At 71.3% G+C, this 49,990-nt stretch carries 46 protein-coding genes and 4 pseudogenes; 29 read left to right on the plus strand and 21 right to left on the minus strand.

Features of this window, described 5'->3' with window-relative positions:
- The first annotated feature begins 243 nt into the window (after positions 1–243).
- Positions 244–930 (plus strand): hypothetical protein, encoded by a 687-nt coding sequence (locus tag ACFCX4_RS06230; RefSeq protein ID WP_376139315.1) that lies wholly within the window; start codon positions 244–246, stop codon positions 928–930.
- 7 nt (positions 931–937) lie between these two features.
- Here ACFCX4_RS06230 and ACFCX4_RS06235 read toward each other — a convergent pair whose 3' ends face one another.
- Both ACFCX4_RS06235 and ACFCX4_RS06240 read right to left on the minus strand, forming a co-directional pair.
- A complete protein-coding gene (locus tag ACFCX4_RS06235) occupies positions 938–1,336 on the minus strand; it encodes a hypothetical protein (protein WP_376139316.1) in 399 nt (132 codons plus the stop codon).
- Positions 1,337–1,952: 616 nt separating this feature from the next.
- The gene (locus ACFCX4_RS06240) at positions 1,953–5,777 is read right to left on the minus strand and encodes a helix-turn-helix domain-containing protein (protein WP_376139318.1); all 3,825 of its coding nucleotides are present in this window, start codon (positions 5,775–5,777) and stop codon (positions 1,953–1,955) included.
- A gap of 405 nt (positions 5,778–6,182) precedes the next feature.
- Here ACFCX4_RS06240 and ACFCX4_RS06245 point away from each other — a divergent pair, with 405 nt between their 5' ends.
- Both ACFCX4_RS06245 and ACFCX4_RS06250 read left to right on the plus strand, forming a co-directional pair.
- The gene (locus tag ACFCX4_RS06245; protein WP_376139320.1) at positions 6,183–6,620 is read left to right on the plus strand and encodes a hypothetical protein; all 438 of its coding nucleotides are present in this window, start codon (positions 6,183–6,185) and stop codon (positions 6,618–6,620) included.
- Between the two features lie 102 nt (positions 6,621–6,722).
- A complete protein-coding gene (locus ACFCX4_RS06250) occupies positions 6,723–7,142 on the plus strand; it encodes a DUF2690 domain-containing protein (protein WP_376139321.1) in 420 nt (139 codons plus the stop codon).
- On the opposite strand, the pseudogene ACFCX4_RS06255 reads toward ACFCX4_RS06250, so the two are convergent.
- The 4 genes and pseudogenes from ACFCX4_RS06255 to ACFCX4_RS06270 all read right to left on the minus strand — a co-directional run.
- Positions 7,067–7,516 (minus strand): annotated as a pseudogene (locus tag ACFCX4_RS06255) (hypothetical protein); the annotation flags it as partial. The gene ACFCX4_RS06250 and the pseudogene ACFCX4_RS06255 sit on opposite strands and share 76 nt — an antisense overlap.
- A gap of 218 nt (positions 7,517–7,734) precedes the next feature.
- Positions 7,735–8,382: a hypothetical protein gene (locus tag ACFCX4_RS06260; RefSeq protein WP_376139323.1), complete on the minus strand. Its 648-nt coding sequence runs from the start codon at positions 8,380–8,382 to the stop codon at positions 7,735–7,737.
- Between the two features lie 364 nt (positions 8,383–8,746).
- Positions 8,747–9,934 (minus strand): PP2C family protein-serine/threonine phosphatase, encoded by a 1,188-nt coding sequence (locus tag ACFCX4_RS06265; protein WP_376139324.1) that lies wholly within the window; start codon positions 9,932–9,934, stop codon positions 8,747–8,749.
- The gene (locus ACFCX4_RS06270) at positions 9,931–11,547 is read right to left on the minus strand and encodes an ATP-binding protein (RefSeq protein ID WP_376139377.1); all 1,617 of its coding nucleotides are present in this window, start codon (positions 11,545–11,547) and stop codon (positions 9,931–9,933) included. Before ACFCX4_RS06270 ends, ACFCX4_RS06265 begins: the two co-directional genes overlap by 4 nt.
- A 110-nt stretch (positions 11,548–11,657) precedes the next feature.
- Between ACFCX4_RS06270 and ACFCX4_RS06275 the strand changes: the two genes are divergently transcribed.
- From ACFCX4_RS06275 to ACFCX4_RS06290, 4 genes are all read left to right on the plus strand, one after another.
- A complete protein-coding gene (locus tag ACFCX4_RS06275; protein ID WP_376139326.1) occupies positions 11,658–12,431 on the plus strand; it encodes a response regulator in 774 nt (257 codons plus the stop codon).
- Between the two features lie 241 nt (positions 12,432–12,672).
- Positions 12,673–12,846 carry a CsbD family protein gene (locus ACFCX4_RS06280; RefSeq protein ID WP_376139327.1) on the plus strand — a complete coding sequence of 58 codons (174 nt, stop codon included), beginning with the start codon at positions 12,673–12,675 and terminating at the stop codon, positions 12,844–12,846.
- Between the two features lie 512 nt (positions 12,847–13,358).
- Entirely contained in the window at positions 13,359–13,772 is a 414-nt protein-coding gene (locus ACFCX4_RS06285) for an ATP-binding protein (RefSeq protein ID WP_376139329.1), read from the plus strand.
- Between the two features lie 1,374 nt (positions 13,773–15,146).
- A complete protein-coding gene (locus tag ACFCX4_RS06290; RefSeq protein ID WP_376139331.1) occupies positions 15,147–15,614 on the plus strand; it encodes a VOC family protein in 468 nt (155 codons plus the stop codon).
- On the opposite strand, the pseudogene ACFCX4_RS06295 reads toward ACFCX4_RS06290, so the two are convergent.
- The 3 genes and pseudogenes from ACFCX4_RS06295 to ACFCX4_RS06305 all read right to left on the minus strand — a co-directional run.
- Positions 15,611–15,849 (minus strand): annotated as a pseudogene (locus ACFCX4_RS06295) (IS5/IS1182 family transposase); the annotation flags it as partial. The gene ACFCX4_RS06290 and the pseudogene ACFCX4_RS06295 sit on opposite strands and share 4 nt — an antisense overlap.
- Positions 15,850–16,063: 214 nt before the next feature.
- Positions 16,064–16,546 carry a hypothetical protein gene (locus ACFCX4_RS06300; protein WP_376139333.1) on the minus strand — a complete coding sequence of 161 codons (483 nt, stop codon included), beginning with the start codon at positions 16,544–16,546 and terminating at the stop codon, positions 16,064–16,066.
- Between the two features lie 224 nt (positions 16,547–16,770).
- Positions 16,771–17,766, minus strand: coding sequence for an NAD(P)H-dependent flavin oxidoreductase (locus ACFCX4_RS06305; protein WP_376139334.1), 996 nt, complete (start codon positions 17,764–17,766; stop codon positions 16,771–16,773).
- Positions 17,767–18,109: 343 nt separating this feature from the next.
- Here ACFCX4_RS06305 and ACFCX4_RS06310 point away from each other — a divergent pair.
- Both ACFCX4_RS06310 and ACFCX4_RS06315 read left to right on the plus strand, forming a co-directional pair.
- Positions 18,110–18,275: pseudogene (locus ACFCX4_RS06310) on the plus strand (transposase); the annotation flags it as partial.
- A gap of 95 nt (positions 18,276–18,370) precedes the next feature.
- Entirely contained in the window at positions 18,371–18,883 is a 513-nt protein-coding gene (locus ACFCX4_RS06315) for a protein phosphatase (RefSeq protein WP_376139335.1), read from the plus strand.
- A 16-nt stretch (positions 18,884–18,899) separates the two neighbouring features.
- On the opposite strand, the gene ACFCX4_RS06320 is transcribed toward ACFCX4_RS06315, so the two are convergent.
- A complete protein-coding gene (locus ACFCX4_RS06320) occupies positions 18,900–19,676 on the minus strand; it encodes a hypothetical protein (protein ID WP_376139336.1) in 777 nt (258 codons plus the stop codon).
- A 364-nt stretch (positions 19,677–20,040) separates the two neighbouring features.
- Complete coding sequence (locus ACFCX4_RS06325) at positions 20,041–21,171, minus strand: hypothetical protein (RefSeq protein ID WP_376139337.1); 1,131 nt, start codon at positions 21,169–21,171, stop codon at positions 20,041–20,043.
- Between the two features lie 39 nt (positions 21,172–21,210).
- On the opposite strand from ACFCX4_RS06325, the gene ACFCX4_RS06330 reads away from it, so the two are divergent.
- Complete coding sequence (locus ACFCX4_RS06330) at positions 21,211–21,471, plus strand: hypothetical protein (RefSeq protein WP_376139339.1); 261 nt, start codon at positions 21,211–21,213, stop codon at positions 21,469–21,471.
- Positions 21,423–21,701, plus strand: a complete 279-nt coding sequence (locus ACFCX4_RS06335; protein ID WP_376139341.1) for a hypothetical protein — start codon at positions 21,423–21,425, stop codon at positions 21,699–21,701. The genes ACFCX4_RS06330 and ACFCX4_RS06335 overlap by 49 nt, the downstream gene beginning before the upstream one ends.
- A gap of 29 nt (positions 21,702–21,730) precedes the next feature.
- Here ACFCX4_RS06335 and ACFCX4_RS06340 read toward each other — a convergent pair whose 3' ends face one another.
- The 3 genes from ACFCX4_RS06340 to ACFCX4_RS06350 form a co-directional block, all read right to left on the minus strand.
- Positions 21,731–22,213 (minus strand): hypothetical protein, encoded by a 483-nt coding sequence (locus ACFCX4_RS06340; protein ID WP_376139342.1) that lies wholly within the window; start codon positions 22,211–22,213, stop codon positions 21,731–21,733.
- A gap of 359 nt (positions 22,214–22,572) precedes the next feature.
- Complete coding sequence (locus tag ACFCX4_RS06345; protein ID WP_376139344.1) at positions 22,573–22,812, minus strand: hypothetical protein; 240 nt, start codon at positions 22,810–22,812, stop codon at positions 22,573–22,575.
- Between the two features lie 318 nt (positions 22,813–23,130).
- The gene (locus ACFCX4_RS06350; RefSeq protein ID WP_376139345.1) at positions 23,131–23,496 is read right to left on the minus strand and encodes a hypothetical protein; all 366 of its coding nucleotides are present in this window, start codon (positions 23,494–23,496) and stop codon (positions 23,131–23,133) included.
- A gap of 18 nt (positions 23,497–23,514) precedes the next feature.
- Between ACFCX4_RS06350 and ACFCX4_RS06355 the strand changes: the two genes are divergently transcribed.
- The 7 genes from ACFCX4_RS06355 to ACFCX4_RS06385 all read left to right on the plus strand — a co-directional run bounded on the left by ACFCX4_RS06355 (position 23,515) and on the right by ACFCX4_RS06385 (position 28,551).
- Positions 23,515–23,838 (plus strand): hypothetical protein, encoded by a 324-nt coding sequence (locus ACFCX4_RS06355; protein ID WP_376139346.1) that lies wholly within the window; start codon positions 23,515–23,517, stop codon positions 23,836–23,838.
- 303 nt (positions 23,839–24,141) lie between these two features.
- On the plus strand, positions 24,142–24,654 hold the full coding sequence (locus ACFCX4_RS06360) for a GIY-YIG nuclease family protein (RefSeq protein ID WP_376139348.1): 513 nt from the start codon (positions 24,142–24,144) through the stop codon (positions 24,652–24,654).
- A 484-nt stretch (positions 24,655–25,138) separates the two neighbouring features.
- Positions 25,139–25,312, plus strand: a complete 174-nt coding sequence (locus ACFCX4_RS06365; protein WP_376139349.1) for a hypothetical protein — start codon at positions 25,139–25,141, stop codon at positions 25,310–25,312.
- A 69-nt stretch (positions 25,313–25,381) separates the two neighbouring features.
- A complete protein-coding gene (locus ACFCX4_RS06370) occupies positions 25,382–26,275 on the plus strand; it encodes a hypothetical protein (protein ID WP_376139351.1) in 894 nt (297 codons plus the stop codon).
- A 295-nt stretch (positions 26,276–26,570) separates the two neighbouring features.
- Positions 26,571–27,119 (plus strand): SigE family RNA polymerase sigma factor, encoded by a 549-nt coding sequence (locus tag ACFCX4_RS06375; protein ID WP_376139353.1) that lies wholly within the window; start codon positions 26,571–26,573, stop codon positions 27,117–27,119.
- On the plus strand, positions 27,116–27,700 hold the full coding sequence (locus ACFCX4_RS06380) for a PASTA domain-containing protein (protein WP_376139354.1): 585 nt from the start codon (positions 27,116–27,118) through the stop codon (positions 27,698–27,700). Before ACFCX4_RS06375 ends, ACFCX4_RS06380 begins: the two co-directional genes overlap by 4 nt.
- A gap of 689 nt (positions 27,701–28,389) precedes the next feature.
- Positions 28,390–28,551 (plus strand): hypothetical protein, encoded by a 162-nt coding sequence (locus tag ACFCX4_RS06385; RefSeq protein WP_376139355.1) that lies wholly within the window; start codon positions 28,390–28,392, stop codon positions 28,549–28,551.
- A gap of 281 nt (positions 28,552–28,832) precedes the next feature.
- Here the strand turns inward: ACFCX4_RS06385 and ACFCX4_RS06390 are convergent, their stop codons facing one another.
- A complete protein-coding gene (locus ACFCX4_RS06390; protein ID WP_376139356.1) occupies positions 28,833–30,179 on the minus strand; it encodes a helix-turn-helix domain-containing protein in 1,347 nt (448 codons plus the stop codon).
- A 150-nt stretch (positions 30,180–30,329) separates the two neighbouring features.
- On the opposite strand from ACFCX4_RS06390, the gene ACFCX4_RS06395 reads away from it, so the two are divergent.
- Together ACFCX4_RS06395 and ACFCX4_RS06400 are read left to right on the plus strand one after the other, a co-directional pair.
- Positions 30,330–30,566, plus strand: a complete 237-nt coding sequence (locus ACFCX4_RS06395; RefSeq protein ID WP_376139357.1) for a hypothetical protein — start codon at positions 30,330–30,332, stop codon at positions 30,564–30,566.
- A 557-nt stretch (positions 30,567–31,123) separates the two neighbouring features.
- On the plus strand, positions 31,124–32,005 hold the full coding sequence (locus tag ACFCX4_RS06400) for a DUF4394 domain-containing protein (protein ID WP_376139358.1): 882 nt from the start codon (positions 31,124–31,126) through the stop codon (positions 32,003–32,005).
- Between the two features lie 1,377 nt (positions 32,006–33,382).
- Here the strand turns inward: ACFCX4_RS06400 and ACFCX4_RS06405 are convergent.
- A complete protein-coding gene (locus ACFCX4_RS06405; protein ID WP_376139359.1) occupies positions 33,383–33,745 on the minus strand; it encodes a hypothetical protein in 363 nt (120 codons plus the stop codon).
- Positions 33,742–35,361, minus strand: a complete 1,620-nt coding sequence (locus ACFCX4_RS06410) for a nickel/cobalt transporter (protein WP_376139360.1) — start codon at positions 35,359–35,361, stop codon at positions 33,742–33,744. The genes ACFCX4_RS06405 and ACFCX4_RS06410 overlap by 4 nt, the downstream gene beginning before the upstream one ends.
- Before the next feature lie 739 nt (positions 35,362–36,100).
- Here ACFCX4_RS06410 and ACFCX4_RS06415 point away from each other — a divergent pair.
- From ACFCX4_RS06415 to tgmC, 6 genes are all read left to right on the plus strand, one after another.
- On the plus strand, positions 36,101–37,483 hold the full coding sequence (locus ACFCX4_RS06415; protein WP_376139361.1) for a DUF4331 domain-containing protein: 1,383 nt from the start codon (positions 36,101–36,103) through the stop codon (positions 37,481–37,483).
- A gap of 84 nt (positions 37,484–37,567) precedes the next feature.
- Positions 37,568–38,878, plus strand: a complete 1,311-nt coding sequence (locus tag ACFCX4_RS06420) for a tetratricopeptide repeat protein (RefSeq protein WP_376139363.1) — start codon at positions 37,568–37,570, stop codon at positions 38,876–38,878.
- Positions 38,879–39,419: 541 nt separating this feature from the next.
- Complete coding sequence (gene tgmA / locus ACFCX4_RS06425) at positions 39,420–39,692, plus strand: putative ATP-grasp-modified RiPP (RefSeq protein ID WP_376139364.1); 273 nt, start codon at positions 39,420–39,422, stop codon at positions 39,690–39,692.
- Positions 39,693–39,994: 302 nt separating this feature from the next.
- Complete coding sequence (locus ACFCX4_RS06430; RefSeq protein WP_376139378.1) at positions 39,995–40,879, plus strand: IS5 family transposase; 885 nt, start codon at positions 39,995–39,997, stop codon at positions 40,877–40,879.
- A 31-nt stretch (positions 40,880–40,910) separates the two neighbouring features.
- On the plus strand, positions 40,911–41,651 hold the full coding sequence (locus ACFCX4_RS06435; RefSeq protein WP_376139366.1) for a hypothetical protein: 741 nt from the start codon (positions 40,911–40,913) through the stop codon (positions 41,649–41,651).
- Positions 41,648–42,790, plus strand: a complete 1,143-nt coding sequence (tgmC, locus tag ACFCX4_RS06440) for an ATP-grasp peptide maturase system methyltransferase (protein WP_376139367.1) — start codon at positions 41,648–41,650, stop codon at positions 42,788–42,790. The genes ACFCX4_RS06435 and tgmC overlap by 4 nt, the downstream gene beginning before the upstream one ends.
- Before the next feature lie 464 nt (positions 42,791–43,254).
- Here tgmC and ACFCX4_RS06445 read toward each other — a convergent pair whose 3' ends face one another.
- The 3 genes from ACFCX4_RS06445 to ACFCX4_RS06455 form a co-directional block, all read right to left on the minus strand.
- Positions 43,255–43,524, minus strand: a complete 270-nt coding sequence (locus ACFCX4_RS06445) for a hypothetical protein (RefSeq protein WP_376139369.1) — start codon at positions 43,522–43,524, stop codon at positions 43,255–43,257.
- 40 nt (positions 43,525–43,564) lie between these two features.
- Positions 43,565–43,915 (minus strand): peptidoglycan-binding protein, encoded by a 351-nt coding sequence (locus tag ACFCX4_RS06450; protein ID WP_376139370.1) that lies wholly within the window; start codon positions 43,913–43,915, stop codon positions 43,565–43,567.
- Between the two features lie 672 nt (positions 43,916–44,587).
- Complete coding sequence (locus tag ACFCX4_RS06455; protein ID WP_376139371.1) at positions 44,588–44,743, minus strand: hypothetical protein; 156 nt, start codon at positions 44,741–44,743, stop codon at positions 44,588–44,590.
- Between the two features lie 411 nt (positions 44,744–45,154).
- Between ACFCX4_RS06455 and ACFCX4_RS06460 the strand changes: the two genes are divergently transcribed.
- On the plus strand, positions 45,155–45,589 hold the full coding sequence (locus ACFCX4_RS06460) for an Hsp20/alpha crystallin family protein (protein WP_376139373.1): 435 nt from the start codon (positions 45,155–45,157) through the stop codon (positions 45,587–45,589).
- 301 nt (positions 45,590–45,890) lie between these two features.
- Positions 45,891–46,274, plus strand: a pseudogene (locus ACFCX4_RS06465) (DUF2267 domain-containing protein); the annotation flags it as partial.
- 126 nt (positions 46,275–46,400) lie between these two features.
- Here ACFCX4_RS06465 and ACFCX4_RS06470 read toward each other — a convergent pair.
- On the minus strand, positions 46,401–47,570 hold the full coding sequence (locus ACFCX4_RS06470) for a serine hydrolase domain-containing protein (protein WP_376139374.1): 1,170 nt from the start codon (positions 47,568–47,570) through the stop codon (positions 46,401–46,403).
- Positions 47,571–48,292: 722 nt separating this feature from the next.
- Here ACFCX4_RS06470 and ACFCX4_RS06475 point away from each other — a divergent pair.
- A complete protein-coding gene (locus ACFCX4_RS06475) occupies positions 48,293–49,918 on the plus strand; it encodes an amidase (protein ID WP_376139376.1) in 1,626 nt (541 codons plus the stop codon).
- The last annotated feature ends 72 nt before the right edge of the window (positions 49,919–49,990 follow it).

Below are 49,990 nucleotides of genomic sequence, written 5' to 3' on the forward strand. Positions count from 1 at the left end.
GCCCCGGAACCGGGGCCCGGCCCGACGACCCGTGCTGACGACAGGCAGGGCAGACGCCTGACCCCCGTCCCACCCCGAGCGCCGGTACGTCGTCGACACGTCTCCAGCACCGCCGGCGACAACCGCACGGTCCTGGGCATCACCACCCCCTGCCTCAAGCCCCCCGCCGCCGCCGAGACCACCTCCACCCGGATCCCTGCCAGGGGCTTGTGGGCGGGGGCGCGGAAGGTCACGCTGTGGGCCATGGGGGATACGTCCGGGCGCAGCCGGCCTCCCGCCCTGCAGGTCCTGGGGCGGTTCGTGGTCGTGGCCGTGGTGCCGGCCGCCGTTGTGGTGGCCGGCTCGTGGGTGACGGCCGGCGTGTACCGGCTCACCGACGACATGCTGTTCTACCTGACCATGCTGGTCATCGGGCTCGCTGCCCTGGTGCTCCACGGAGTGGTCCTCTTCGAGGTCGCCGCCCGGGAGTCGGTCCCGCGAGCCGTGACGGCGGTCGCCTCGACCGCCGTCCTGCTGGGAGCGTCCGTCTACGGCGTGGTCACCCCGTTCTGGACCGACCTGCAGGTGCGGCACGAGCGCGGGGTGGCGGTCACCGGCATCGTGGAGAGGCGGTGGAGCGAAGGAGTCGAAAGCGGTGGCCCCCTCCCGGGCCTGAGCTTCTACCTCAGCGCCCGTGCCCCCGACGGGACCCGGTGGACCCTGGCGGAGCCCGACCCCCGCGACGAGCGCTTCGCGGTCGGCCGCCCGGTGCTCTTCACCTACGATCCCCGCCACGAGGTCCGCCCCGCCCTCGGCCCCGTCCCGGGCGCACCGCCCTGGGCCGTACGAACGGCCGCCCTCTACCTGCTCTGCGCCGGATCCCTCACCGCCGCAGCCGCCTGCACCCTTCCCCCGTACCGCCGGCCGGAGAAGCGGCTCGCAGGCACCTGACCGGCAGTCAGAGCGCGTACGGGTAGAGCTCCACCTTGTCCGCTGCGAGGGTGACTTCTACCCAGGTGCCGTCGATGCCGCCGGGCGGTGGCGGTGCACGGACCTGGAACAGGAGCTGTGAGCCGCCCATCGTGAGAACCGCGACGGAATCCTCGCCGAGCTCCAGTCGTCCCCGCAGGACAACGTGGCCGCCCTCCTCCCGGACTCCCGGTTCGGCGAGCGGGGCCGGCTGGGTCTTGAGGCCCCAGCGGACGTCCTCATCGACGGTCCACTCGATGACGTGCCGGCCGGCGGCCTCGCGCGGGTCGCCGCGCCACACCACGACCGCGCGGCCGAACGGTGTGTGGGCCCTGACCATCACCCGTTCCGGCCTGGAGGAACGCATCAACTCTGTTTGCACCAGCACGCACTGATCATCCCTCACCGCCCGACGCGGCCGCCTGCCGGAGGACACCGGTGTCCTCCGGCAAGTCATCCTGCCCGCCACCATCCGATCCTGACCGGGGGCGCCCGCGCCAGCCGGGCCGCGACGGCCTCGGCGTCGGGGCCGGTCACCAGGGAGAGCGGGTGGCGGTTGCCCTGTCGGTGCACGGCGATGCGGGCCGGTCGGCGTTCGGGACGGACTCCGCGAGGTCGGTGAGCCCCGTTGGCCTCGCCCGTACCGGCCGTACTGATGGGGTGCCCCGTCGTGGGAGGGAACCGGTCCGTGCTCACGGTCGGCGACGTCCTCGATCAGGGGAAGGGGCGGGGTTTTGCCGGGGGAGAGGGAGGGCCTGGCCTAGGACGCCGCCCCTCGACCTGGGCCCACTGGCGCAACGTCACGCACGCGCCGAGCCGGTACGGCGCGTGCGTGAGACAGCGGCCAGACGAAGCCGCTCCGCCCGGCCGCCGGCCGCCCCAGGTCGGTACCGCCCGCCAGGCTTTGAGCGGTCGAGCAGGTGGCCGGTTAGGGTTTGGCCGCCTTCGGGTCGTGCAGCGGCAGTGGGGCGTCACCCTGCCAGGTCGCCTTGTTGGTGGTGAGGTCAGCAGATCCTGCGGTAGGAAACCTCGGGGAGGTACCTGTCCCAGTCTGTATGAGGAAGTGCGCCTCCGGCTCGTTTGCAGATTCCGGTGGCTTCCTGTTCCGGGGCGATGGTGATCTCGTGCACGGTCGCATGCTCGGTCGTTGCGCGCAGGCTGCGGTCGTCGGGGCCGAAGGCCAGGGCGAGGGCGGTTCCTCCTGGTGTGGGGAGAGCGGGGCCGAGTGGTTGGCGGGATGCGAGGTCCCACATCCGCAGCGTGCCGTCGGCGCCCGCGGCGGCCAGGGTGCGGCCGTCGTGGGAGAAGGCGAGTTGGACGATGGGGCCGAACCCTCCTGTGGTGCTGGATCCGACGGCACCGGGCAGTACACCCAGGTTCTGTTGGGTGCTGTCCAGGAGTGTGACGCGGCCGGCTTCGTCGGCGGTGGCGAGGTAGTCGCCGACCGGGCTGAATGCCACTGCGCGGGTCGTGTTCTTGGCGAGCACACCGAGATTCGTCTGACCTGGTGGCAGGTCAGGAATCCGGTGGTGCGGAATGGCGAGGATCTTTCCGTCCGGCCGCACCGCAGGTTGCTTCCCGCCGATGTGGGTGATCATCCCTGTCCTGGCCTTCGTGGAGAGGTCCCAGGATTCCACGGCCCCCCATCCGTCCTGATCGGTCCGTGACACCACGAGCGACCCTCCGTCCGATGTGAAGCCGATAGCGTTGACGCCGGACTCTGTGAGCCCGTCACCGGCCACGAGGTCCAGCGTTGCGGTGACACCGGCGGTGGCAACGTCCCAGATGGACACTCTGGGGGGCGTCTCCGCCTGAAGGGAGTCGAAGACGCTGTATGCGAACGCTCCACCGTCGGGACGCAGCGCCATGAGGACGGTGCACGGCAAGGGGAGCCGATGCGGCGAGACGCAGGACGTGCCGGGAAGGTCAACGACGTTTCCTTCCTTGCGGAGATCGCGCAGTTGGAAGCGGTACGTGTTCCCGCCCTCAAGCGGCGGCAGTGTGGCGAGCATGCTTCCGTCGGAACTGAACGCGGCGGCCGTGATCGGCCGGCTCGTCCAGGACGGAACGAGGATGTTCGTGAAGTCGATGGTCCGGACCGCGGCCCCGGTCGGACCTTCCAGGTAGCGGATCCGGTGCCCGGCCGGATCCAGCCTGAACTGGCTCGCTTCGCTGCTGGCCAGCGGATACCGCAGCAGCGGAACCGATGGGGTGTCGAGGCGCCAGAGCAGCACCTCCTTGCCGTCCGAGGCCACCATCAGTGTTCCGTCCGGACTGAACGCCGTCTCCCTGACGCCGGCGTGCTTGATCCGCGGGAGTTCCGCTCCCGAGGTGATGTCCCAGATCCGGACACCCTCGCTGTCGACGACTGCCAGGAGGCGGCCTTCCTGCGCGAACCCGACGGCCTGGTTCAGGCATTGCTGCGCGGTGACGTCGGGAGCCCAGGGCGTCGGGACCTGTCGCTGCTCGGGCACGTCCCACACCTGGACCGGCTCGCCCGGAATGCACAACGCCATCAGGCTGTCGTCTGGGCTGAGCGATGCGTCGGGGTACGGGTAGTACGGCATGCGGTCCTCCAACCGCATCCGCCGCTGCCTGGTTTCCGGCACGCCGTGCAGTTCGTCGGGGCCCACCGGCCTGCGCTCACCGCCCCCGATGCGTCGTTCGAGCAGCAGCCGGTTGTCCCGGACATCCCGAACCTGGATCACTTTGTCCGCGCCGGCCACGGCGTGGAGGAGCAGGGTCAGCCCGCTCGGGCCGAGACGGGCCGCGGTCGGATCCACTCCCAGGCCGAAGGAGCGGCGAAACACCGGGGCCGATTCCGTGGTCGCGGGCAGATTCCATACGTTCACGTAGCCGTACTCGAACCCGGCAAGTGTCCGGGTATCGGCGCTCATGTCCTCCACAGCCTCAGCCAGAGACCCCACCCCGGGCAGTGTCGCCACTGGCCGGTGCGTGTCGACGTCCCACTTCACGACCTCGTCATGGCCGACACCGACGAAGGTGCGGCCGTCGCCGCTGAGGAAGTGCGTCTGCGGGACGGCGCTGCTGGACGGTGGAGCGATGAAGACGTCCTGGTCCGGCTGGACGGCGGCGGCGAGGAGAGCGGAGCGTGTCTCAGGCAGATCGGCAGTACTCCACGCGGCGAGACTCAGTCGCATGGCTGTGAGGGGGTCGGAGGAGCGCATGCCGGTGGCCATCGCGGCGGCCCGGCGGGCAGCGGCCTCCATGCGGTGCCGTTCCCCGGTCAGGTTCTGCTGCCACGCAATCACCCCGGTCAACAGGACAAGGACAACCAGGGCGGACAGCGTACTGACGAGAACACGCAGCCGTCGGGCTGAACGCGCCGCGCTTTGCTGCTCTCGGCCGCGGGCGGTGAGAGCAGCCCTGACAAACCTGGACTCCAACGGGGTGAGGTCCTTGCGGTACCCGCCGGTCGCGAAGGCGGCCCTGACTGCGGCCAGCCGGGTGCCCCGGTAGAGCGCTTCAGGGTCCTGGCCCAGTTCCTCCCAGGCCTTGGCCGCTTCGGTGAGCCGCCGGTGCTGGCGCAGCGTCTCGCGAGCGTCCTCGATCCACATGTTCAGGCGGGGCCAGGAGCTGATCAGGGCTTCGTGGGCGAGGCGGACGGTGTCACCGTCCAGGGTGATCAGCCGGGCGCGGGCCAGCACTTCCAGCACCGCCGCCGTGCTGGTCTCGGCGTCGCCGGTGCCGAGGGATTCGAGCTCGCCACGGTCGGCAGGGCGGCTGGTGTCCTGCACCCCGTCGCCCGGAGCGACCAGCCGCAACAGGACACGCCGGGCAACGAAGGCTTGCTTCGGTGTCAGGCCGTCGTACGCCCGTTCCGCAGTCCCGGCGATGGCACCGCGCACCCCGCCGGCGGCCTCGTAGGCGGCCTCCGTCAGTACCCTGCCCTTGCGGCGGCGCCAGGTCTCCAGCAAGGCGTGCGACAGCAGGGGAAGTCCGCCCGGCTCGCCGCCGGTCTCCTCGACGATCCTTGAGGTGAGGGCACGCTCGACGATCAGGCCCGCGCCGGCGGCCGGCTTGACGATCGCCTCCCTCAGCTCGGCCGGCCCCATCGGCCCGACCAGCAACGTGGCGCTGCGCAGGGCCTCGGCCAGGCCGCGGTGGTCCGCGCAGTGGCCGAAGAAATCCGCCCGCACCGCCAGGACGACGCGCACTCGGCTGTCGGGCTCACAGGCCGCCAGGAGCAGCCGGATGAAGGCGGCGCGTTCTGCTGTGTCGGTGCACAACGTGAACGCCTCCTCGAACTGGTCCACCAGCAGCACCGTGTCGCCCTTGCCGTCCGCGGGCGTCGTCGGCGCGGCGTGGCCGGAGGCGGGCCGGGGGCCCGGTGTGAGGATCCGGATTGCCGCCGGGCCCGCGCCCGTCGGGCCCCGGTCCCGGAGCGCCGGGATCAGCCCGGCACGCAGCAGGGAGGACTTGCCGCTGCCCGACGCGCCCACCACGGCGACCAGACGGTGGGCATCCACCAAAGCCAGCAGCTCGGCGACGAGCCGGTCCCGGCCGAAGAACCTGTCACGGTCATCGGGCTCGAAGCGGGCCAGACCGCGGTACGGCGCGTCGCCGTCGCCGTCGCTCCGGCCCGCGGTCTCCTGCACCGTGGCGTGCCAGCGCCGTTCCCACGCCACCAGGTCCCCACGGCAGGCCTCCACGTAGGCCAGTACCACCGGCAGCGACGGGAGCTGCTGTCCTGCGGCCGCCCGCGACAGCGTCGCGGCCGAATACCGGGTACGCCCCGCCATCACCCGGTACGTCACGTCCCCCGCATCCCGGCGCAGCTCGCGCAGCCCCACTGCGAAGCGCTGCACCGGCCCGTCCCCCGGATCCAGCGGACTCTCCTGACGCCCCACCGTGTCCTCCCCCACCCGCTGGCACCACCGGACCGCGTCAACCTACGAGCCGGGACAACCCGTTGCAACGGCTTCTCGACAGGCTGTCTCGTTACAGCGGTCGATCCGGCCTGCGGCGCTGCACTTTGTTTCACGTGATGGAGAGGGCTGCGCAACAACCCGACAGCCGTGAAAGCTCGAACCGGGCCAGGACGCAGCGCAGCAACGGCCGCCCCCGGCACCGGCACAACCCGTGCGCCGGCGGCACCACCACCCGTACGAGGCGGTGCCGCCCCACCGGCGCAGCACCTCGGCATCCGCGACCCCACCGTTTCAGGGCCGCCCGGAAGCCACCCCTGCTGCCCACACCGAAAGGAGACAGCAATGCCGCTCATCAGGATCCGTAGCGCGACGGCCGTGCTCGCCTGGAGCACGGCGCTCGTCGGCGCTACCCTCGCTGCCGCGCCGGCCTCCGCTGCGCCGCAGCAGATCAACTCCCCGGTCGCATGCGCGAGCACCTACTACCACTGGTGCGACGCCGTCGGCGCCGGCGGTGAGTACGCGCAGATGAACGTGTACTGGGGGAGCGACGGTCACGAGTACGTCGACGCGTTCCTCAACACCACTCACCAGGGCCAGAACCTGTGGGTCCTGACGTGGAACGGCAGCGGCTGGGACTGGTCCGGCACCCCCGCCACGATCGACGAGGGCGACGGCTGGTGGGGAGCCGTCGACTACGGGCGCTCCGACGCCGGCAAGACCATCAAACTCGCCATCTACAACTGGGACACCGGCCGGTACATCTACACCAACGCGCACTGAGGTCCCGGCCGTCCCGCCGGCAGTATCACGCCCGCCGCATGTGGTGGGCGTGATGCTGCCGGACAACATCAACCACCTGTCTCTTCGGGGAAGGAAATGTCAATGAAGCGTACGAATCGCGCGGTCAGGGTCCTGATCGGTTCCGCGGCAGCTGCGACGGCCCTGGCCGGGCTCGCCGCTCCGACCGCATCCGCCGCCGCGCCCCAGGTCACGGCGAGCTGCTCCGGGCTCTCCTGCTACGGGCTGGACCCGGTGGACACGGGCTGCAACAGGGACGCCTACACGGTGGAATCGGTGGCTTCGGGGAGGGGCACGATCGAGCTCCGCTACAGCGCGTCGTGCAGGGCGAACTGGGCCCGGATCTCGGGCAGTTCGGCCGGGCAGTGGTTCTACGCGCAGACCGAGAGCGACTGGTTCCAGTGGTGGCGAACGACCGGCGCCACCGGCTACGGCAACATGGTCGACGGTTCGGGCAGGGCGCGTGCCTGCATCGAGTACGGGGTCTGCACCGGCTGGCACTGAGGTTCCTCCGCCTGCCCGGGTGCGGGGAACCGCGGTTCCCCGCACCCGGAGGGTCGGCGGCTGATGACCGGGTGGGGTGCGGCACGGCCGGCACCCCACCCGCAGTCCTGCCAATCCCATTGGCTCGCCGGGCACACGTGATCACAGACGGCCTCCGGCGGCACCGACGGCCTTGAGCATCTGCTGACGGGCCACCAGGACTTCAGCGGCCGCGGGCCGGTCGGTTCCTGGTGGTACACGGGGTCGAGGTCCTTGTCCCCGTGGAATGGGTCGAGGGTGAGGAGGGCGTACTGGGCGGACTTCATCGTGGTGTCGTCGGCGATGAAGACCACACTGGGATCCTCGCCCCGCTTCACCGCGGTGACGGCTGCCTCACCTGTGGTCCCGGCTCAGGTCGGGGCTGTCCACCAGGTGGATCTCGGCCTCATGCTCGCTGCTGGGCCCCCACGGCCGGCAGGCCTTCTCCACTACCGCCCGCCGCCGTCCGATCCTCGTCGTCGGTTCTGATGGTCAGAGCAGCGAACTCATCGCGTCCAATGGTCTCGGGCAATCCGTTCGCCGCCCTTCTCGGTCTTCGGTCAGGGCACAGGAATCAGCAGTCATAGCGGTGGATCGTGGGCCAGTCGGGGCAGGCACGGCAGACGAAGATATAGATGCCACCGGCGTCGCCCATGACCATCCCGTGGCTGTTGTCCTGCCGGGTGTCGGACACCTCCGAGCCGGGGCCAGGACTCGTCCGCTCCTCAACCGGTAGCCACCGGCCGCACGACTCGCTCGCTGAGACCGTCAGGAGGTGTTCCATCAGCTCGCCGCAGACGCACCCGGGCCACCTCGGCTCCTGGGTCCAGCCCGGATAGCCGCCGACCTTGCTCTGCCTGGTGGTGAACGCGTCGAAGTAGGAGATGCCCGTGGCCTCCTCGACCTCGTCGCTCCACACGCCGACACGCTCGCACAGATCGTCCGGCAGGTCCCAGTCCGGGTACTCAACGGCTTCGGTCGGGTGAACAACGCAGGGCCGAGGCACGTACTCGTCGTCGAACTCGTACGGTTTCGGCGCTTCCCCCCGCAGCTGCCCGGCCGAGGTTCCCGCGGCGGATCGCCAACGCAGGACGGGCGTGGGCGACCATTGGTCGTGTGCGGAGTGGATCAGCGGACACCAGAGCACCTGGAGCACATCGGTGCCGGTCGGAAACACCAGGGCCGGAACATCGTTGGCGAAGAGTTGAACCACAGGCACCATGGCGACCGGGGCCGGCCCGACGGTCGCACGTCCGCGCGCAGGGTTGTAGTGGTCCGGCGCGGCACATGTCGGCCAGGGTCGTCAGCCGGCCAAAGCAGCGGTCCACCGAGCGAACTCTCCCACCGGCCGGGGGCACCTGCACGCGGGTACAGCAGAGTTGTGGATCGAGCATGCGGCACCAGGTCCGGGAAGTGGTCCGCCACGTCGAAGGGCGGCGGCGGAACGGTGAAACTCATGGGACCTCCAAATCGCCGCATGGTAGCGCGGCCCCCGGACACCACCTCTGCCCGATCAGCAGGCCGAGCCGAGCCGAGCCGGGCCGGCCCCGGCACCCACGCCGTGTCCGCGGCGACCGGCCGGGTTCTCAGTGGCGGTCCCACCGGAGGTGGAGGACGGCCAGGTCATCGGTGTGGCGGCCGGCGTTCAGGTCCTGGGCCTGTTTGATGAGCAGGTCGACGTGGGTGCCGGGATCGGCGGTCGGCGTGGTGTTGATCAAGGCGAGCAGGCCGTCGACGCCGAGACGGTCGCCCGTGGTGCCGTTGTGCCCCTCGGTGAGGCCGTCGGTGTAAATGGTGAGCGCGCCGGCCTCGGGGAGCGGGAGGGTGGTACTGGGCCAGTTCCGCAGCCCGGGCAGGATGCCGAGCGCCATGCCGTGGGCGACGGCCACCTCCCGGGTGCCCGCCGCGGTGGCCAGGAGCGGCTCGTGGTGGCCGGCCAGGTGCACGATGGCGGTCCCGCGCTGCTGGTCGAGGGTAAGCAGGGTGGCGGTGGCGAACTGGGACTCGCTGCCGCGTTCGGCGACCAGGACCCGTTCCATCAGGTGCAGCAGGTCCTCGCCGCGGTGGCCGCCGAGGACCAGTGCGCGCCAGGCCGCGCGGAGCAGCACACCGAGCGCGGCGGCGTCGCGGCCGTGGCCGCTGACGTCGCCGACGACCGCGTGCAGCAGGCCGTCGTCCCCGACGACGACATCGAGGAAGTCGCCGCCGAGCAGGGCCATCGCGGTGCCGGGCAGGTAGCGGCTGGTGACCTTCACGGTGGAGGTGCCCAGGATCGGCGGCGGGAGCAGGCCGCGCTCCAGCCGGGCGTTCTCCTCGGCCCGCAGCCGGATCGTCTGCGCCTCCATCGCGGTGCGTTCGGTACGGCTGCGGTAGACCGCGTAGCGCAGGGTGCGGCGCAGCAGGTCGGGCTCGACCTTGCCCTTGACCAGGTAGTCCTGGGCGCCGGCCGCCATCGCTTCGGCGCCGGCCTGGGCCTCGGCGAGGCCGGTGAGGACGACGACGGCGTTGTGGGGCGCCAGTTCGCGCACCGCGGTGATGGCGGCGGTGCCGGCCGCGTCGGGCAGGTTCAGGTCGAGCAGGATGCAGTCGATCGGCGTCGTGGCCAGGGTGGCACGTGCCTGGGCCAGGGTGGTGCCGACGGTCAGTTCGAAGCGCAGGCCGGTGTCGAGCAGCAGCTCCTCGACCAGGATCGCGTCGGCCTCGTCGTCCTCGACCAGCAGCACCCGGTAGAGCTGCTCGTCGGCGGCCGGCCCGGACTGTGTGGGGAGGGTCATGGCGCCTGCCGCTCCGCCTCGGACCCGGCACGGACGGCCTCGGGCAGGGTGGAGGCAGCGGCGCCGTGCTGCGGTTCGGCGGCGAGGGTGAAGACCATCCGGGTACCGTCCCGGTGGTTCGGGTCGACGGTGATGGTGCCGCCGTGGAACTCGACGATCTTGCGGCACATCGCCAGGCCGATCCCGCTGCCGCCGAACGCCTCCTTGGTGTGCAGCCGCTGGAAGATCACGAACACCTTGTCGGCGAACTCGGGGGCGATGCCGATGCCGTCGTCGGTCACCGCGAAGTGCCACAGCGGACCCTCGCGCCTCGCGGAGACGTGGATGTGCGGCTGCTCGCCGGGGCGGCGGAACTTCACCGCGTTGCCGATCAGGTTCTGGAAGAGCACACCCATCTGGGTCGGGTCCGCGACCACGGCCGGCAGCGGGTCGTGGGTGATGTCGGCACCCGCCTCCTGGACACTGACGCTGAGCGCGTCCAGGGTGCGCTCCAGCGTCTCCTCCAGGTCGACCTCGTCGCTGGTGTTCAGGACCCGGCCCACCCGGGAGAAGTCCAGCAGGTCGTTGATCAGCACCTGCATCCGGTTGGCGCCGTCGACGGCGAAGCCGATGTACTGGTCGGCCCGCTCGTCGAGCTGCCCGCCGTAGCGTCGCTGGAGCAGCTGGGTGAAGCTGGACACCTTGCGCAGCGGCTCCTGCAGGTCGTGCGAGGCCACGTAGGCGAACTGCTCCAGCTCCGCGTTCGAACGCTGGAGGTCGGCCGCCTGGGCGTCCAGCCGCACCCGGGCCTCCTCGGTGAACGCGAGTTCGCGCACCAGACGGCGGCGCATGGAGTCGATCTCCCCGCTCAGGCGCCGCAGGTCGGCCGGACCGGTGGTGGTGATGGGGTGATCGAACTCGCCGCCCGCGATCCGGCGGGCGTCCGCGCCGAGCTGCTCCAGCGGCCGGTTGATTCCCCGGCGCAGCCCTTCGAAGACCAGCACGGTGAGCAGGGCGATGACCGCCGCGATGGCGGTGAACACCGAGTTGCGCAGGTCGAAGGTGGAGGTGAGGTCGGCGCGCGAGGCGGCGCGGTCGGCGCGCAGCCGCTCCTGCTGGGCGGTCATGGCGGCGCGCACCGCGTCGAAGGACGTCTTGCCCTCGGTGGAGAGGCTGGTGGCCAGCGCCGAGGGGGAGCCGGGGGGCTCGGCGGCGATCGGCCGGGCGACCTTCTCCTGCCAGGATGCGATGGAGGCGTTGACGGCGGCGAGGTCGGCCAGGGCTTCCTCCTCGCCGGGCAGCAGTTCGGCGAGCCGCGCGGTGTAGGCGGCCTGGTCGGCCAGGCCCTGCCGGTAGGGCTCCAGGAACTCGGCGTTGCCGGTGAGGCCGTAGCCGCGGATGCCGGTCTCCTCGTTGAGCATGGCCGCTTCCAGGCGGAACGAGTACGTCAGGGCGGGGGAGCGGACGTCCACCAGGTCGACGCTGATGGTCTCGGTCCGCTGCAGCACCCACGCCCCGGCGAGGCCGAGCGCGGTCAGGACGGTCAGGGACAGGGCGACGCCGACGCGCAGCCAGCGCCTGGTGGTCCAGGTGGACAGGGACCGCGAACGCGGCGGCCTGCGGTCGTCGTGCATCATGTGCCTCTCCGGTGGCGGCCGACCCGGGAGGGAGGCCAGCGCATACTGTAGGGCCACGGCGACAAGCGTTGTTGTCGAGGGTCCGGATGCGGCCTAAAGTACGGGTCATGCCTGGCAAGAACTTCGTGCTCCGCTCCACCTCGGAGGAGACGGCCGCGATCGCGGAAGCGGCGGTGGCCCGCCTCGCCGGGCGCCTCGTGCTGCAACTGCTGGAAGAGTCCGCGGACTCCGCCACGGGCGGCACCGCGCCCGCGCTGAGTACGCTCCACATCCTGGACCACCTCCAGCGGGCCGCCGAACGCCTGCAGCACCGGGCGGCGATCACCGCCGCCCGGGCAGGAGCCGGCTACCCGCAGCTCGGCTCGGCATGCGGGCTCACCCGCCAGGGCGCCCGCCGGCGCTGGCCCGGCATCTTCGACCATTCCGATGAAGCACCCACGGAGACCTTGATCATGACCAGCCCCGACCGCGCCTTCGACGTCCTGCTGGTCGAGGACGACGCGGCCGACGCCATCCTCATCGAGGAGGCCCTCACCGAACGCGGCGCCCGCAACCTCGTCCAGGTCACCGACGGCATCGCCGCCCTGGAACACCTGCGCGCCCCCGGCGCGGTCCGCCCCGACCTGATCGTGCTGGACCTCAACATGCCCCGGATGAACGGCCGGGACCTGCTGCGGGTACTGAAGACCGACGAGGACCTGCGCACCATCCCGGTGGTCGTGCTCACCACCTCCGCCGCCCCCGACGACGTCAACGGCGCCTACAGCAGCCACGCCAACGCGTACGTCACCAAGCCGGTCAACCTGGCGGAGTTCGAGCAGGCGGTGCAGAGCATCGACGCCTTCTACCTGGACACCGCCACCCGCCCGCCCCGCAACTGACGGCGCACCGCCACCGGGCGGCGAGCGCCCGGCGGCGGCGGTGCCGCCCGAACGCGCCAACACTCCCCGCCCACTCCACGTCGCCGTTTCGGGGGCGTGGGGCGGGCGGCTGTGACCGCTTGACCCACAGCCCCGAACGCATTCCGAAACCGCCGGCGATGCACCGGCATGGATCCGGGAAGTGGGGGCACACGGACTGTCGCAACGACCGCGAACGAAACAGTCCGCCGAGGAGGCCGTCATGGGCATGGGTGACAAGATCGGGAACGCCGCCGAGAAGGCCAAGGGCGCTGTCAAGGAGGCCGCGGGCAAGGCCACGGGCAACGAGCGGCTGGAGGCCGAGGGCAGGGCCGACAAGGCCAAGAGCGACGTGAAGCAGGCGGGCGAGCACGTCAAGGACGCCTTCCGGCACTGACGCACCCCTCGCATCCCCTGTCCGCGGTGCGGACCCGGCCCCAGCCGGGTCCGCACCGCGGCCGCGTTCCGGCACGCCACTCTCGCAGCACGCCGGTCCTCTGCAGCGGCAACCGGTCGGCTGGTGCGATCGGCGCGATGAAGGAGGTTTCCGGTGCGGTGTCGTGCAACACCGGCTGGAAGGCATCAGCCCGAAGGTCCCGCCTCCACTCTCCGTGGCCTGGATTCCGGTGCCCGGACGCCGCCGAGCGGACAGTGCGGGTGACCTGTCGAAGGGACCAGGGGAGAACCTGCCCGGTCCCGGATGGCCCGGTATCCCCGCCGTCCCGGACTGCCACAGGGCGATCGGCGGATACCACGGCGGACTCTCCGACCTTTCCCGCACCGGCCCACCTTCGCGGGCCCCGACCACTGGGCCGTGAGGTGCGTCGCATGCGGTCACCGGCTGCGGGCAGGCGTTGGACGCACGCATCCGGAGGCCCGCGAAGGATCCTAAGGTCGGAGGAGATCTGCATGACGAAGATCCACGGAGTGGGGTGGGCCCGGCGCCTTCCGCTCGGCACGGGAGTACGGGCCGGCCGGGAGTGGGCGCGGACGCATCTGGAGGCCCTGGGCTGGAACCGGGACGCACCTGCGGTGGCGGACGCGGTGGTACTGGCGGTGTCCGAACTGACCACCAATGCCCACGTCCACGCCGGCAGCGACGCGGAGCTGGTGCTGACGTGGGACGGGCGCTGTCTGCACCTGAGCGTCCACGACCGTAGCCCCCGGCTCCCCTGTCCGCGATCGGCAGCCCCCGACGCGATCGGCGGACGGGGCCTGGCGCTGGTCGACGCGCTCGCCGACCACTGGCACACCCGCCTGCAGAAGAACGGCAAGACGGTCACCGCCTGCTTCCACCCGCCGGGCGCGGGCCCTTCCCACTGAGCGGTCCGGCCCGGCCGGGGACGGCCCGTCGGCCCGCCACCTGGACCGTCCAGCGCCGCCCGGTCGTGGCCGGAGCTCATCCCCGGCGCAGTGTCGGCAGTCCGCTGAGATCCTGGGGCGGCTGAAGACCCGCCTGCCCGCCGTTCCCCCGCCCACGGCCCACGGCCCACGGCCGAGCAGGTGGTGGCCGCCGTCCGTGCCGAGCCCGCCATGGCCCGAGCCGAGGCCGACGTCCTTCGGAACGACGGAGGCTGAACCACCCGGCCGGGACGACCTGGAGGTATCGGCGGTCGATGGCTTGATGGCGTGTTCGGGGACGCAGTGGCCGGTCTGTCCGATGTCAACCGGAGCGGGAAGTGCCAAGGCACGCTCCGGGGAGGTTCGCTGTCGTCACGGCCCACGACTGGCGTCGGCGGGCCGGGGCTGTCGGTCGGCGGGACACTCGGTGTGGTTCCCGGGTGGGTCCAGTGTGCGTGGGGTGTGCCGGTCGTGAAAGTGCCATGTCCACCGGTTTCCGGTACAGCGTCCTCCGGTTGCCCGGAGACGGGGCGGGCCGGCCGCCCTCATGACCTTCTCCTGCCCGGGTGAAGGTGAACTGTCCTGTAGTGATTGGACGTTGACTTCCAGCTCCGCGTGAACTGGCGTATTGGGCGCTGCCGCGTTCCGGCGGGCCGCCGGAACGGTTCGTGCTAGCAGGAGGGGAAACGCCCCATGCTCTTGAGCACCGCATCCGCTGCTCCGCGGACGGCTGGGCACCGGTTGCGCCGCGGCATCGTGGCACTGGCCGCCGGCGCACTGGTCGGCGGCCTGACCGTCACGAACGCCCCGTACCCCGCGGTGCGGAGCGCGGCGGCGATGGCCGGGGCGTTGCCGGAGGCGCGTGCGATGAGGGCGCCGCCGCCGGCTCCGGTGAGCTTGCCTGATCACAGTCTCGGCCTGCGCCGCGTCGGCAGCCAGGAGCTGGTGCGCGGTGGTGAGGACCGCGGCAGCATAACCGGGGTCCTGCGGGAGACGGTAGTCGCCCCGTACCCGGGGCTCGCGCGGCGCCGGGCCGGCGCTGGCCGCGGGGGCCGGACGCAGCAGGACCGTGGCGGTGTACAGGTCGTCGAAGTAGGTGAGGGCCTTGACGTGTTGGCCGTTTCTGCGTGCGTCGGGGTCGGGTTCGGTGAGCAGGGCGCGCAGGCCTCGCTGGCAGTCGAACTGGTCGGCCGGCACGGTGGTCGGCGCTGCGGGGGTGTCGAGAGCCTGCACCCACCTCGGCTCTGCCCACCGCGGCTCCGGCTACCCGGACGCAGGCCGCCTCCTGAGCGGACCCGTCACCCGGGCGGTCGGTGCCGCCGGGCGCCACGGCCGTGCGCGCCATAGCCTCGGTACATGTCCGACGTCACATCCGCCATGGCCGGTGATCTCCCCGCACCGGTCGAGGGCCTGCTTCTCACACACTTCCTCACGGTCGGCGACGTCCCTCGTTCACGGGCGTTCTACGCCGACATCCTGAGCGGGACCGTGGTGTTGGAGGAGAACCCCTGCATCGTCAAGGTCGCCAACAGCTGGATCATCATGAACCCGGGCGGCGGGCCCACCGACGACAAGCCCGACGTCGTCCTGCGCACGCCGGAGGATCCCGGCACCGTTTCCAGCTTCCTGAACGTACGGGTCGCGGACATCCGTGACTTCTACGCCACGGCGAGCGCCAGAGGTGCCGAGTTCCTCACCCCACCCATCGACCGCCGCGCTGAACTGCGCTGCTACATGCGCGATCCGGACGGATACCTCATCGAGGTGGGCCAGGCCACGGGGATGCTCAGGGGCATCCTGGCGCGGACCGACACGGAGCCCTGATTCAGGCGGTTGATGCACCGCTCGGCCGTGTTGCGTTTCTTGTAGGCCTCGGGGTCGAATCCGGCTGGGCGGCCTCCGCGGGAGCCGCGCCGCAGCCGGTTGCGGACTTGGTCCGCAGGCTGCGGGATTACCGTGCGGATGTGGCGTTCGCGCGGGCGGAGTACGCGCGATCCGCGATCACCGTGTCCGGCCGGGTCCGCGGTCGCCCGGGGCCCGTGCGGGGAACGCGGAAGGCTTCGCCGCCGGCCTGCGCCAGGACTGGGAAGCCGTCATGGCAGGTCTCACGCTCCGCTGGAACTGTGGCCCGGTCGAGGGTCACGACAACCGGGATCAAGATGATCAAGCGCCAGATGCTCGGTCCAGCCTAGCTGGACCTCCTGCGCAAGCGCGTGCTTCTCGCATCATGAAGACCGCGGCGGCTTTCCAGAACCGGCTTCTCATGGCCATTGTCAGCTAGTCGCGTCTCCGGTTCGCACGCTGCCTGCGTCGAGGTGCAGCTCATAGACCGTGGAGCAGTCGGCTGCCAGGGTGGCGACCGGCTGTCCGCAGCGACACGCACGGTTGAGGCCGCGGTCGCCGACGGGTCCGGAGCAGCAGCCCATGCTCGCCTCCGCCAGGAATTCCAGTCCGGGTGCGTCCTCAGGATGGAGGACGACGTTGCTGCGCGGGCCCGCAGACTTCAGGAGCCCTCGCTCATCAGCCTTCCAGCCCGCCCGGCGCTGTGCCGGGCCGTCCTCGTCGTCCGCGTACGGTACGTAGGGGGCGCCCCACGGCTCGGGCTCGATCGCGTAATGCCCCCGGGGCATCGTCGCAGCGGATCTCCGCGTCCCTTGCTCTCTCTCCTCGTACGGAGGCGGTTCCGGTACGGCCGACAGCAGTGTCAGCGGGGGTGTCAGGACCGCACCGCATCCGGAGCAGTGGAAGATCGTCATGCGGCTTTTCTAACCGCACGGCTCCTGTCGCGCATCTGATTTCGGTGCCAGCCGTTGGAGACGGAACCGCTGGACCTCCTGTGACGACCGAGGCAGGCAATCCACTCCACAAGCCGTCCAGAGCCTCGAAGATCATTCACGGCACTCGCGCCAGAGCCCAGAGTTTCCCCATGGACGGCCAGTTGCGGATGTGCCGGTGGGTGCCCGCTTTCGGCTGGATGTCGTTAGCCGTGGGTTTGTGGCCGGTTCTCCGGCTGTCGCCTGCCGGCCCGGGTCAGTGCGTCCTCGGCTTGGGCGGTCAAGGTGGTGACGAGGTCGGCTGCGGAGGGTAGATCCGTGATGAGGTCGACTGCCTCGCCCGCCCAGACCGGCATCGGGGGAATCACTCCGCTGACCATGTCGTCCTGGTAGTCCTGACGGGCCCGCGGGTCGCGGGCCAGCTCGGCTTCCCGGCCGCGCCATCGGTCGAGGTAGGGGTGGCCGAGTGTGCGGGCCGTGTACTGGTTGGTCGGCCAGCTCGCGCCGCGGGCGATGTCCAGCACACTGTTGCGCTCGGTGTCCTGCCCGCGCCCTTCGATCAGGGCCCTGCCGACGGAGGGATCGACCAGGGCCTCGGCCGTCGCCTGGAAGCGGGTGCCGATGAGAGCTCCGGCGGCGCCCAGGGCCAGTGCCGCAGCGAGGCCCCGGCCGTCTGCGATCCCGCCGGCTGCCAGGACGGGTAGCGGTGCCGCGAGGTCCACCACGAGCGGCACGAACGGCAGTGTGGACCGTCCGCGGCGGGCACCGTGCCCACCACTCTCCGTTCCCTGCGCCACAATGACGTCCGCGCCCAGGTCCACGGCCCGCCTGGCCTCCTCCAGATCGGTGACCTGAACCATCACGATCGCGCCTGACCGGCGGATTCGATCGACGAACGGGCTCGGGTCCCCGAAGGAGAGCATCACCGCCGCGGGCTGGAACTCCAGCGCCCGTTCCACCGCGCTGGCATCGACCGCCCAGGCCAGAAAGCCGACACCCCAGGGCTGATCGGTGCCCTTCGCCACGATCGACAGCTCCCGCGCCAACCACTCCCGGTGCCCGTACGCGCCGCCCACCAGCCCGAGCCCGCCCGCCCGGGACACGGCTGCTGCCAGCGCACCCCCGGCCGCACCACCCATCGGCGCCAGCACAATCGGGTGCCGCACCCCCAACAACTCCGTCAACTCCGTCGCCAAGGCCATGGCCCTCATGATCGCTCCTACGCCGACTGGCGGGGAGGGAATCGGGGAACCGGCTCCACCAGCACCGCATCGAACTGCCGACGGTCGGCGGCTACGCGTCGTGACATCCGCGGCCGGGTGACTTCCCAACAACTGGCCGAGACTGGGGAATCCGAACTGGCCACCAACACCGGACCCGGCCGCCGCCGCGCCACATGCTCCTGTGGTGCCCACCGCTCGTCGCCGTGCCGGCCGGCGTCATGGGCCCGCTGGTCGGCGTGCTGCCGGTGGCGCGCCGGCCGCTGGTGGTGAAACCGCTGACGGTGGCCTGCAGGCGCTGTCGGCGGGCCGCCGGGGCCGCTGACCCGGACGACTCACCCCGGCGCGAGTCCGGCGAGGGTTCAGGAACATCCGCGCGAAGTCGCTCCTCCCGGCCAGTGCGCCGAAACCTGGAAGGCCCTGGCCCAGGCCGACCCCTCGGCTCCACCAACCGGCAGAAGGCCCCGCGCTGCGACGTGGGCGAGACCTAACTGCGTGATCTGACGATGAAGGAACGACGACAGCACATCGAGCAGGGAACGCGGCCGCCTGACCGCGTCGTTGGTCCACATCGAAAGGAGTGTCCGTGAAGACACGTCAGAGGGACCGAGGCGCCCCCGAACCGCAGGCACCGTGGAACGAGGTCAGGCCCCGGCTATGGCAGGGCGGGCACTTCTGGGCCGGGCCTGACGGCGAGGTGCAGACCGCTGTTGTCGGTGCTGAATTCGACCTGGTCATCAGCTTGTTCACGCGACCGGGCCACGGACCGCACCCCGGAGTAGACCACTTGATCAGTGAGATCCCGGACGGCCCGCTCACGGCTGAGCAACTCCACTCGGTCCAGCAGCTGGCCGTCACGGCAGCTGAGGTCGTACGGAATGACCGCACTGTTCTCGTGCGCTGCCACTCCGGCTACAACCGCTCCGGCCTCGTCGTCGCACAGACCCTCATCGAGCTGGGTCAGGACCCGGCGACCGCCATCGCGCTCATTCGACACAGTCGATCGCCCTGGGCCCTGAACAATCAGACCTTCGAGCAGTACCTCAGTACGGGACTCGACGTCGCCTACCTCCTAGCCGGACTCGAAACCCGCACTTGATCAACAGCACCAGAGGTTAAAGAACAAGCTCAGGTTCCGTCGCCGTTAGCGGAAAGGGCACTGAAGCCGTACGAGTCGGCCTCGGAGCGGGCGACGGTATCCCTGGGGCACGGCCATCGAGCAAACCGGCGCGGGCGGTGAACTCCGGCACCAGCAGACGCAGCGCCCGGCGTCCGTGCAGCGCGACAAGGAGCCCGATCTCCCCCGGCCCGGCCGGCGCGGCACCGGGAAGGGGATGCAGGCGGCGCATCTCGCGCAACAGCCGGTGCCCGGCCAGCGTCCGCGCCGGGGCGCACAGGAAGGTGAGCGAGAGCACGGCCAGGGGCAGACCCGTCCAGAGGGCTTCACGCGCCGCGACGGCCACGGCCGCACCGCCTGCTGCCGTGGTCAGCATGCCAGCCGCTGTCAGCCGAGCTCGGCCGCATCGCAGGCCACGCCCGGCCAGTTCGGCGCGCACCTCTTCCCGAGCCCGCCGCACAGCCGGAGCGGCGGTATCAGCCAACGACAACTCCCGGCCGAACGCCGTCCACACGACCCGGTGCAGGGAGGTCGCGTCACGTCCGGGTCCGGTATGCACGACCCGCCGAAGCAGGCCACGCAGACCGACATCGATCGCCCCCGCAAGGTGGAGTTCCACCACGCCCACCGTCAGCGGGGCCTTCGAACCGCCCCGCACTCCCGCGACACCGGCCGCCGCCAGACCGTCTGCCCGCCCCCTAACAGGCAGCCACGGCAACAGCCCCGCACCGACGAGCCCGGCCACCATGCACACGAGACCGATCAATCCCATCACGCCCCCCGTCAACTGACAGCAGGCCCTCCCCGGTCCGCCCCCAGAAGAATGACACGGCCGGATGACCGCCGCTCAGCAGTCAGGCCCCGACCCTGCGCCTACTGCATACCACCGGCAAATCGCAGGGAGCGCCATCTGCCATCACCGACAACACGACGAAAACCTCAGTAGTCACCGGTGGCCTCCGGCTCACCCCCGTGGGTGCGGGGAGAGCAGCGGCTCACCGGACCGGCGGACGGTCACCTGCGACTGACCCCCGCGGGTGAGGGGAGGACGCGTTGCCGTTGGCGTCCACGGTGACGGAGAGCGGCTGACCCCCGCCCTCGCGGGGAAGACACGACCCACGTCTTGGTTGAGTTCTGGATCACGCGAGGGCGATACCACTGTCTCCGCAACACCCGGACGAGTGATCATCGGGTCCGCACCTTCGAAGCTGAACGGGCGCGAGGGTCGGCTTCTGCCGTAAGGTTCGCGGGGCCCATGGGTCGTCGTGCTCGGTTGGATCAGACTGTTCGGGGTGGAGCATTTCTCGAACGCAGCGCCGCAGTCCGGTCTCGTTCGACCCGCCGACGGAGGCCATCCAGGGCAGGTCGTCCATGGCGTGGGCGCGCTCGTCGGTGGAGAGGCAGTCGACGAGCGCGCGCAGGTCGTCCGGGGCGGGTTCGTCCGTGAGGCCGAGCCAGCCGATCGCGGCGGCCAGCCGGGCCTCGGGGGCTTGAGCCCGGTCCCGCCAGCGTTCTCGCATCCACACAGTGGTCGACGGGTGGGGGTGGGCACGGGTGGCTTCGGCCGTGGCGAAGACCAGGGCGGCGCGCACAAGCGGGTCCTGCTCGGCGTCGAGCCGGGCGTGGAAGGCAGCACGAACCGCGTGGTCGAGGTCGGTAGCGGCGGCCAGGGCGTAGGCGGCGTGGATCCGGATCGCAGGCTCGGGGTCGTGCAGAAGGGGTTTCAGGAGGGTGCCGTCTGCGGTGACCGCAGCCCGGGCGGCGGCAACTGACCAGCCCGCCGGGTAGCCGGTCACCTCGACCCCGTAGTTGTCGTAGAGGTCCTCGTACTGGGTGTCGGCGCGATGGAGCAGCAGTTCGCCGTGGGAGGCGACGCCGAAGTAGCGGGCGCGGGCCGGGGAGGAGGCTTCAGCGAGCGCGTCGGCACGGTACGGGTTGCGGGTGTCCGCAGCGATCCGGATCAGGAACGGTACGGCGAGCACAGCGGCGGCCCGCATGTCGTTGGCGCACATACCGCTCACAACACCCATTCCGACACTAACGGGTGAACTGCCGGTACGGAGCAGGTCGATGGCCTCCCTGACGTGATTCCCCTGCGGGAAGTTCTCCCAGGGGACTTCGTCGAGTAGGAATCCGTCCTTGGCCTTGGTCCGCATGGCGGCCACCACCGCACGCACATCGAACGGCCCGCCCACGAACGAGGAAAGGTCCGCCCCGTCCGCCAGCGCTCGGCATATTGCGAACGTCGGTTCGGTTCGCCACTCGCCCACCCCATACCACCCCGGCCCTGAGTCTGATCGGAGTAGATCATGCCTGAGCGCACAGACAGGCTGACCCCCGCGCCCGCGGAGTGGTCCACCGCGGCGTGTCGGCTCGCCTACGAGCAGAACGCCTCGATCATCTACGTGGAGTGGAACTTCGGCCGGGACATGGCCGTCCTGGCGATCTCGAACTCGTGGGAAGCACTCCAGCGGGCCGGGGGCATCCCGGAGACCGAGCTGATGCCGGCGATCCTGCCGGTGTGCGCGAAACAGGAAAGCTGCTCCGCGCGGGGCCGGTGGCGCAGCTGATGGTGCAGGACCGGGTGCGGCTGCGCGGCGTGTTCACCGACCTGGAGAAGGAGTGGGTGACGTGGATGCCGGCCGACCCGGACTCGCCGGGCCGGATCGACGCCTCGTGCATCCTGGCGTACGGCCTGATCCCGGAGGCGAACCGCGGCGCGATCGTGCACGTGCCGCTGTTGACCGCGCCTCAGCCGGGCGGCCATGCGTCGCAGCAGAGCCCGGCGGCCCGCCTATAGGGGAGAAGGATTGGCCGTTGATCTCGCGGCTAGCGGAGCCAGTGGGCGTTGCTCCAGGAGCCGCAACTGTAGTCCCCGCCCGCTTCGGTCAAGCACTCCTTGACCTGAATAGCGTCCTCGCCGTTGCTGATGTTGATCCTGGGAAAGCTGACGGTCCTGGTCTGGTAGTCGTCCTTTCCTGAAGCGCTGACGCTGTAGGCCGACGACGATCCTCCGGTTGCCAATCCGAAGCGGATGTAGAGGCGGGCTCCGTGGCTGTCGGTGGCAGTGTCCGTGACTGCGATGGTCGTCACCACGGATTCGACGTTGTTCGGGTACTGCACCGCGTAGGTCCCTCGGCCGTATGCGCCCACTACGTCTCCGTCGGTGCCGGTCGCGGTGTAGTCGGGGACGATGACTGCCGCCGTCGCGGGACCGGCAGCCATGAGTACGGCCGAAAGCGCCAACGCTCCACCGGCGGCGGCAAAACGAATCCTCCGCAACACGCATCCCTCGGCAATCTTCTTTCTCACGCGTTCCTCCTATCGGTATTGAGGAGATTGTGCACGTCAGATGCCAGGGCCGCACAGAGTTTTTTCTGCCAACTTGGATGACTCTTGAAATCCCTGGCGCGGGACAGGTGTGGAATATCTTCTTCTTGTGTCCCGAATTAGGAGGGGTGCCGGGTGTTGCTGCTGATGGATAACGCGAAACGGCCTCGATGGGCGTATTGTGCTCGTGGTGTACGGCCTGCGCCCGGAGGCCAGCAAGGGCGATCGTTCACGCTCCGCCGCCGATCGCGCCTCAGCTGGGCGGCAGTGCAGCGCAGCCGATCCCGGCGGTCGGCCTGTACGGGCGCCGGCTCAGCCGATGAGCCCGCCCGCGCTGGGCACTACCCTTCAGGCAGATCGTCTAGGGGGAGGTCCCCGTGAAAGGGCTGGGGGTTGATCTCCCCGCCCATCCCCGAGAACGCCTTGGCCACGGTGAGCAAGAGCGGGCCGAAAATACTCATGACCTGTCCCGAGGTGACCCAGTCCAAGGAGAGGAAGTAGGCGCGGTCTTCGGGACTGCCCTCCTCGATGTCGTAGCTCTTGAGGATCGTGATGTTGTGGTCGGCCGAGCTCACCATCACGCGGGTCTGGAACGTCGGCGAGGACGGCCTTGGTCGACTGGCTGAGCCTTGAGACGGGCTGCTGCCCCTGCAGGTCCCGGCGGATCGTGTTGATGCGTTCCGCCATGGTCGCCAGCCTCCCGCGGCGGGCAACTACCTCTAGGATCTCGGGGCTGCTCAACCGGCCCTGCACTTCGTGCGGCCCGTGCGCGCGTGGAGTGACCCCAGGCCGTTCAGATCTCGGCGGAGGAGTTGACGTGCGGCCCGTACGCGCGGGGTCATCCGGCCTGACCGAGTAGCCGACGTTCGAGGCCGGGGTTGAGGGCCCGGCGGCGAGGATCAGGTCGGGCGGTGGCCAGTCAGTTGGTGCCAGCGATCGTAGGCGGCTTCCAGTTCGCGCCGCGCCCGGGGGATTCGCACGTCGTTCTTCGCCCGGTCGGTGACCTGCCGCAGTTCCCGCTCAGCCCGGCGGCGGCCGGTGGTGTCGGCGAGGGTGCGCTTCAGTTCGGCCTCGGCCGCCGGGATGAGAGCGCGGCGCCGCTTCCCGGCAGGCCCGGCGTCGGCGATCGCGTTGTGGATGTGGACGACGAAGGCCCGCACGGTTGCTTCCGGGATCTCGGTGAGCGGGAGGGTGACCAGCTCGCGTCGGCCGTCGGGCGGGGTCAGGTAGAGGAAGGCATCGGTGAGGGAGTAGCGGTCGTCCACCTCCAGCCCGAGGAGCGGGTGGTCCGTGCTGGTGAGGGCATCGGTGTTGACGCGCAGGACCTGCTCGTAGAGGTCCAGGTGCTCGCCGAGGGAGTGGAGCAGCGGCCCGGTGCCGGGGGTGCGGAGTGCGGCGAGGCGTTGCTCGGCCTGACGGATGCGGTTCTCGTGCTGGCGGGCGGCGGTGTCGGCGGAGGAGCGGGCGCGCTCCTGTTCGGCGACGATCTCCCGCTCGGCCCGTCGCAGGTTGTGGCGGGCGGTGCGCAGGTGTTCGCGGTCCTGGTGGCGGGGGTCGAGGGGCGTGCCGCCAGGTGCCGGGGTACTGGCGCCTCCACCAGGCCGTAGTGAGGGCGGCGGCCAGGGCTGGCAGGCCGGCCCAGAAGAGGCTGGTCCATACGGCTTCGGCAGTCACGGTGTTGTCTCCTGGTCAGGGACGGCGTGCGGTTCGGTCGGCTCCGGTGTGGTGTTCGCCTTCCGCCACCGGCTGCTGGGGGTCGGCATCGCCAGCCGCACCGTCGGTGAGCATGCCAGAGGGCGGTGCGCGCGCGGGACGTGTTGAGGGATCCGGTCGGGCGTGGGAGTGTCACCTCGATGACCCCGTGGCGGTGCCGCTGCATGGCCTGCGGCGGCGAGGTCTCGCCGACGCGCATGAGGGTCCGTACCGGCGGGGGCTGCCGGTACTGCGCCAGCCACGGCTTCGACCTCACCGCCCCGGCCCGCGTCTACGTCGTGCAGCACCACCAGCACAATGCGGTCAAAGTCGGAATCGGCGGTACCGCCGGCCGCAACGAGCGAGTCGCCCAGCACCGTCGATCCGGCTGGGTCCTCGTCCAGGACTGGCACTTCGCAACCGGTGTCGAGGCCCACGCCGTCGAGCAAGCTGTCCTCCAGCAGCTGCGCGAAGCCGGACACGGCCCCTACCTCAGCCGGGACATCATGCCGAACGGCTGGACCGAGACCTTCGACGCGGACCTCGTCACACCCACCGCTCTCGCCACGATCGTCAAGGCCAGCATCGCCGACCTGGCCGGGACAGTGAAACCCGTACCAAACCGGACGATCCTGCGACCGGATCGCTGGAGCGTCCGCACAGGCCCCTCCACGGTCGGGCGGCGGACGCCAGCCCGAAAGGCCGGTCGCGGCCAACTCCCGCTCTTCTGAGATCGAACAATTGCTACGGCAAACGGTGGCGCCGTGATCGGCACCGCCCTCTGCTGTGGCCCCGGTGGCATGCATCCCGGAGCCGGAGCTGGAGCCGGAGCCTGAGTGCTGCGGGTTGGCGGACTACCAGGTCACAGGGACCACGGCGCGGATGAGCCGGACCGTGTCGTGCGCGGAGAGCCGACCGGCCTCTCCTCCGATCGTCCGGCACCTCGATGTCGCCGTAGCCGTCGTCCAGGAAGACGATGCCGTACTTGTCGGTGTAGGCGTCATAGACCACCCAGCCCGACACCACCGCCTCGAACTCCGGCCCGTCGGCGCTGTCCCACAGCCACCCCACGCCCCGCTCCCTCCCCCTCGGTGCCCGTGCTGACCGCGACCCGGCAGCGCCCCAGGTTCCACCGTGCCCAGATCGCGGTGCCGCCTTGTCGGGCCCGGTTTCCCCGGGATGGCCTTGCTCTGTCCGTCCCTGTCCGGTCGGACCGTGGTGGGTGGTCGAATCTGTGTCACCCAGCCCTACCCGCCGGTCCTGGCGGCCGTCCTCCAGCGACGCGGGGGCATCCCCGTCGCCGTGCGCGAAGCCGTCCTCGACCAGTTGGGGAACCGTTCGCCCGTTACCCTGCGGGAGCGGACCGAGCGGCGCTGGTGCGCCACCTGAAATGCCGTCGCGAATGTCAGTGGATCGTGCAAACGTTCTCCTTGCTCAACCCCCTCTAACGGAGAAATCGTGACGATCCGCCGTACCGCCCTGATCACCGCTGCCGTGATGCTCACTCTGTCCGCCGCAGCCGCTTGCGACGACGGCGACACGCGGTCGGCCCCGTCGGCCGCCGCCAGTTCGCCAGCCACGGCGAGCGCGACCGCGAGTGCGAGCAGCACTCCGAGCGCGAGCTCTACTGCGGAGGCCTCCAAGCCCGCCGCCAGCCCGACCCCGACCGCCGCACCGACCGCCACGGGCGCGCCGGTCGACGCGTCCGGCGCGTTCGACCCCGCGATCGCCCTGGCCAACGCGGACCGTACGCCGTACGCCGCGACCGAGACCATGAAGACGACCGCCACGGCGGACGGCCAGGGGTCAGTGATCACGAGTACCGGCCGGGTCAACTTCAACACCCCGACCCGTGAAGGCCGGAGCGAGACGAGGATGACCCTGGGGAACAGTGACGAGCCGGTGCTCTGGATGGAGGTGATCAACACCGGAGCGGCCGTCTACACCCGCGACAGGACCAAGCCCGGAAGCGCCTGGGGACAGACGGACACCGACAGCGACGACCGGGTCGACGACGCCGCCGTCTACGCCAAGGTGCTCGCCGACGCCGGCCCCGCCGCCCGCAAGGGGATGGAGCAGAAGAACGGCATCCCGGCCTACCACCTCGCCTCCCGCCTGACGGCCGCCCAGATCAAGACCATCGACCCCGAGGACTACCAGAAGATGCTTTCCAAGGGCGTCGACGCGAGGGAGTACGACATCTGGATCGACCGGTCCGGCCGGGTCCTGGCCCAGACGATGTCCATGAAGGTGCCCCGTGGCGGTACGACCATCACCTCGACCATCACCGTGACCTACACCGACTTCGGACCCCGCGAGACCTTCACCGCGCCGACCACCGCCGCCAGCTGACAACCGCAACCGACGAGCTGCCCGTTCCATCCCTGCTCCACGTCCGGGCGGGCTCATCCGGTCATGCCGCACTGCGTTGGCGGTGCGGCCCGGCCGGATGATGGCGACCGCCCGGGCGTGGAGCCTCCGGTCCTGGTCCGGGCTGCGGCTAGCGGCTGCCGGCGTCGAAGGCAGCCGGCTCCCGTAGGGCGCGGCTGTGATTCACGTCACTGCCGGCGGCTCGGTGCAGCATCCGGCCCCGTTCCGCCGTCATGGGGGCAGTGATCGGGACGGGACGAGGAGAGGAGGTCGGCGGGTGAGGTTTCGCAGGAGCGGTCCGGGCAACGGATTCACGGAGTTCGTCGCACAGCGGTCGGGAGCGTTGTTCCGCACCGCGTATGCGCTGACCGGTGACGTGCACGTGGCCGAGGATCTGGTGCAGGAGGCGCTGGAGCGGGCGTGCCGACATTGGCGGAAGGTCGCGGTGGCGGACTCGCCGGAGGCGTACGTGCGCAAAGTGCTGGTCAACCTGGCCAACGACCGCTGGCGGCGGCTGTCGCGCCGGGGCGAGCGCCCCGGGCTGTCGGGGGTGCCCGAGACGGCCGACCCCCGGGACCGGTTCGGGCAGGTGGATCTGCGCGCGGAACTGATCGAGGCACTGCTCGGGCTGCCGATGGGCATGCGCAGCGTGGTGGTCCTGTACTACCTGCACGATCTGGACGCCCGGCAGGTCGCCGACGTCCTGGACATCTCTTCGAGTGCGGTGAGGTCCCAGCTCGCCCGCGGCCTGGCCAAGCTGCGCGATTCCGTATCGGGCGCCCAGGCGCCGCACACGCCGTCGGCCGCTTTCGGAGGTACGAAGTGAGGAACACGTCGTCCGGACCGGCCCCGTTCGAGCCGGGCCTCGAAGCCGAGCTGCGTGCCGCGGTGGCCTCCTTCGCCGACGGGCCGACGGCGCCGGTCGTCGACGCGGCCGCGATCGAGCGGGCCGTCAGCCGCAGCCGCACCCGCCGGGCGGTCCTCGGCACCGCTGCGGCGTGCTGCGTGCTGGTGTGCGCCACGGCGGGGTTCTTCGCGCTGAGGCCCGTGCCGCCCGCGCCCGGCGCCTCCCCGTCCCTGTCCTCACCGGCGAACGGGGCGTGCACCCCGCTCGCCACCGGCACCCCCAGGAGCGGAAGCGCCGATGCGACTCCGGCACAGCAGCAGGAGCAGGAACAGACCGCGGGAGCGGGCATCGCGCTGCCGGACCTGGCCGGCATGCCGGTCGAACAGGCCGGAAGCCTGCTGCGCGGACTCGGACTGAGCTGCACGATCATGCGGCACACGGACTGGAACGCTCCCGCCGGGCAGGTGATCAGCAGTCACCCCCGGGGCGGCGCAGAACCGGTGGCACCGGGCTCGTCCGTCCTCCTGCTGGTCTCGACGGGCAAACCCGGCGGAACCTGAGCGACCGGGCCCTTCGGGGGCTGAGGAGGATCGGAACGGTCGGTAGCGACAACGGGCCGATGACGGGTGTGGCTGCCGCCGATCGACCTGGCCATCGCGTACGTCAAGGCGCTGGACCCCGCGGCGGTACCCGCGTGGAGCAAGGCCTGGCACGAGCTGAGGATCCAGGAGGACAGGTCAGGCAACGACCTGACCTGTCCGCGGGCCCGGTACGGACCCGCCGCCCTTGGGCTCTGGAGAGCTGGGGAGGTGACTGCGAAGGCCGGAACGCGCCCGACGCGTACGTCCCGAGAGTCCCGAAAAGCACAGCTACTGCCCACGGCGGCGCCCCGTCCGGGACGGGGGCCCGGGCGGGGATCGGAGATGCAAGAGCTGTCACCGTCTTGATCATGGAGAAACGGGGCTCGCGGAGTGCGGTGATCGAGAGGGTCGGAGTGTGTGAGGCGGATGTCCACGGGCGGGCTGACCGAGCATGCCTGTGGACATCCGTCTGGCCGTGACTGCTGGCGCCGCGGCGACGTTGGTCCGGCATGACTACTGAGTTGTACCTGCCGGTGCGCTAGCCGGACGAGGCGGATGTCGAGTGCGGGCTGACCGGAGAGGAGGGGGAGGCGCTCGGGGTGGCGGCGGAGGCTGGCCGACGAGTTGCGGCCTGGGTCCGGGAGCTCGCGGCGCGGCAGGAGGTGGAGGTGCACCGCCGGTGCCTCGACCTCACGGCCGGTGCGGTCGAGCAGGCCAGCGGACCCGAGGCCGTGCCCGGTAGCGAGGGCGAGCTGGTGGACGAGCTGCGATACCTCCTCGACGGTGCCGCCGTGCTCGGGGCTGTCGCGAAGAGCAGCCCCCGGAGCTGACGGCAGGGGAGCGGATCGCGCTCGCGGCGGTCGTTGTGCTGGCCGCGGCGATGTCCGGCAGGGTGCTGAGCTACTACGACCGCGAACTACCGGTGCTGGCGCGCGTGATGGACGACGCGGTCGCGGCCGGCTCGGACACCATCCTCCGTGTGCGATCAGGGGCCGCCGTGCCGGGCGCGGCGCCTGGCACGGCGGCGGTGTACGGGGTGGTTCCTGGCGGGGACACGTTCCGGAGCCGGCAGCCTGGGGGTGTCCCCGGCCGGGGACACCCCCAGGCCGGGTCAGTGGCCGGCCTCGACCGGGCGGGCGGGGTCGGTCCAGACGGTGCCGCTGACCTTGAGCCGGTTCTTCTCGAACTGGCCGCCGTGGGGCTCGGTGGCGATGACGGTCAGGATCGCCACATGCTTCTCCCCGGTGAGCACGCAGATCCGGTCGCCCGTCTTCAGACTGAGGTTGATGGTGCCGCTGGGCACGTCGGCGAACAGGCGGTTGCAGTCGGCCAGGGTCGGGTCCGGGCCGGGCGGCACGAGGGCCAGACCGCGTCCGTAGGTGCTGATGCGCTCGCCCTGGGTGAGGCTGGCCAGCAGATCGGCGTGGGCACGAAGACCATCGACTGTCGGCGGGTCGGAGTCGAAGTCCGTCCCGTCGAAGGTGATCCAGGCAGTGCCGCTCCAGTAGACCACCGGGGCCGCACCGGCTGTCGGGCCCGTGGACGGGGGCGGAGTGGGCGTGGGCGGGGCGGCGGTGTCGGCGGCCGCGGCCGCGCTCGTGGTGGGAGACGGCGAGGCTGTGGGAGAGGACGGGGCCGTGACGCCGGTGCTGGGGGCCGGGGACGTGGCGGCGGTGGCCGGCGGGGCGGTGGAGGGGGCAGGAGCGGCGGTTGTGGGGGAGGCCGGGGGCGGAGTGGAGGACGGTGGCGGTGCCGCGGTGCTCCGGTCGTTGCGGGTGGCCAGGAGCGTCATGGCGACGGCGCTCACCGCGACCAGTGACAGGACCAGCAACGCGACGGTGATCCGCAGTCCCCGGCCGGAACCGGCGGGCGGCGCCGGGTCAGGAGGCAGGTAGGAGGCGAGACGCTCGATCTCGGCCTCCACGGCCGCGAGTTCCCTGCCCTGCTGGGTCCGTTCGCCCGTGTATGCGACGAGTTCCCTGTCCTGGGCGGCGTCCCGCCGCGCTCCAGGGGCGGTGAGTTCCTCGATCCGCGCGGTTAGTTCCCTGATACGGGCCCTCAGTCGGTCGGCGAGCTTCTCGTGGGTGTAGATGTCGAGCAGGAGCCTGTTGCCGTCCACGGACAGAGCCGCCTCGTAGAGGAGGAACGTCAGTTCCGTGACGCCTTCGCGCAGCCCGCGGCCCTCTGCGGCCAGGCGGTGCAGCCTGTCCAGGTAGGTCTTGCGGGGAAGCCGCTCGCCGCGCTCGAAACGCCCGATACTGGACTTGCTCTCGCGCAGATGCCGCTCCACGTGACGAAGCGACAGGCCGGTTCCCTCCCGCAGGACACGCAGGTGAGATCCGAGCCTCACCGAGGCGTCGGCGCCGTCGGCGGTGCCCGCCCGTCCGGCCGGCCCCCGGGCAGGCACGTGCTTTTGGGGAAGCCTCGGATCCTGCCTGCCCTTGCCGTACTCGTACATTCCGCGTCCCTCCCGCGTCGGCCCTTTCCCCCGCCCGCCCGGGGACGGTGTCCCCGCCCGGAACGTGCTTGAGGCCGGTGACACCGTGGCGCAAATCTAGGGCCCGTAGCCGCCGCCCGGCGGCCATTTACCCGACGAAGGAGCCCGATCGTGATCGAGGCGATCTCCCGCATCACGAGCCTGCCGCCGCGCGCTCTGGCCGCCCTGATGACCGCGGTACCGGTCATCCTGATCGTCACCGTCAACCTGCCCGCGGCCCTCCTGTGGTCCTTCCGCCCCGGGCCCAACACCCGCAGCAACGAACTCCTCGGCTCGGTCACCGCCTGGACCCACGCCCTCAACCCCGCCGCCCCTTCGCCCGACCCGGCACCGGACGCCACCGGCTGACCGGCCGCCAGAACCAGGGGCACCCGACGGCGGCGGCGCGGCGGTGCCTGGCCGCCGCACCCCGCCTCCGGTCCGGCACCCGCAGCCGACACCTCCGCCACGAGCCCCTGTACCGGCCGGGCCCACGCCGGGAAGCCGCCCGGCACAGGCGCTGCGGGCGGCGCGGCCCTCAGATCGTCCAGTGTCCCGCCCGGACGGTCGCGAACCCGGACCTCCTGCCAGGCAATCCGTTGATCCGCCGGCGCGGCCAAGGATGGTGGCGGAGCGCCCCGCAGAGGTCACTCCCCTTCCCTCCGTCACCCGGACAGGTGATCCCGCAGGCCGTACCATCCGCGGCAGTCGCTCACCCGGATGCGGCGTGTGAGCAGCGACGTGACGACCCCTCCCGTGCGACGCATGACCGCCGCCCGCGGAGTCCACCGCGGGCGGCGTGCCGGGCCGTGCGGGTGACCCGGTGGCATGTCGCGGGCCCCGTTGCACCGGCGGTGTGCGTCCCTGAAGGAAAGCGGGCCCGGACCAGCCGGTGCCCCGCTGCGATCCGGAAGGAAGCAAGCACCGTGCGCAGACACACGACGGCCGTCCTGGCCGCCGCGACCACCGCGGCCCTCGCATTCACCCTCGCCCCCGGCGCCACCGCCCTGGCCGCCGGGACGAACACGGGGGAGCAGCTGCACGCGATCGGCCTGACCGACGACCAGCACCTGGCCGACTTTCCCGTCGCCCACCCCGGCCACGTCCACGACATCGGCCCCGTCACCGGACTCACCGGCGACACCCGCCTGGTCGGCATCGACTACCGCGTCCAGAACCGCGCCCTGTACGGCGTCGGCGACCGGGGCGGCGTCTACACCCTCGACGACACCACCGGCTGCGCCACCAAGGTCTCCCAGCTGACCGTCCCGCTCCAGGGCGGCTACTTCGGCGTCGACTTCAACCCCGCCGCCAACCGGCTGCGCGTCATCTCCGACACCGGCCAGAACCTGCGCCACAACATCGACGACCCCGCCGGTACGCCCGCCGCCGGTACCACGGTCGCCGACGCCGCCCTGACCAACCCCGCCGTCCCGCCCGCGACCACCGGCACCACCGCTCTGGGCGTCACCGGCGCCGCCTACACCAACAACGACCTCGACACGGCGACCGCGACGACCCTGTTCGACCTCGACACCGCCAACGACCGCGTCTCCCTGCAGTCCCCGGCCAACGCCGGCACCCTCGCCCCCACCGGCCGCCTCGGCGTCGACGCCGCCCCCGACGCCGGTTTCGACATCTACTACTCCGCGAGGAACGGCTCCAACCACGGCTATGCCGCCCTCGACGCCGCCGGCGCCCGGAGCCTGTACCACGTCGACGTGCTGACCGGCCGCGCCACCGCAATCGGGGCGTTCCCCGCCACCAGCCGCGTCACCGATCTCGCCCTCCCGCTCGACCAGGACTGAGTCCCGGGCCGTCGGACGACGGCACCGGGGCGGGAACCGCGCACCTCACCCGATCGGACCGCGGAACCCGCCCCTTCGCGCCCGGCACGATGCCGAAACCCTGCCGCGCGCACCCCTGATTCGCCACCGCCACCGCCCCGGACTGCTCACCTCACCCGAACGGACCAGCGCTTCCGCCCCGCCTGCCCCCGGCACCCGACCACCCGGACGACCGGTGCCCCTGGCCGGCGGCCACCCGCCGCGAAAGCCGCCCCCGACAGGCCCGGCGCCCACCCCGCAACAGGAGCGAGGCCGGGCCAAGACCGGCCGACTACTGCGCCCCGTCCGGAGTGCGGAAGCCTTGTCCGGGCAGGTGTGGCACCCACCCGCCTGTCCCGGGCCCCGGCGTGCTCGTCCGCGAGTACCCCCGCGGCCTCTCCTCGGTGGCAACCATGTGCTGTTGCAGCGCTGGGTGATCTCCACCCCAGCGCCGGGCGGGTTCCCTGACGGTCTCTCCGCTGCTGTGGCGGGCACCTTGACGGTTCACCGTGGCGGAAGCCCCGATTTCCTGTACTTCGGCACTGGCCGGGGTCTGTTTTGTGCTTGTCCGGTGGTTTTGCGAGAACGGACTTTGGGGACCTGGTCCCGGGCGCTGAGAACAGATGCTTGGTGCCCGAGGCGACGACGTTGCGCAGTGTCGGGCCACGCGCCCGAATCCGGACTGCCCGGGTCGTGCTGCGGGTCGTTCACTTGGTTGTGTCCCTGCCGGCGGTCCTCCTGATGGCCTGTTCTGTGGCGGCCGTCGGGAGTGCGCCGCACGCCAGAACCCGTCTTCGGACGACCTGATCGGCCGTCCCGTGACGATCGTCGCGGGACGGCGGGGCCGGGAGCCCACACAGGAGCGCATCAGATCAGCCCCTGCCCGCGTGGATGCACGAGCACGCAGCAGGGAGCCGTCTCACCATGTCCGAAGAGACCCGGCGCCGCCCGCAGGTCGTTCCGCCCGTTGTGGAGGAATCCGTAGTCCAGGGAGGACGGGAGCCGGTCGGTCGGCAGCCCGTGGGGCAGTGCGACCCCATCGTGGAGGCCGCTCTGCAGGGCGCCGTCCGGGGATCGGCCGAAGCCGTGGCAAAGGCGGTGGTCGGGAGCGGGGAAGTCACCGGGGTGATCCACTTTGCGCTCCGTAAGGCCGTCAGCGGCATCGGGCGGCCGACCGGCCTCGGCGGGGACGGCCGGTGGAAGTCGTCAACCGGGCGGCCGGGGCTGACAACCCGGCCGCGAGTCCTGGCCGGGAGTGCTTCCGTTCGCGCGCTGGCCGGCCGACGGGGCCGGCTGTCGGACAGGCGGGCGGGCCTGTGGTACTTCCGTGTCCCGGCCCGCCGTGACCGCGGGCACCGGCTATGGCCGCGGAACGTGGCGGGCGTCGCCGCCCAGCTCGGTGTACAGGCTGGTCCAGCGGCGGTCCCTGTCGCTCGCCGGCTGTCCGTCGCAGTACGCCTTGGTCCTGTTGGCCGTGTAGAAGCGCATCATCTCCAGCACCGCGGCGGGGTCGGACCTTCGCCCGCCGGTGTAGGCGCTGCCCGGGTTCCGGGTCTGGTGCGGGAGGCACGACGGGGTGGGTGTGGCCGGCTGGGCGTCGAATCTGCCGTCCGGGTCGTTCGAGCAGGCCGTCAGGAGCTGGGCGGACAGGAGGGTCAGGCACAGCAGGCGGGCGGGGCGGTTGGTCACGGTGGCGGGCCTCCGGTGGTGGCTGGTGGTCACAGGGCCGAAGGAAGGCTGCGGACGACGAGCCCCAGACCGACGAGCAGTACGAGCAGCGCGGTCAGTGGGGCACCGTAGGGGGCGATCCGGCGCAGTCGTCCGATGACCGGGCCGTTTGCCGTGCCTGCCAGCCGGTCGCCGAGGCGAACCAGGAGCAGGCCGACAGCGGTGAGGGTTGCGGCCATGCCCAGCCCGTAGGCGACCACGAGGGCTGCGCCGAAGAGGGTCCGGCCCAGTGCGACGGCGCCCAGCAGGACCACCAGGGCGGAGGGGCTGGGGACCAGACCGCCGGCGATGCCGAGGCCGATGAGGCTGTGGCGGCGGGGCGGTGACGGGTCGTGGTGGTGGCCGCCGAACAGGTGATGGCTGTGTCGGTGCCCGTGCCCGTGCCCGTGGGCGTGCGTGTGTCGGTGCCCGTGCGCGTGCCCGTGGACGTGTGGCTCTTGCGCTGTCGGTGCGGGCACGGCCGCGGCGTGAGCGAGTTCCCTCTCGGGCGCGTCGTCGGGCGCGGTACGGGCGTGGGGCGGGTGTCCATGGCGCTCGCCGCCGTGGGAGCGCCGTAGCGCTTCGCGCAGCAGGGCGGCTCCGACGACCGCGACCAGGGCCCCGCTGAGTACTCCCAGACGGCCGAGCAGCACGTCGCCCGCCAGGGAGGAGAACGCGGTCAGGCACAGGCCGACCGCGAGGACCCCGGCGGTGTGCGTGAGCGTGACGGTGGCACCGACGGTGACGGCGTCGCGGGTGCTGCCGCGGCGCCCCGCGATGTAGGCGGCCATCACCGTCTTGCCGTGCCCGGGCAGCAGCGCGTGCCCGGCGCCCAGCACGATCGACAGGAGAACGGCGAGCAGACCGACCGGAACGGTCAGACGCCGGGCGGCGCCGAGTTCGGCGAGACGGGCGTCGAGGCCGGCGAGCCAGGCCGCGGGCCCGGAGACGTCCGCTGCCGTGCCCGACTTTTGGGAAGATTCCGCGCCTGCACCAGGGCGGGCGTGGAACTGGGCGCGGGTGACGCCGCTGGGGCTGTCGAGCAGGTCACGGGGGTATTCCCGCAGTTCCCCCGAGACCGACCGGGCCGGGACGTCGGTGCGGTCGAGCTCGGTCCCGTCCCCGCGGGCGGTGATCTCGTTCCATCCGACCCGGCCCGGGTCGGTCCCGCTGCTCACGCGCACGGTGGTTCCGTCGGCCGGCAGGTTCAGGTCGGTGCGCAGCACACATTCCAGGCGGCTGGTGTCCAGGCCCGCAGAACCGTCCTCGTACCGGAACCGGGCGGAGTCCGTTCGCCAGGCCAGGGCCGTGGCCGACTGCTCGGTCGTCACCTGGAGGGCCTGCGCTGTCCGGGCGCACTGCTCCGATGCCCAGGAGGTGAGCTCGGTGTCGCCGACGATGCCGTCGCCGTCGCGGTCGATCTTCGGCCGTTCCTGCAGGGTGGGGATCTCGGCGGTGTCGGTGACGGCGAGGACCTCAAGGCCGTTGGGGCGCACGGTGATACCGAGGTAGTGGTTGAGGGAGAAGTTGCCCAGCGGATGGGCGCCGGCGGCGGGTACGGCGAGGCCGAGCAGGATCAGCGCGCCTGACGCGGCCGAACCTGCCCGGGTGAGGAATCGGGGAACCGCCACGCTGGGCCTCCGGGAACAGAGCCGGCCGCCGCGGCGGGCAAGCCCGGCGCGGCAGGAAGGGGGAGCGGGCTCGGTGGCCCGACGCACACGATTCGGGACAGCAGGTGGCCGGGATTGGTACCACCCCGGCTCCAGCGGCGGCATCACTCCGGCGGAGCACCGTCTCCGTACTCCTGTTCCCCGGCGTCGAACGGATGGGCGTGAATCGGCGGGCCTGCTGCCGGGTGCCGGGCACGCCTCCTCGCACCCCTGCCGGTCCTGTGGCACGATCACTTTCTGCCTCATTACCGCAACTGCAACTATGTCGCGACAAGGACGTGCGGCTGCCGAAGTGGCGCGAAGGGCATCCAGGGCCTGCCCGGCCGCCCCGCACTCCGGGACCCGCCGCGGCCGCCGGGCGCGTACGCCATGGCGCGCGCCGACCGCCACGAGCGGCACAGCCGCGCCCAGGCGGCCGACGGGACGACGGCGGGCAGCGGCATGCACCCGTGCGGGTGACCTTCGATGCCCCATGAGGGTGAGGCGACCCAACCGCGCCTGTGCCGTTCACGAAGTCGTGACGGGACCCGGTTCACAGTGCCGACTGCGGCTGCCCAGCCGGATCCCCGCTCCGCTGCCGCTGCCCGGCCCGGAGCGCAAACCCGCCCGTCACGGAAGTGAGAAGCCCACCCGTATGAATGTCATGCCCCGCCCCGCCCCCAGAAACTCCACCGCCCGCAGTGCAGCGCTCCTCACCGCCATGAGCCTCGCACTCGCCGGCACCGCGATCCTGGCTCCCGGTGCCGGTACCGGCACCGCCTCCAGCCACCGCGAGGCGCCGCTGATCGCCGCCGACCCGCAGGTCGACAACACCGACGTCTACGCCTTCACCAGCCCCGACAACAAGGACACCGTCACCCTGGTGGCCAACTGGCTGCCCTTCCAGGAACCCAACGGCGGACCCAACTTCTACCCCTGGGCCGACGGCGCGCACTACGACATCAACATCGACTCCCAGGGCACCGGAAAGCCCGACATCACCTACCGCTGGACCTTCCGTACCGAGGACCGCCGCGGAACCGACACCTTCCTCTACAACAACGGCGTCGTGAACAGCCTCACCGACCCCACCCTGCTCTTCCGCCAGTACTACACGCTCCAGGAACTGCGCCCCGGCTGCGACCCGGTCACCCTGGTCGAACACGGCACCGCCGCCCCCTCCGACACCGGCCGCGCCTCCATGCCCGACTACGCCGGGCTGCGCCGTCAGGCCACCGTGCAGCTTCCGGGCGGCGGGCAGACCGTGGCCACCTCGGCGGCCGACCCGTTCTTCCTCGACCTGCGGGTCTTCGACCTGCTCTACGGGGGCAACCTCTCCGAGGTCGGCCAGAACACCCTTGCCGGGTACAACGTCAACTCCCTGTCCATCCAGGTGCCCAAGAGCCGCCTCGCCTACAAGGGCGACCCCGGCCGCAACCCCGTCATCGGTGTGTGGTCCAGCACCGAGAAGCAAACCCTCAAGCTCAGTCCCGGCAAGGCCGAGCCGACCGGCAAATACGTCCAGGTCTCCCGCCTCGGCAACCCGCTCGTCAACGAGGTCGTGCTGCCCGCCGGCCTCAAGAACGCCTTCAACTCCCTCCCGCCCTCCGAGGACCACAACCAGCCCGCCGTGGTCAACAAGGTCCTGAACCCCGAGGTGCCGCAGCTGGTCCAGGCGATCTACGGTCTCCCCGCCCCGGCGACCCCGCGCACCGACCTCCAGGAGATCTTCCTCACCGGCATCGCCAAGGCCGCCAACGGCCCCTTCGCGGTCGACCTGAACTCCCAGCTGATGAACCAGGACATCGACCCCGGGAGGTTCGTCCCCGCCGAGGAACTGCGCCTCAACATGTCGACCCCGCTCACCCCGAACCCCGACCGGCTGGGCATCCTCAACGGCGACCTCCAGGGCTTCCCCAACGGCCGCCGCCTGACCGACGACGTCGTCGACATCGCCCTGCAGGTCATGGAAGGCGCGACCCCCGGCCACCTGATCGGAGCCCTCGCCGCCGGGGACAAGGTCGACGCCGCGGACAAGCCGTTCGGCAGCGCCTTCCCCTACCTCGCACTGCCGTACGACAAGGCCGTCAACCAGCACAACTGATGCCCCCCTGGCCGGGTGGGCGGCCGCACGGCCACTGTCGGCCGCCCACCCGGCTCACACCCGCCGCACCGTCGAAGGGCTCCCGTGCACCGCCTGCCCCTGTTCCTCAGCACCGTCGCACTGTGCGGCGTCCTGGCCGCGCTCGGGGCCCTGGACCGCACCGCACCGGCTGCCCCCCCCCCCCTCGCGGACACCACCCGCCCCCAGGACAGCCGCTCCTCACCCGAGACCGCACTGACGCGCGCGATCACCGCCGGCCAGGAGCGCCTGCGGCACATGCCCGACGACGCGTCATCGTGGGCACGCCTGGGCACGCAGTACGTCGAACAAGCCCGCCTCACCGCCGACCCGTCGTACTACCCCAGGGCCGACGAGGCACTGCACCGCTCCCTCACCCTCGCACCACACACGAACGCCGACGCCCTCACCGGCCTCGGGGCCCTCGCCAACGCCCGACACCTCTTCAGCCAGGCACGCGACCTGGCCGAACAGGCCATCGCCACCGACCCCGGCCACTGGCCGGTCTACGCCGTCCTCGCCGACGCCCGCACCCAACTCGGCGACGACGCCGGAGCAACCGAAGCCGTCCAGCAGCTGCTGGACCGCCGCCCCGGCACGGCCTCCTTCACCCGCGCCGCCTACGACCTCGAACAGCACGGCCGCACCGACGACGCCCGCGCCGCACTGCGCCAGGCCCTCGACGGCGCCTACGACCCCGCAGACAAGGCCTTCTGCCAGTACCAGATCGCCGAACTCGACCGAAACTCCGGCCGCACCGCCGACGCCCTCACCGGCTACCAGCAGGCCCTGCGGACCGACCCCGGCCACACCCCCGCCCTCGCCGGCCTGGCCCGCGCCGAAGCCGCCCTGGGCCGCACCGACGACGCCCTGCGCGACTACGCCACCGCCATCGCCCGCGTCCCGCTGCCCCAGTACCTCCTCGAACTCGGCGAACTCCAGGAGTCCCTCGCACACCCCGAACAGGCCCGCGACCAGTACCGCCTCCTGGCCGCCGAACAACAGCTCGCCGCGACCAACGGTGTCGTCGACGACCTCGCCCTCGGCCAGTACCAGGCCGATCACGGCGACCCCGCCGAAGCCGTCCGCCTGCTGCGTGCCGAATGGTCCCGCCGGCACAACGTCCTCGTGGCAGACGCCCTCTCCTGGGCCCTCCACCGCAGCGGTGCGGACCTTGAGGCCCTCAACCTCGCCCGACAGGCCCAGGCCCACGGCTGGCACAACGCACTCTTCCTCTACCACCTCGGTGAGATCGAACGCGCCCTCGGCCACACCGACGATGCCCGCACCCACCTCAACCAGGCCCTCACCACCGACCCCGCCTTCAGCCCGCTCCAGGCCCCGCACGCGCGCACCGCACTCACCACCCTCACCTGATCCCTCGGTCGTCCTCGCTCCGGCGCGTGCTGCCGAAGCCGGCAACTGATCTCGCTACCCGGGTACTTCCGCGATGTGCGCAGGTGGCGGCCGGTGGAGATCCGCCACGGCGTCCGGCGGCGTCCGGGGATGCTCACGGTGTGGCGGCGCCCGCCGGGCAAGCGCGCTCTGGGTGAAGCACGTCCGGTGAGCACCCGACGACCGGGAAAGGAGCGGGGCTGCTTCCTGTTGGACAAGGACCGCATCCGCCCCCCTGGAAGAGCCGCGGCGGCGGCGCGCGCCGGGCAGCTGACCCCTGTGCCTGCGGGAAGGACTTGATCACGACCAGGAACGGGATCGACCTCGGCGGCTGACTCCCGCGGGCGCGGGGAGGAGCAGTTGATTCGACTCTGTTCAAGGAACAGATTTCCGGTTGTGCTTCTGCGGTCCTCTGTCCTGAACCCCGCCGCTGAGGTAGCCGGGCCCGCCACAATGAGCCTGTACAACTCGGTGACCACGCCGGGTGGATGAGTGCAGCACCAGCATCGGAGGGGCAGCGGAGATGTCGCAGACACCGGTTCCGTGGGGGCTTACCAGGATGAGGCCGTATGCGGCCGGCGGGGTGGTTGCCGTTCCGCGGCTGACGCCTGTGATTGATCCGGAGACGCAGGTGGCCGTGGTGGTCGATGAGCAGGGGCGGCGGGTTGAGCTGGGGTCGCACGGCACGAGTACGGCGGGTGTGACGCCGACGCAGACCACGGCGGACGGCAATCCCGGAAGCCCGACCGATTCCGACAGTACCGAGTCGTACGACCAGGACCAGAGCAACGACTGATGGCCGCACACGGCGGGTCGGTGCTGGTCGTGACGGCAGCCACCGATGCGACGGCGGACATCGTGCTGCGCGTTCTCGCCGGGCGGTGTGTGCCGGTGGTCCGGGTCGACCCGGGTGTCGACCTGCACGAGGGCGCTTCGTTGTCGGCACGGTTCCGCATGGACGGCCGACGGGGTGTGCTGCGGACACCGAGCCGGGAACTCGATCTCGCCCGTGTCAGAAAGTGTTGGGTAATTGATCAACTGTGCCGTGATGCGCTGGTGGTGATCTTCGCGGGCCTGGTGTCCGCGAAGATCACCACCATGTGTGTCTGTGCGTGCAAGCCGTCCTACGACTCGTCGTTGACGGACTCCCAATGGGCGGTGATCGAGCCGCTGCTCCCGATGCGGGATCCCCGCCGGGCGGGCCGCCGGCTGAAGTTCCCGCGGCGGCTGGTCGTGGACACCGTGCTGTACGTCCTGGTCAGCGGGTGTGCGTGGCGGCTGGTGCCGCACGATCTCGCCCCATGGGACGTGGCCTGCCGGTGGTTCCGCGCCTGGACGGCCGACGGCACGTGGAACCGGGTCCACGATGCGTTGCGTGAGCGGGTCCGGGTGGAGGACGGGCGGGATCCGCAGCCCTCGGCGGCGGTGCTGGACTCGCAGTCGGCCCGCAGCCACCAGGGCGGCGAGGCGATCGGCTACGATGCGGGCAAGCGCGTGCGGGGCCGCAAGCGGCACCTGCTGGTGGACACCTGCGGGCTGGTGCTGCGGGCGGTCGTGCACTCGGCCTCGGTACAGGACCGGGCGGGCGCGAAGCTCGTCCTTTCCGGGATCCGGGAGGAGTTTCCGCAGGTCGGACTGGTCTGGGTCGACGGCGGCTACGTCAACGTCGTCGATGCCGGCCTGGTCGGCTGGGCAGCCGGGCACGAGAACCTGGAGATCGTCGCCGTGCCGCGCAACGCGGATGTGAAAGGCTTCCGGGTGCTGCCCCGCAGGTGGGTGGTCGAGCGGACATTCTCCTGGCTGGGACGGTGCAGACGGTTGGCACGGGATTACGAGCGCAAGACCGCGCACGCCGAAGCGATGATCAAGGTCGCCATGATCCGCCTCATGGCCGCCCGCCTCGCCGGCGAGACGATCGAACCCCGCGGCCCCATCGAGACCGAAGCAGCCCGCCGCCTCGCCGACGACCTCAAGAACGAGTGATCACCCGATTACCCAACACTTTCTCAGGTCGGTGTGGGTACGCCGGCCCACGCCGTACGACGGGCCGGCCGGTCTGGAGGGACAGGCCCGGCGGTTCGCCGCGCAGCAGGCGTTCTGGGGCGCCGGCGGCATTCTTGGCTCGATTCCGGGGGCGCACTACGTCAACCACCCGGGGGCGAACCGGGCGGCGGAGTACAAGCCTGCCCAACTCGCCGCCGCCCTGGCCTGCGGGTTCCAGGTACCCGACACGCTGATCACCAACGACCCTGCCGAGGCCCGGGAGTTCGTCGGCTCGCAGAGCCTCGGTGCGGTCTACAAACCCCTGTGGAACTCGCCGTACGATCCCGGCGGCAAAGCGCACGCCGTCTGGGTGCGCGAGGTCCACGACTCCGAGATCACCGATGCCGTGTCTGTCTGCCCGCACCTGTTCCAGGCCATGGTGCCCAAGGCGTTCGACGTGCGGGTGACGGCAGGCGGCGACCGGGTCACCGGCGTCCGGATCGACAGCCCCGACCTGGACTGGCGCCTTCGGCAGGACCTCATGACGTGCACACCCATCGGCGTCCCGCACTCCGTCGCCTCCGCCGTCTCCACCTACCTCGCCGAATTCACGCTGACCTTCGGCGCATTCGACTTCGCCGTCACCACCACAGGCGACTGGCACTTCCTCGAATGTAATCCCAACGGTCAATGGGCGTGGCAACCCACCCCGACAACCGACACGATCGCCCACGCCCTCGCCGACCAGCTACAGAAAGGCCACGCCGTATGAGCACCCCCGCCGACCTGCGCGCCGCCCTGGCCCACAGACTCACCGCGGACGGCACACTGACCGAACCCGCCTGGGCGGACGCTGTCAGAGCCGTCCCGCGCGAGCTGTTCGTCGGCCCCTACTTCGTTCCCGTCGCCGGAAGCTTCCCCACCAGCTACAGGACCGTTCGCGACAGCGACCCCGACTGGCTGGACGGCATCTACTCCGACACCACCCTCGTCACCCAGCTCGACGGCCGCACCAGCCCCGACGACGTACCCGACGGCACCATCACCGGCATCCCCACCTCCTCGTCAACCCTGCCCTCCGTCGTCCTGCGCATGTGGCAGCAACTCGGCGCTCAAGCGGGACAGCGTGTGCTGGAAATCGGCACAGGAACCGGCTACTCGACAGCCCTGGGCGCCCACCGCCTCGGGGACACCGGCCTCACCAGCATCGAGTACGACCCCGCGATCGCCGCTGCCGCCACCACAGCCCTCAAAACAGCCGGCTATGCACCTCGGCTGATCACCGGTGACGGACTTCGGGGAAACCGGGACGGCGGGCCCTACGATCGGCTGATCGCCACCTGCTCCGTCCGCTACATCCCGCTCGCCTGGCTCCACCAGGTCACGCCAGGCGGCCGAATCCTGGCGACCCTGTCCGGCTGGAGCTACGCCAACGCTCTCGCGCTACTCGACGTCACCGGGCCAGGGGAAGCCACTGGCCGGTTCATGTCCGACCCGGCCAGCTTCATGATCGCCCGGTCCCACGACCGCCCGCCCATGCCGACACTGGACCTGCTGCGCGGCCAGGAACGGCCGACCCGGATCGACCCCGCGGCACTCGACGACTGGACAGGCGGCTGGGTGGCGCAGCTCGCTGCCCCCTCGGCGATCCGCACCGGTGCCGGCGCACAGCAGATCCTCTGGGACATCGCCACCGGATCACAGGCCCGCACGGCATCCGACTCCGACGGAGGATGGACCGTCACCCAACGCGGCCCGGTCCGTCTGTGGGACAAGGTCGAGCAGAGTATCCAACTCTGGCAGGACGCCGACGAACCACACCAGGGTGAGTTCGGAATCACTGTGTTCGGGGGCACACAGCGCGTCTGGCTCGGCAGCGAGGCCGGTCCCAGTTGGAACCTGCCGATCTGAGCGACGCAATCCCACCCAGGAAACAGGCCTTCACCGTGCGGCGCCCCGTGCTCGCGGGGAAGACGCGTCGTCCGCCAGCGCGTTTCGCATCGCGGCCAGCCGACCCTGCGAGCGCGGGGGTCCCGGAAGGGGGAGGCGTGGCCGGCGGTGAGGGCGGTGCGCAAGTGGCCGTACTGGACGGCGACGGTGACGGTGCTGCCGGGGAGGCGGGCGATGTGCCAGGCGAGGGGCGCGGCGGGGAAGCGGGCTGTGCCGATCGCTCCGTGCGGGTCGGGCGGGATCACCTCACCCGGGAGGTGTCGCTCTGCCTCCTGGCTGGCCCAGATGATGAAGTCCTTGATCCGGGCGCGGACGGTCTACCACTCAGTCGCCTCAAGGATCGCGTCCTGCATCGATGGACTGCCCGTATGGCCCGAGTCGTCGATCACCTTCAGCTCCGCGTCCGGCCACGCCTCAGCCGGCTCCTACGCGGTTTTCAGCGGACTCCCCAGGTCGAGCCGGCCGTGAATCAGCACCGCCGGGATTCCCGGCCAGCCAACCCGCTTCGCACGGGAGTTGTCCGAATTCGAGTCTGCATCGTTCACGAAGTAGTTGGCACGGAACCGGACGGAGACCATCAGCGCGTCGTCGGGCTTGTCGCTGCATGTGCCGGGCTTGCCGAGTGCCTCGTGCGCGATGACGGCGTCCTCCCAGATACACCAGTCCCGCGCAGCCCCTGCCCCGTACCGCCTCATCCGTGCTGTTCATCAGCCGGTTGTGGACGCGCCAGCAGCCTCAGTCGAGGCAGCGCCAGGTTTTGGGGCCGATGACGCCGTCACGAGTGAGGTTGCAGTCGCCCTGGACCGCCCTCACTGCGTCATAGGTGTTCTCGCCGAAGACGCCGTCCACGGTGACAGGGTGCCCCCACTTTCCGAGCTTGCACTGGGCGTGGCGGACGGCGTTTCCAGCACTTCCCCGGGCGATGGTGGGGTGGTTCTGGCTGTAGCTTTCGGAGCAGTAGTCGACTGTGATCGGGTTCTGCGCCCTGGAGGTGGCGTGTGCGGCTACTGGGCTCATTCCTGCAGTGACCATGGAAAGTGTCGTGATCGTCACGATCTTCACAGCCTGCTTCTTGATCGTCATCATGATGACGATGCTAGGGGATATCTGACTGCTGGGTTAAGGCAGTATTCCGACGTTTCGCCGCGCGCCGATTTCTACAGTCGGCCAGCGCCCCCGCTTCCCACGCGAGGCACGGGACAGTTCGCCGCACTCGCCTACCTCCGCTCCCACCTTTCGGAGGGTACCGCCGGCACTGCGGGGGAGTACGCCACCTTCGACGACGTCGGATCTGTCGAGCGTGCCCAGGAACTGTTCGACGCCGTCGTGGACCTGGTCGATGTCCGCGGTCGCCCAGCTTGCCCGGCCGCCCGCCTCTGCGCGCGAGACCCCGGCGCCGACCACACCGACCAGGCGGCATGAAGAAGGGGTGGGCCCAGTCCTTCCGGGCCACCCCTGATTCACCGCAACCCCGTCGCCGCCGGCGCCCGCCGGGGCAGTCGCCCCGGGGAGCGAATCGACGGCTCATCAGACATCACCGTCGGCTCCGCTGCGCCCCTGGGCCTCGGCGCCCGTGACTGCACGAAGGAGCAGCACTGGCCGACTGCACCACCGGGGCGGGCCGCGACGGTCATCGGGGCCGTCTGGAGCGGGTACGTCGCCGGGGACGCCCAAAGCGCTGACCGGGCCCCTGGACGCGACGGTGGGACACGGGAGCCGGTTCTGGTGGCCTGGGTGCTTGCATGCTCCCAGCCACTGTCAGGCCGGGCGGTTGTTCGCGGGTGTGGTCTGCGGATCGTCCGGATCGGGGTCGGGCGGTGGCCGGCTGGGGTTGGCGAGGTGCTGGTGCAGGGCGTCGAGCCGGGCGAGGTGGTGGTCCATGGCGGCGTTGACGGTGTTCGTGGTGGTGGCCACTCGTGTTTCGAGGTCGTGGATCCGGTTCAGGAGGTCCTGCCAGGGCCCTTCGGCAGTGGCGACAGGGTCAGGCGCGGCGTCGGTCACCGTCATTGCGGAGCCGGGTGGTGTGGTGGGTGAGGGAGTCGAGGCGGGTGGCGAGGTCGCTCTGGCCGGCGCCGAGGTGGGGGCGGACGGCGGAGAGGGGTGCTATGAGGTCGGCGGGGTCGGTGGTGCCGAGGGCGGCGGTCAGGGCGGCCTGGGCAGGGCGGGCGCCGGGTGCGAGTGCGGCTGTGGTGATCCGGGCGGCGAGGACCCGCAGCTGGCGGCGTTGTCGCGGGCCCAGACGGTGACCGATGGATGACGCGCTAGAAAAGGAGTCAGGTGAAGCGCACCGGCCCCACAGCCCAAACCACCTGGAGGTGTTTCGCGATGCTGCTGCGCACTGACCCGTTCCGCGAGCTGGACCGACTGACCCAGCAGTTCCTCAACACGACCGGTACCTGGTCGCGTCCGGCACCGATGCCGCTGGACGCCTACCGGGTCGGCGACGAGTACGTGATCTGCTTCGACCTGCCGGGAGTGCACCCGGAGGCGATCGACACCGACGTCGAGCGGAACATGGTGACCGTCAAGGCCGAGCGCCGCCCGCGCCAGGAAGGCGAGGGCATCAAGCGGGAACTGTCCGAGCGCCCGCTCGGCGTGTTCTCCCGCCAGGTCATGCTCTCCGACACCCTCGACCCCGCCGGGATCACCGCCGACTACGACGCCGGCGTGCTGACCCTGAAGATCCCGGTCGCCGAGAGGGCCAAGCGCCGCAGGATCGAGATCAGCCACAGCGGAAGTTGCAAGCAGATCCCGGCCTGACCCGCTCCCCGATGCGGTTCCGGCCGCCCTCGATCCATCCCCCGTCGATCGAATGGGCGGCCGGAACACCCCTCCACCGCCGGGCCGGCCCATTTGGAGCGGTCCGCGGCGACGCGCAAAGGCCATGAACGGCGCAGCAATCAGCCCATCATCGTGCGAGCCCACGGCGAGATCGACCTCGGCACCGCACCCTGGCTGCACCGTGCCCTGGCCAGAGCGGGTCTGCACCGGAGCCTGGCCGTCGAGCCCTGACCGGCGGCGGGCGGCTTGCCGGGCAGGCCGGGACGGAGGGAGAACTACGATGTCGCTCCGCTGGGAGGCCCTCCAGGACGAGGTCCGGGAGCGCGGTGAGTACGACAGCCTGCAGGAGGCCGAGCGGGCCGCCCGGGTGGTCCTGGCTCGGCTCGGCGCCCACCTGGTCGGCGACGCGCGGGCCGAACTGGCCGCCCGGCTGCCCGAGACCATGGCCCTGATCCTGCTCAACCCGCTCCAGGACGCCGGGCCGCTCAGCGCCGAGCGGTTCTTGCGCGTGACCGCGGCCTGGATCGAGGGCGCCACCGACGCCACGGCCCTGCGGGGCATCGGCGCCGTCCTGTCCACAGTGGCTGACGCCGCCGGCAAAGACCTCATGGACCAGGTCCTGTTCCAGCTGCCGCCCGGCTACGACCCGCTGTTCGGCCGCCCCACTGCAGGGACACAACACTGCCCCGACCCTGACCACCCCCACACACTGCCGGACCGCCCGGCGGTCGGCGCTGCAGGGAGCAGGCCGTGCTCGGTTCCCGCCCGGGTACGGCCTGCGGGAGATCTCTCAGCGGCAGAGCGCCTCGTCGACGGCGTCGGCCACCCGCTGCTTCGCCTCCGGCGACGGGGGCACCGCCGTCACGGCAATGTTCACGGCCCGGCCGTCCTCCGTCACACCGCCCCGGGTGGCGTACCCGGGCAGCGTGCCGCCGTGGCCCCAGGACAGGCCCCCGCAGGAGAGCGGGCGGCTGGCGAGCCCCAGTCCGTAGCGGGCGCCGGGGCCCACGTACTCCGCCGGGACGGTCGTGCGCATCTGGGCCAGCTGCGCCGCGGGCATGAGCTCGCCGCCGATGACCGCCGAGAAGAACCGGTTCAGGTCGGCGGGCGTCGACACCAGAGCGCCCGCGCCCCACGCCCAGGAGGGATCCATCTCCGTGATGTCCAGCGGCGGGGCGCCGTCCTCCTTCACGTACCCGTGGGGGTGGCGGTCGCGGATGGTCATGTCCCCCTGCGCGGGGAAGTAGGTGTGCTTCAGGCCGGCCCGGTCGATCACCCGTCCGGTGATCTCCTCGCCCAGGGGCCGCCCGGTGACCCGCTGGACGATCAGCCCGGCCACCACGTAACCCGTGTTGCTGTACCTCCACCCTTCCCCCGGGGCGAAGTCGGCCCTGTGCGCCAGCGCCGCGTCCAGCAGTTCGCGCGGCTCGTGGTAGCGGTACAGGTCGGAGAGCTGCATGACCTCCGTGTAGTTCGGCAGTCCGCTGGTGTGCTGCAGCACCTGACGGACGGTGATCCTGCGGCCGTCGCCGCCCTCGCCCCGGACGAGTCCGGGCAGATAGGTGTCGAGCGGGGCGTCCAGCTCGACCCTGCCCTCCGCCACCAGCTGGAGGACCACCACCGCGACGAAGCTCTTGGTGTTGCTGCCGGCCCGGACCTGCCCGTCGGCCGGCACCTTCGCCCCGGTCGCCAGATCGCCCACCCCCGCCGTGTAGGTCCGGGTGCGGCCGCTCCGGTCTTGCACCGCCGCCAGCGCGCCGGGCGCACCGTCGTCGGACACCAGGGCGTTGAGCCGCAACTGGACGGTGTCCTTGTTCGCCGCGGCCGCGGCGGGAGCGTTTCCCGGTGCTGCGGCGACGGCCGGGGCCGCGGAACCGAGGGCGAGGGCTGCGGCCGCCACGGCGGCGGCCGCAGCACCCCGGCGCGGGGAGCGGGACCGGTCCGGGGAAGGGGAGTTCACGGAATGCCTCCTCAGGCAGGGGTATGCGCGAAGGTGCCGGACTTTCCCGGCCCGATCAGGACATCACGCGGTCCTGCCGGCCACCGTCGCCACCGAGGATGACTGCGCACCCCGCATCCTCATCCTGACGGCGTATCACGAACCCTGGACATGCCGCCGGAACACCCGAGGTGATGCCGTGCGGGGCCGGACCGCCTCGGGGGCACGGCCCGGCCCGTGCCGGAGAGTGTCGGATGGTCGATCAGCCGGCTGAGGTGATCCGCCGGCGTTGAACCGCCGGACCGGAACAGAAGGCCTGGCCGGCCGTCATGGCGGGGTACACCACGAGCCGCAGGGCAGCGCGTGTTCCCGGCGCGCCGAGCACGGCCACCGGCGAACCCCTCCCGCCGCCGGCCGGCCTCGCGGCTCGTTCGCGAAGGTCCTGCCGGTGACGGCACCGGCCGCCGGGTCGTTCGCAACGTGCCCGGCGTGCTGGCCGGTTGGCCGGTTGGCCGGTTGGAGTGCCGAAAGGGGTGGAGTATTCCCCACCCCGGTGACGGGGGCAAGCCGCTGATCGTTCGGGGGGAGTGCCTCGTTCCGGTGGGCGGGCGGCGGTGCCTAGCGTGGTGGCCACGAGATCGAGGCCGCGCGCCGCACCCGCCCTTCCCGGCGCGGCGGCGCCGTCGGCGGGGCCGTTCGGGCCCCGTGCCGGGGTGCCTCGGCGACAGGGGTGGGAGACAACCATGCGTTCGTTCGTCAGGACTCCGCTGCGCTGCGCGGCGGTCGCGGCCGTGTCGATGGCCCTGCTGGCACCGGCGGCGGCACAGGCCGACACCGGGCCGGCCGCGGCGGCCGCGGAGCGGATCGCGGGGGTGGATCCGGACCGGGTGACGATCCCGGATCTCCAGCAGGCTCTGGAGCGCCACCGGCTGACTTCCGAGCAGCTGACCGCGCTCTACCTCGACCGGATCCGCCGGCTGAACCCGCGCCTGGGGGCGGTGGTCACCGTCAACCCCGACGCGGTGGCCATCGCGCGTGCGAGCGACCGCGCACGGCGCTTCCACGGTGCGCGCGGACCGCTGGAGGGCATTCCGGTCCTGCTCAAGGAGAACATGGACACCGCCGACCGGCAGCCGACGACGGCCGGTTCGACGGCGCTGGCGGCGGCGAAGCCCGCCAAGGACGCTGAGCTGGTCCGGCGGCTGCGCGAGGCGGGGGCCGTCGTCCTGGGCAAGGCGAACATGACGGAGTGGGCCAACTTCCGTTCCCCGATGGCCGTCGCGGGCTGGAGCGCGGTCGGCGGCCAGACCCACAACCCCTACGTCCTCGACCGCAGTGCGAGCGGTTCGTCCAGCGGGTCGGCGGCCGCCGCCGCGGCGGGTCTGGCGGCGGTGACGATCGGCACCGACACGGGCGGCTCGATCGTGGACCCGGCGGCCACCACCTCGACGGTGGGCGTGCGCCCCACGCTCGGGCTGGTGAGCCGCACCGGCATCGTGCCGATCACCAGCCGCCAGGACACCGCCGGCCCCATCGCCCGCAACGTCACCGACGCCGCGCTGACCCTGTGGGCGATCCAGGGCCCGGATCCCGCGGACCCGGACACCGCACCCGCCGCGGGCACGCTCCCGCCCGACTACCGCACGGTGCTGGACCGGGGGGCCCTGCGCGGCAAGCGGATCGGCGTCTGGCGCGAGGGACACACCGGCGTCGACGCCGACGTGGACCGGGTCTTCGACGCCACTGTCCGGAAGCTGAGGGAACTGGGCGCCACCGTGGTCGAGGGCGCGGACGTACCGCAGCCCGAGAAGCTCCACGAGCACCTGCTCCCGGCCCTGCTGGCCGAGTTCAAGCACGACATCAACGCCTACCTCGCCGCCACCCCGGGCTCCCACCCGGCCGACCTGGCGGGCCTCATCGCGTACAACAAGGAGCACGCCGGGATCGAGGACATGGCGAGGTTCGGGCAGGAGCTCTTCGAACTCGCGGAGCCGACCGCCGGTGACGTCGACGACCCGCAGTACCGGGCCCACCGCGCCGCCGCGGTCGACCTGGCCCGGCGCGCCATCGACGACACCCTCGCGGCCCACGGGCTCGACGCGATCGTCACCCCCACCACGCTCCCCGCCACGCCGGTGGACTTCCAGCCCGACGCCCCCAGCCCCTTCGCCAGCACGACCGACAACTCGGTGGTGGCCGGCTACCCCCAGATCACCGTGCCGGCCGGCTACACCGGCCGGGGGCTGCCGCTCGGGGTCACCTTCCTCGGCACCCGCTTCAGCGACGCCCGCCTCCTCGGCTACGCCTACGCCTACGAGCAGGCCACCCAGGCACGCCACGCCCCGCAGTACCTCCCCACCCTTCCGTAGCCCGCCACCCGGGGGAGACCCGCTGGCCACCGGAACCGGCGGCCGCCGTGCCGGACGCGGACAGCGTCCGGC

Origin of the sequence: Kitasatospora sp. NPDC056327, from assembly GCF_042261735.1 — a bacterium.
Classification (GTDB): Bacteria; Actinomycetota; Actinomycetes; order Streptomycetales; family Streptomycetaceae; genus Kitasatospora.

Coding starts and splice junctions, on each gene's coding strand:
- ACFCX4_RS06330 (WP_376139339.1), top strand. CDS start 21,211: ATGCCTGAGCGCACAGACAGGCTGACCCCCGCGCCCGCGGAGTGGTCC.
- ACFCX4_RS06445 (WP_376139369.1), bottom strand. CDS start 43,524: ATGAGGCGGTACGGGGCAGGGGCTGCGCGGGACTGGTGTATCTGGGAG.
- ACFCX4_RS06260 (WP_376139323.1), bottom strand. CDS start 8,382: ATGGTGCCTGTGGTTCAACTCTTCGCCAACGATGTTCCGGCCCTGGTG.
- tgmC (WP_376139367.1), top strand. CDS start 41,648: ATGAGCACCCCCGCCGACCTGCGCGCCGCCCTGGCCCACAGACTCACC.
- ACFCX4_RS06285 (WP_376139329.1), top strand. CDS start 13,359: ATGACGAAGATCCACGGAGTGGGGTGGGCCCGGCGCCTTCCGCTCGGC.
- ACFCX4_RS06430 (WP_376139378.1), top strand. CDS start 39,995: ATGTGTGTCTGTGCGTGCAAGCCGTCCTACGACTCGTCGTTGACGGAC.
- ACFCX4_RS06265 (WP_376139324.1), bottom strand. CDS start 9,934: ATGACCCTCCCCACACAGTCCGGGCCGGCCGCCGACGAGCAGCTCTAC.
- ACFCX4_RS06415 (WP_376139361.1), top strand. CDS start 36,101: ATGAGCCTCGCACTCGCCGGCACCGCGATCCTGGCTCCCGGTGCCGGT.
- tgmA (WP_376139364.1), top strand. CDS start 39,420: ATGTCGCAGACACCGGTTCCGTGGGGGCTTACCAGGATGAGGCCGTAT.
- ACFCX4_RS06245 (WP_376139320.1), top strand. CDS start 6,183: ATGCCGCTCATCAGGATCCGTAGCGCGACGGCCGTGCTCGCCTGGAGC.
- ACFCX4_RS06460 (WP_376139373.1), top strand. CDS start 45,155: ATGCTGCTGCGCACTGACCCGTTCCGCGAGCTGGACCGACTGACCCAG.
- ACFCX4_RS06390 (WP_376139356.1), bottom strand. CDS start 30,179: ATGTACGAGTACGGCAAGGGCAGGCAGGATCCGAGGCTTCCCCAAAAG.
- ACFCX4_RS06230 (WP_376139315.1), top strand. CDS start 244: ATGGGGGATACGTCCGGGCGCAGCCGGCCTCCCGCCCTGCAGGTCCTG.
- ACFCX4_RS06360 (WP_376139348.1), top strand. CDS start 24,142: ATGAGGGTCCGTACCGGCGGGGGCTGCCGGTACTGCGCCAGCCACGGC.
- ACFCX4_RS06290 (WP_376139331.1), top strand. CDS start 15,147: ATGTCCGACGTCACATCCGCCATGGCCGGTGATCTCCCCGCACCGGTC.
- ACFCX4_RS06305 (WP_376139334.1), bottom strand. CDS start 17,766: ATGGCCTTGGCGACGGAGTTGACGGAGTTGTTGGGGGTGCGGCACCCG.
- ACFCX4_RS06475 (WP_376139376.1), top strand. CDS start 48,293: ATGCGTTCGTTCGTCAGGACTCCGCTGCGCTGCGCGGCGGTCGCGGCC.
- ACFCX4_RS06250 (WP_376139321.1), top strand. CDS start 6,723: ATGAAGCGTACGAATCGCGCGGTCAGGGTCCTGATCGGTTCCGCGGCA.
- ACFCX4_RS06280 (WP_376139327.1), top strand. CDS start 12,673: ATGGGCATGGGTGACAAGATCGGGAACGCCGCCGAGAAGGCCAAGGGC.
- ACFCX4_RS06300 (WP_376139333.1), bottom strand. CDS start 16,546: ATGACGATCTTCCACTGCTCCGGATGCGGTGCGGTCCTGACACCCCCG.
- ACFCX4_RS06450 (WP_376139370.1), bottom strand. CDS start 43,915: ATGATGACGATCAAGAAGCAGGCTGTGAAGATCGTGACGATCACGACA.
- ACFCX4_RS06275 (WP_376139326.1), top strand. CDS start 11,658: ATGCCTGGCAAGAACTTCGTGCTCCGCTCCACCTCGGAGGAGACGGCC.
- ACFCX4_RS06270 (WP_376139377.1), bottom strand. CDS start 11,547: ATGCACGACGACCGCAGGCCGCCGCGTTCGCGGTCCCTGTCCACCTGG.